We start from the raw sequence: 55,749 nt of genomic DNA on the forward strand, positions 1-55,749 counted from the left end.
CGGCAGGCGGTCGGGGACGCGGCCCGTGCGCTCGGGCAGCAGCGGGTGCGGCACGACGCCGCGTACGGCGGCGTCGACGAGGCCGGAGAGCGCGTCAAGCAGGACGTCGGACGCGGCGAGGTCCTCGTCGGCGGCGCGGCAGGCGGGCGGCATCGCGGCGGCCAGCTCGCGAAATCGCGCGGCGTCGTCGCCGGTGATCACCGGCCGCCACCGGGCCGTCAGGTCGCCGTCCTCGCGTACGAGCGTGGGCAGGACCCGGCCCCGGGCGGCGAGGTGGACCGCCTCCTCGGCGACGTGCGCGAAGAACCGCAGGTCCGCGCCGCGTACGACGTCCTCGGAGTCGGTGGCCAGGTGTAGCAGGGTCATGGCGGCGAGCGGGTCGAGCACGAGCGCCGGAATCCGCCAGGGATGCGGCCGGGGCCGTCCGGACGTCGGCTCGCGCGCCAGCTCGGGCGAGGGGAACGGGCCGGTGGCGGAGCCGGGGAGCAGCAGGGTCGGCTCGATCCGAGGCGCGCCGTGCGTCACGGCGGCGTAGGAGGTGCCCTCGAAGTCGGAGGTCGCGAAGGGATGCGGCTTCGGGGAGACGCGGACGCGCGTGGTGAGGGGGAGTGCGGAGTCCTCCGCCCACAGGCACAGGGCACCGCCGTGCCAGGTGGCGTGCGCGACGAGCATGATCGCCTACCCCCCGTGACGGCGCTGCGGACCCGGTGAAGTTACCAAACCCCGCCGACGTTCCCTCCCCTTCCAGCCTGTACTACTCCGTGAGAGGTTCCTCCGGCCTCAACGGCGATGGCCAGGCCAATGCGGGTCGTCCCAGCGGGCCGGACCGCTGAGGCCGAGCAGCCGCACCTTGTGCAGGAGCTCTTCGGCGTCACCGCACGCTCGCAGCCGGGCGGGGGCGTGGGAGACCAGCCAGGCCGTCAGCTGCACACGGGTCCGCTCCTCGTCTTCCCAAGCGTCCCAGGGCAGGTTGTCATCCAGCAGTTCGGACTCCCAGTGCGCGACCGCTTGAAGCAGGTGCCGGTCCGCCACCGGGTGCCGGGTCGCTTCCCACGCGGCGAGCCAGGGGGTGAGCGTGGCGGAGGCCTCAGCGTTCGCGGCGAACACTTCGTAGGCGGGCACGGCGGGATCCGGGTCGGTGAGTGTGTGGGCCCACCAGGCGTCCAGGAACGTCTGCACCGCTGTGGCCTGTGCGGTGGGCCATTGCTGCCACTGGCCGCGGGCCAGACACCGTCCCGCCTCCTCCATGCCGAACCACGGGGTGATGGATCCGTTGACCAGTGCTGAGGCGAATTGCGGCAGGATGCGCCGCAGCACCGCAGGGTGATCGGTCCAGTCCGGCGCCTGCCAGGTACGCCGCAGAAGGTCAGGGTCCAACTCCATGTCCGGCGTCTTCAGTTGCGCCAGCTCTTCCGCGCTGCCCCAATGGCAAGGGCAGTTGTACTCATCGGGCCGGGCGGTCATCCCGGCGAAGGCGGCCGCCAGGTCGTCGAGTGCGGCGTCCAGACGACGTCGGGCAAGTGCCGGGTCAGAGTCGATCATGGGCGTTCGCCTTTGCGGACTCCAGCGGCTGACGCCGACCGAAGATCACGAACTTACCGGTTCCTCTGCTGTCGGCGGGACATATGACGGCACCTCATGCTCTGTGGCCACCAGGGCGGTGCCGTGGAAGCGCAGAGGAGCGCGAACGCTTCGGGGCGAGGGGTCCGCGGGTTCCTGAGCGGATACCGCCCTCGTTAGGCTCGCGACGCAGCGCAGTCGATGAGGGAGGCACCGTGGGCGAGTTCGTACGCGTGGAGGTCGAGGAGGCCGTCGCCACCATCCGGCTGAACCGGCCGAAGGTGAACGCACTGAACGCGCAGGTCGTGGCCGAGCTGGCCGAGGCGGCGCGGGCCGTGGACGCCGACCCGGACGTCCGGGCCGTCGTGCTGTACGGCGGTGAGCGGGCGTTCGTGGCCGGCGCGGACATCAAGGAGATGGCCGAGCTGCCGTACGCCCAGGCCACCGGGCACGCCCGGGCGCTGCAGGACGCCCTGAACGCCGTGGCGCGGATCGGCAAGCCGGTCGTCGCCGCGATCACCGGGTACGCGCTGGGCGGGGGCCTGGAGCTCGCGCTGTGCGCCGACTTCCGCGTCGCGGGGGAGTCGGCGAAGGTGGGCCAGCCGGAGATCCAGCTCGGCGTCATCCCCGGTGCCGGCGGCACCCAGCGGCTGCCCCGGCTGATCGGGCCGTCCCGTGCCAAGGACCTGATCTTCACCGGACGGCACGTCGGCGCCGAGGAGGCTCTGGCGATCGGCCTGGTGGACCGGGTCGTGCCGGACGACCAGGTGTACGCCGCCGCAACCGAGCTGGTCGCGCGGTACGCCACGGGCCCGGCGATCGCGCTGCGCGCCGCCAAGCAGGCGATCGACGCCGGCCTGGAGACCGACCTGGCGACCGGGCTGGAGATCGAGCGGCTGCAGTTCGCGGGCCTGTTCGCCACCGAGGACCAGAAGAACGGCATGCGCAGCTTCATGGAGGAAGGACCCGGGAAGGCCCGCTTCACCGGCCGCTGACGGAACCCGGCGGCCCGGTCGTACGTCACACGATTGTGAACGGGTCAGGAGGCGGGGTGCCCGGCGAGTCGCTGCCGCCCGCGGCGCAGGCGAGGCTCGGGCAGGCCCGCGGGTCCGGCACCTGGACCTCCGGCCTGAACGTGAACGAGTTCGCCGGGCTGCGGTCGGTCGGGTTCGAGCCGGTCGGTCAGGTCATGGGCAGCGCGGTCCACAACCTGGCCTGGTGGTATCGCGCGTCGATCGACTGCGGCTACCGGCGCGCCTTCCTCGGCCCCGGCTCCGCGACGACGATCACGTCGGGGATGCAGGGCGCGTGGAGCGGTTATGGCGCGTACGTCGACACGCTCTACCGGGCCCGGCACACGGCGATGAGCCGGATGGCCGCCGAGTGCGCGGCGCTGGGCGGGGACGGCGTCGTGGCCGTACGGCTGACCGTCGCGCCGTTCCAGGGCTCGGCGCACCATCTGGAGTTCCAGGCGATGGGCACGGCCGTCCGCGCCGCCGGGGGCGTACGCCCGGGCCGGGTGTTCCTGTCCCATGTGAGCGGCCAGGAGTTCGTGAAGCTGATCGAGACCGGCTGGGTGCCCGTGGACCTGGTGATGGGCACCTCGGTCGGCGTCCGCCATGACGACTGGCGGGTCAACTGGTCCACCGGCAGATTCGCGCCCGCGCAGGAGGTGGGCGGCTGGACGGAGCTGGTGTCGGTGACCCGGCACGAGGCCCGCGCGCGCCTGCTGGCCGACGCGGGGCGTACCGGCGCCGACGGGGTCGTCGTCTCCGGGGTCGACCTGCGCGTGAACGAACGTGAGTGCAGGGTGGCCGACAAGCAGCACGACCACGTCGTCGAGACCACGATCCTCGGCACCGCGATCGCCGAGTTCCGCGCTCCGCACCGCCCGATCCGCCCGTTGACGATCATGAGGTTGAGATAGATGACCGATCCCGTCGCTCAGGGAGTTCCCGCCGACGCGATGACCCGGCTCGCCGAGCTGCGCCCGGGGGCGCCCGGTGGGCTGTTCACCAGCGACCTGTCCGTGAACGAGTTCCTGCTCGTCCGGGAGGCCGGGTTCCGTCCGCTCGGGCTGGTGCTGGGCAGCTCGATCTACCACGTCGGCATCCAGGTCGGCCGGTGGAGCAAGAACATGGAGCTGGACCAGCTGTCCGGCGCGATGTACCACGCGCGGGAGCTGGCGATGACCCGCATGGAGGCCGAGGCCGACCAGCTCGGCGCGGACGGCATCGTCGGCGTCCGGCTGCGCGTGGAGTTCCGCGACTTCGGCAGCGACATCGCCGAGTTCATCGCCGTCGGCACCGCGGTCAAGGCCGACGACACCTCTCAGAACTGGCGGAACAACAAGAACCAGCCGTTCACCTCGGACCTGAACGGCCAGGACTTCTGGACCCTGATCCAGGCGGGGTACGCGCCGCTGGGCATGGTGATGGGCACGTGCGTCTACCACGTGGCGCACCGCCGGCTCGGCTCGGTCCTGGGCAGCCTGGGGCAGAACGTTGAGATCCCGGAGTTCACCCAGGCGCTGTACGACGCGCGGGAGCTGGCGATGACCCGCATGCAGGCGGAGGCGCAGGCCCTGCACGCCGAGGGGATCGTCGGGGTCTACCTCGACCAGTTCCACCACCAGTGGGGCGGCCACACGATGGAGTTCTTCGCGATCGGGACGGCCGTACGGCCGCTGCGGGCCGATCACGTCATCGCCAAACCGCAGATGGTGCTCGGGCTGGACCGCTGATTCACTGATGGCCATGGACTTCGACATGGTGGCCGCCGCGCTGCGCCGCGACACCGCCGACCTCGCCACGTACGCCCGCGTGCTGACCGGAACGCTCGCCGACGCGCTGCCGCCCGGCTGCGTGACCGTCGAGCACGAGCGGAGTCTGGGCGACCGGCTGCGGGGGCGTGACGGGCGGCCCCATCGGATCGTCGTCCGGCTCGGCGAGCGCACGCTGTCCCTCACGGCCGCCGCCGGCCGGCCGGTCGGGGAGATCCACCACGAGGTGCGCGGCGTCGTGCTGTCCCGCGACCAGGTGACGCTCGACGTGTGGGTGCGCGCCCTCGCCGAGGAGCTCCTGGCCCAGGCCGAGGCGGACGCCCGTGCCGCCGAGGCGCTCCGCCGCCTGGTGGCCGGCGGCTGACCGGCGAAGGTCCACGCTGTACGGTCGAGGCGCCGTCTTCGTGAAGGGAGTCGTCAGTGCGGGTGTTCGTCTCGGTCGACATGGAGGGCGTGTCCGGGCTCACCGACCCGGATGAGATGCGGGCGGGCGGGCGCGGCTACGAGCGCGGCTGCGAGCTGATGACCGCCGACGCGAACGCCGCGGTGGCCGGGGCGTTCGACGCCGGAGCCGACGAGGTGATCGTCACCGACGCGCACGGAAGCACGAAGAACATCCGCGCCGACCTCATCGACGAGCGGTGTTCGCTGATCCGCGGGCCGTACCGTCCGCTGCGGATGGGGCAGGGGCTCGACACCGGCCATGACGCGGCGATGTTCGTGGGCTACCACGCCCGCGCGGGCGTGCCGCACGGCGTGCTCAACCACACGTGGATGGGTTATGAGATCCAGAACCTCTACCTGAACGGCGAGATCTGCGGCGAGATCCGGCTGATCGCCGCGCTGGCCGGGTCGATGGGCGTGCCGGTCGCGCTCGTGGCGGGCGACGAGGCGGCGTGCGCGGAGGCCCGCGAGGTGCTCGGCGACGTCGAGACGGTCGCGGTGAAGAAGGGCATCGACCGTTACTCCGCGCAGCTCCTGCCGCCCGCCCGCGCCCAGGCCCTGATCCGGGAGGGCGCCGCCCGCGCCCTGCGCGACCTGGACCGCCGCCGCCCGTACACGGTGCCGTCCCCGTACACGCTGGGCATCGACTGGGCGTCCACCGCGATGGCGGAGTCCTGCGCGATGATCCCGGGCGTCAAGCGGCTCGGCCCCCGGTCGGTGGAGTTCACCAGCGACGACTACGCCGAGATCATGGCGGTGCTGGGCATCCTGGCCTCGATCGGCGGAGACGTCGGCTGCACCGGCCGGCACTACGGCTGACGTCGGAGGTCCGGCTGACGCCGGCGGTCCGGGTGCCGTCGGTAGGGTGACGTCCCATGTGGGGACTGTCGCTCGAGCCCGCCCTCGACCGTACGGATCTGCTCGCCGCGCCCGTGGCGGAGGCGATCCGCGCGTGGAAGGGCGAGGACGCCTTCCAGGTGGCCGAGATCGACCCGGAGCTCGCCGACACCGCCGCGTTCTGCGAGCGGTACGGCACTCCGCTCGACACGTCGGCCAACTGCGTGATCGTCTGCGCCAAGCGGGGCGGCGAGGTGCGGCTCGCGGCCTGCGTGGTGCTCGCGACGACGCGCGCCGACGTCAACGGCGTCGTACGGCGCCGGCTCGACGCGCGGAAGGCGTCGTTCGCGCCGCAGGAGCAGGCCGTGACGGAGACGGGCATGGAGTACGGCGGGATCACGCCGTTCGGCCTGCCCGCCGAGTGGCCGGTCCTGGTGGACCGGGCCGTCGTCGAGACCCCGTACGTCGTCGTCGGCAGCGGGGTGCGGCGGTCCAAGCTGATCGTCCCCGGCGCCTCGCTCGCCGCGCTCGGCTCGGCCGAGGTCATCGAGGGCCTCGCCCGCTGACGGACCCGGCGGCGCCTCCGCGCGCCGGGCCCCGGCGGGGCCCAGGGGCCCCGCCCGGTTGACACGATCCGGAACCTCCGGAGCGGGTTCGGCGTCAAACCCTGCATGAACGCGACGGGAGTTGCGCCGCTGGGCTCGTACGAGCTGCTGGAACGGGTCGGCGAGGGGGCCACGTCCGTGGTGTACCGCGCCACGGACCGGTTCGGGCGGACGGTCGCGGTGAAGGAGCCGCGGCGCGAGTTCGCGCACGACCCGGGCGTCCGCCGCCGCCTGGCCCGTGAGGCCCGGGCGATGGCGCGGGTGCGCAGCCCGTACGTCGCCGAGGTCTTCGACGCCTGCCTGGACGGCGACCGTCCCCACCTCGTCACCGAGTTCGTCGCGGGCGTGCCGCTGCGCGACCTGGTGACGACGTACGGGCCGTTGTGGGAGGAGGCGCTGTACGGCTTCGCGGAGCGGTTCGCGCGGGGCCTGGCGGCGGTGCACGGGGCCGGGGTGCTGCACCGGGACCTCAAGCCCGGCAACGTCATGGTGCTCGGCGGCGTACCCAAGATCATCGACTTCGGGATCGCGCGGGAGGCGGGGACCGAGGAGGTCACCCAGCCGGGCGTGCTGACCGGGACGCCGGGTTACGTCGCGCCCGAGCTGATCGACGGCGGTCGTTGCAGTGAGGCGTCCGACGTCTTCTCGTGGGCCGCGACGGTCGCGTTCGCGGCGACGGGCCGCCCGCCGTTCGGGACGGGGTCGCTGCACGGCGTCTGCTTCCGGGTGCTGCGCGGGGCCGCCGACCTGGACGGCGTGCCCGAGCCGCTGCTGCCGCTGCTACGCCGTGCCCTGTCCCGCGACCCGGCCGAGCGCCCGACCGCGGCCTGCCTGGCGGGCCGTCTGACCGAGCGGCGGCCGGTTCCCGCGTGGTGACCGGTTCCGCCGGGAAGGCCGTGAGGTGACACATGCCCAGGTATCGTGACGCATCTATGGAGGGGGTCGAGACGTCCGGCGAGAGCATCGGCCGATACCGCCTGATCGAGAAGATCGGGGAAGGCGGTATGGGGGTCGTGCACCTCGCCACCGACCCCTTCGGCCGCAAGGTCGCCGTGAAGGTCCTGCGGCCCGGGGTCGCGTCGGACCAGACGGCCCTGCGCCGGCTCGCCCGCGAGGTCGACTCCATGCGCCGGGTGCACAGCCCGCACGTCGCGGAGATCGTCGACGCGGACGTGACGGCCGAGCCGCCCTACGTCGTCACCCAGTTCGTTCCCGGCCGGACCCTGGAGCAGGCGGTCCGCGACGACGGCCCGCTGCGCGGCGACGCGCTGCAGCGGCTGGCGACGGGGCTGGCCTCCGCGCTGGCCGCCATCCACGACGCCGGCATCGTGCACCGGGACCTGAAGCCCGGCAACGTCATGTTCCTGGAGAACGGCGAGCCGGTCGTCATCGACTTCGGCATCGCGCAGGGCGTCGACGCGACGCGGCTGACCGCGACCGGCCTCGTGATCGGCACCCCCGGCTACCTCGCCCCGGAGATCATCGAGGGTGAGGACGCCGGCGCGCCCGCGGACGTCCACGCCTGGGCCGGCACGATCGCGTACGCCGCGACGGGGCGGGCGCCGTTCGGCGGCGGCACGTTCGAGTCGATCTTCTACAAGATCATGGAGGGCCGCCCGGACCTGGACGGCGTGCCCGAGGCGCTGCTCCCGGTCGTCCGGGCGGCGATGGCACGCAACCCGGCCGAGCGGCCGACCGCACACGCCCTCGTCGAGCTGACCCGGCGCATCGACGTCAACAGCACCCGGCTGGACCCGCCGTCGTCCCAGACCAAACGGCTCACCGCCGTCTCGTCCCCGCCGGCACCGGCGCCGGCCCGCCCGCGCGACTTCGTCGGGCAGCTTCCTCCGGCGCCGCCGCCTCCGCCCCCACAGCAGTACGCGCGTTCCCCGTACGGCGCGCCGGGGCCGCAGCAGGGCTCGCCGGGGTACGCACCGCGCCCGCCGAAGCCGCCGCGGCCCGATGAACCGAAGCCGTACGGCGTCTACCGGTTCCTGAGCCTGCTGCTCCTCGTCGCCGCGATCGGGCTGTCCCTGGTGACGCCCACGCTGGCGCTCATCGTCGTGCTCGCCGTGCTGCTCGTCCTGCGGACCGCCGACCGCGGCCACAAGGAGCTCACGTCCAAGCGCACCCGGCGCGGACCGCGCTCGGGCGACCTGGTCGCGGTCATCGCCAAGTCACCGTTCACGGCGGTGCGCGCGGCGCTGGGAATGCTGCTGGTCAGCCCACTGGCGATCATGGCCGGGGTCATCGTGCTGCTCATCGGGCTGGCCGCCAAGACCGCGCTGACGATCCCGCACGCGGTCGCGCTGGGCACCGCGGCGTTCGTGATCGTGCAGTGCCTGGGGCCCGGCAGCGAGCCCCCGCGCCGTCAGCTCGCGCGGTTCTGGGGAGCCGTGCTGCCGAGGCGGAACCAGGCCCTGATCGCGCTGGCGGTCATCGGATTCGTCGTCTTCCTGCTCGTGTCGTTCGCGCTCAGCCAGACGCCGGACCTGCGGCCCTTCGAGGCCCGGTCGCTCACGCACAACCTCGCCCACCTCCGCTCCGGCATCCGGAGTCTGCTCGGCGGCTGACCGGAGGCGACCCCTGCCCAGAGCCAACGCCTGACCAGGGGCGGCGCCCGACAGAGGAAGATCGAACGATGCCAGTGGAGGACGTCCCGGTGGACAAGGTCGGCCCCTACCGACTCGTCGCGGCCCTCGGCGAGGGCGGCATGGGCGTGGTCCACCGGGCGGTCGACGACGCCGGCCGCGAGGTGGCCCTCAAGGTCGTGCGCGCCGAGTACGCCGAGGACCTGACCTTCCGGCGGCGGCTGGCCCGCGAGGTCGACACGATGCGGCGGGTGCGCAGCCCGTACGTCGCCGAGGTCCTCGACGCCGACGTCGCCGCCGAACGCCCCTACATCGTCACCCGCTTCATCGACGGCCACCCGCTCGACGGTGTGGTCCGCGCGGCCGGGCCGCTGTCCGGCGGGCCGCTGGCACGCGTGGCGATCGGCCTGGCCGAGGCCGTGGCCGCCATCCACGAGGCGGGCGTCGTCCACCGGGACCTCAAGCCGAACAACGTCATGATGGTCGACGGCGCCCCGGTGGTCATCGACTTCGGCATCGCGCACGCGGCGGACGCGACGCGGCTCACCCGGACCGGCCTGGTCGTCGGCACCCCGGGATACCTCGGGCCGGAGATCCTCGACGGCCGGCCGCCGGGCCCCGCCGTCGACGTGTACGGCTGGGCGGCGACCGTCGCGTTCGCCGCGACCGGCCGCGCGCCGTTCGGCGGCGGTTCGCTGGAGGCGGTGCTGGCCCGGATCCTGTCCGGCAACCCCGACCTCGACGGCGTGCCGCCGGCCCTCGAACCGCTGCTGCGCGCGACCCTCGCCCGCGAACCGGAGGCCCGGCCGCCGGCGGCGGAGCTCGCGGGCCTGGTCCGCGCGCTCGACCTGGGCGCCCCGCCGCCCATCGCCGCGACGGCCCTCGGCCCGGCCGTCGACGCCGCCGGCACCGTCGGCGCGCCACCGGACTCCCGGCCTCCCGGTCCCGCCGGCGCGCCACCGGACTCCCGGCCCTCCGGCTCCACGGGACGGCCGGTGGATTCCCGGTCGGGCGGCACCGGCGCGCCGGCGGACTCCCGGTCCTCCGGTGGCACCGGCGCACCGTCGGGCTCCCGGGTCTCCGGCTCCGCCGGGGCGGGACCGGACTCCTCGGCCTCCGGCCCCGGCGCGGCGACGCGCGTTCCCGAGCCGCAGGCGAGCCCGGCGTCCGGGCCGGTCCCGGCCTCTCCCGGCGGGGCCCCGCCCCGCCAGGCGCCGCGGGTGGCGCTCGGCTGGTACAAGCTGCTCGCCTACCTGGCCATCGTCACGGCCGTGGCGGCCTGTGCCGTGGTCCCGATCGTCGGCCTGCCCCTCGTGGTGGCGGCCGTCTGGTACCTGCGGGCGGGGGACTCGGCCGTCCGGTCCCGCCGGGTGCCCGTACGCGGCGCCCAGGACCTCGTGCTGGCGCCCTTCCGCGTGCCTGGGTCGCTGGGCCGGTCCACCGCGGCGCTGGTGCCCGCGCTGCTGTACGCGGCGGTTGCGGCGGCGGTGACCGGCGGGGCGCTGGTCGCCTGGACCGCCTGGCACGACGTGGACTGGCCGGACGCCGTCCTGCGGTGGAGCGCGGCGGTGTTCGCGGCGATGACGCTCGCCGGGCCCGGCGTGATGGGGCCGCGCCGCCAGGCGGTCCGGCTGCTGTCGGCGCTGGCCCGGAGCCGGGCGCAGGCCGCGTCGGTGGGCCTCTGCCTCGCCGGGATCACCGCGCTCGCGGTCGCGGCGGGGTGGCTGCTCCGCCCTCGGTGGTGGCCGATCGGTGACCGGGCCGGCGCCATCGTTGATCTCACGGACACGATCGCCGGGCTCCTGCACCGGTGACGCGCGAGGTGTCCCCGCTCGGGGCGCCATGCGCCCTCCGGATGTGCGCGGCGCGTCGGCCGCGTCGCGCGGAATGGACCCCCGCGGCGCGGTAGTGTGGCACCGCCTTCGACGTCCGCCCGATGCGGGACCCCAGCGACTTTTTCCGAGGAGGGAACGGCGTTTCTCGCCGGCCAGGCGGCCGGGATGCGCGCCGCGCGCCGATGACGTGGGATGAGACATCCGGCGTGGTCTCCGACCCGCCTCGGGAGGGCGGGGAGACCGTCGACGCCATCGTCGAGGGCTGGTCACGGCTCCTCACGTACCTCGTCGTCGCCAGTGTGTTCGGGATCGCCGTCATCACGCCGTTCTTCGGGCTCCTGCTGGCGCTGGCGGGCGCGTCGTACCTGCGGGCCGGGCAGTTCCACGCGCGAAAACACCCCGCCACCCCGCTGCGGCTGACGGTCGGCCCGCTGACCGCGCCGCTGGATCTCGTCCGCGGTGCCGTCGGGACGCTGCTGACCGTGCCCTACGCCGCGGTGTTCGCCGTCCTGGTGCCGATGGTGATCATGGCGGCGGCGGCCGCCGACGTCCGGGTCGCCCCGCTGGTCGCGGCCGCCTGGGGCGCCGGGGCCGCGGCGTACGTCCTGCTGGCCGCGCCGGGCGTCCGGGCGCCGCGCCGGCACCTCCAGCAGGTCTTCACCGTGCTCGCATACGGCCCGCGCCGGATCGCGGTCATCGGAGCGCTCCTGTGCGCGGTGACGCTCGCCGTCCTGGCCGGCGCGATCGTCCTGCGGCCGAGCTTCGCCCCCATGTACGAACTGGAGAACTCCATCGCCCAGGAGCTCTCGCGATTCCAGGACTCCATCCAGCAGCGCGTGTCGTGACCGGGGACCGGCCGGGCCGGGCATTTACGATCTTGCGGTAGCCCGTCGACCGCGGAATCCCCCCATGACGTCCCTGCGCGAGAGTCTCGGCCCCTACCGGCTCCTGGAGGAGATCGGCGTCGGTGGCATGGGCGAGGTGCATCTCGCGCTGGCACCGGACGGCAGCACGGTCGCGGTCAAGATCCTGCATCCCGCCGTCGCCCGCGACCCGCTCGCCCGCCGCCGCCTCGAACGCGAGGTCGCGACGATGCGCCGGGTCCGCAGCGCGTACGTCGCCGAGGTGGTCGACGCGGACTTCACCGGACGCCGTCCGTACGTCGTCACGAGGTACGTCCAGGGCCGCTCCCTCGACCTGCGGGTACGCCGCGAGGGCCCGCTCCGCGGCGCGGCGCTGCCGACGGTGGCGCGCGGGCTGGCCCGCGCGCTGCACGTGATCCACGCTGCCGGGGTCGTGCACCGCGACCTCAAACCCGCCAACGTGATCATCGTCGACCGCGATCCGGTCGTCATCGACTTCGGTCTCGCGCACGTCCTGGACGCGACCCGGCTGACGCGTACGGGCATGGCGATCGGCACGCCCGGCTACCTGGCGCCGGAGATCCTCGACGGGGAGCGGGCCGGGCCGGCCGCCGACGTCTTCTCCTGGGCCGGGACGGTCGCGTTCGCGGCCACCGGCCGCCCGCCGTACGGGCCGGGGCCCGCGCAGGCGATCTTCTCCCGCGTGCTGCGGGGAAGGCACGACCTCCGCGGCGTCCCGGGCGAGCTGCGGGCGATGCTCGAGGCCGCGCTGGCGATCGACCCGGAGGCGCGCCCCGGCACCGGCGACCTCCTGGAGGCGTTCGCCGCCCTGCGGAACCGCTCACGGCCGGCGGCACGCGGCCCTCGGGCGGTCCCCGCCCCGGACGCTCCGCCGGCGCGGGACCTCCGCGCCGCGGCCGGCGTTCCGGGGGAGCGAGACGCTTCCGCCGCGCCCGACGCTTCACCGGACGCCCTGGACCTCCCGGACGCGCCGGATGTTCCGGAGGTGGGCGGTGCTCCGGGAGCCGACGGTGTTCCGCCGGGGGAGCGGCCCGTCGAGCCGGATGCCGGAGAGCGGCGCCGCGGCCTGCCGATGCGCCTGCTGCGCGGGGCGGCGGGGCTCGCCGTGCCGGCGGCCTGCTATGCCCTGCCGGTCCTGGCCGTCGCGACGATCCTGTCGGCCTGCGCCGCCGGCTACACGTGGGACGCCGTGGCCCGCGCCCGCAGCCGGACGGCGGCACGGGTCGGCCGGCTCGCCCGTCTCGGCTCGGTGCTCGCCGCGCTCGTCGCGGTTCCGGCGCAGACGGTGGTCCGGCTGATGGCGCTGGTCGTCGCGATGGTCGTGGGGTACGGCGCGGTGCTGGGGATCACCTGGTGGTCGGTCGTGCCGCGCGAGCGGGCCCTGGCGCTGCCCCTCGGGGTGCTCATGGTGGTGGCGGCGGTCGTGCGCGCACGCTACGGCGGTGAGCGCCGCGCGGCCCGGCTGGTCCTGGCGGTCCTGGCCGCAGGAGCGCTGGCGCTGGCGGTGGTGGGGATCCCGTTTCCGGCGTGGTGGCCGTTCACCGCACCGTGAACGGGGTGGACGGACTTTTGCACAGTCGCTACCCGTGGGTAACATCGGGGGCGACACGAGGGGACGCCCCGGAGCCGAACCACCTTCGGGTGTTTGGCAGGCTTAGGGCGTCCAACGCGTCAGCCCGCGTCGCCCGCAGGGACGGCGCCCGTCGTGCCGGAGGAGCGCGTAGATGAAGTGTGCAGGGAGGGCGGACACCATATGAACATCGTCGTCTGCGTGAAGCAGGTCCCCGACACGGCGACCGAACGCAAGCTGCGGTCCGACGACAAGACCCTCGACCGTGAGGCGGCCGACGGCGTCATCAACGAGCTCGACGAGTACGCCGTCGAGGAGGCCCTGACCATCAAGGAGGCCCACGGCGGTGAGGTGACCGTTCTCACCATGGGCCCGGAGAAGGCCTCGGAGTCGATCCGCAAGGCCCTGGCCATGGGCGCCGACAAGGCCGTCCACGTGTCGGATGAGGCGCTGCACGGCTCGGACGCGCTGTCGACCTCGTACGCGCTCGCGCAGGTGCTCAAGAAGGTCGGCTTCGACATCGTCATCCTCGGCGCGGAGTCGACCGACGCCCGTACCGGGCTGCTGGCCTCGATGCTGTCCGAGCGGCTCGGCGTCCCCCAGGTGACGCTGGCGAACAAGGTCGAGATCGACGGGTCCTCGCTCACGGCGCAGCGGCTCACCGACTACGGCTTCGACCGCGTCGAGGCGAGCCTGCCCGCCGTGGTCAGCGTCGTCGAGAAGATCAACGAGCCGCGCTACCCCTCGTTCAAGGGGATCATGGCGGCGAAGAAGAAGCCGGTCGAGAAGCTCGCCGTCGCCGACGCCGAGATCGACGCCGCCAAGGTCGGGCTCGCCGGGGCCTCGACCGAGGTCGTCGACTTCGCCGACGCGCCACCGCGCGAGAAGGGCCAGATCGTCAAGGACGAGGGCGACGGCGGCGTGAAGGTCGCCGAGTTCCTCGCGTCCAAGAAGTTCATCTGAGAGGCGGGGAAATGGCGGAGATTCTCGTCCTCGTCGACCATGTCGACGGAGAGGTCAAGAAGGTCACCTTCGAGCTGCTGACGCTCGCGCGCCGGCACGGCGACGCCGCGGCGGTATGGGTCGGCCCGGGCTACGAGGGCGCCAAGGACAAGCTCGCGGAGTACGGCGCGGCCAAGGTCTACGTCGCCGCCGACGAGGAGCTGACCTCCTACGTCGTCGCGCCGAAGGCCGAGCTGCTGGCTCAGCTCGTCGCCGAGAAGTCCCCGGCCGCGGTCCTCGTCGCCGCGACGGGCGAGGGCAAGGAGATCGCGGGGCGTCTCGCGGTCAAGACCGAGTCCGGCGTGCTCACCGATGTCGTCGACGTCGCGGACGGGTTCGTCGGCGAGCACTCGATCTTCGGTGGCGCGATCGTCTCGCACGCCAAGGTGACGAAGGGCACGCCGATCATCGCGGTCCGCCCCAACTCCACGGCCCCCGAGGCCGCGCCGTCGACGCCCGCCGAGGAGCAGGTGTCGGTGACGCTGTCCGACGCGGCCAAGGCCGCCAAGGTCGTCGAGAAGGTCGTCCAGGAGAAGGGCGAGCGCCCGGAGCTGACCGAGGCCGCGATCGTGGTCTCCGGCGGCCGGGGCGTCGGCGGCGCCGACAACTTCAAGCTCATCGAGGAGCTGGCCGACTCGCTCGGCGCGGCCGTCGGCGCCTCGCGCGCCGCGACCGACGCCGGCTGGTACCCCCACACCTTCCAGGTGGGCCAGACCGGCAAGACGGTGTCGCCGCAGCTGTACATCGCGGTGGGCATCTCCGGTGCCATCCAGCACCGGGCCGGCATGCAGACCTCCAAGACGATCGTCGCGATCAACAAGGACCCGGACGCGCCGATCTTCGAGCTGGTCGACTACGGCATCGTCGGTGACCTGTTCCAGGTCGCCCCGCAGCTGACCGAGGAGATCACCAAGCGCAAGTGACCTCGCGCGCGACGACGCCCCGGCGGATCCATCGCCGGGGCGTCGTCGTGCCCGGGGAGCGTCAGCGCGCGGTCGGGGTGGGTACGGGCGCCCCCGGCGACGGCGGGCCCTCGTGCACCTGGCGGGTCGGGCCGACCCACAGCATGACCTGGCCCTGCGCCCACGGGTCGGCGTCGTGCACGAACCAGCCCGGCTTCACCTTCGCCGGTGGCACGCCGTACCGGTAGGGCCGGTTGTCGCCGTTCGCCGCCACGTACCGGTACTGCGGCACGGTGACGTGCCGCTTCTTCAGCATCGCGAGGACCTCGGCGACCGTGCGGCCGCGGTACGTCAGCCCGTGCATCACCTCGCCCGGCGCGTCGGCCGGGGCGGTGGAGGAGTACTGCTCGCCGGGCCGCGCCGCCCGCCCGAACACCTCCATCGAGTGCGCCTTGTAGCCGAGCGGGATCTTCAAGCCGACGGGGCAGTCGCCGCCGCCCCCGGTGCGGCACCTGCCTCGCGCCGAGATCACCTTGATCGCGTCGCCCTCCGACTCCGCCATCACCACGGTGCCGACGATCGACGGTGACACCGGGACCAGCCGCAGGTCGATGTTCATGCCGTGCGCGGCGAACTCCTTCCGGTACCGCGCCGGATCGGCGAGCGGGTCCTTGACCTTGACGATCAGGTACCGGCCCTGGGTGGAGAAGGTCAGCGCCGCCAGCTGGACCCTCGGGGCGCCGCTGCGCGTCGTCTGCGGTGTCTGCCTCCGCGGGGCCGGTGAACCGGACAGCACGGACGCGGCGACGACGGACGCGGCGACCGCCGCGCCGGCCAGCGGCAGGCCGATGACCAGGGCCCGGCGGCGCCGTGCCGGACGTCCCTCCGGCACGGCGGTGGACATGATCCGATCGGCCAGGTCGCTTCTCGTCCCGGGGCTCACCCTGCGGGCCGCCTCCTCGTCCGTGACGGGCGCGAGCCGCCCGATCAGCTCGTCGTGCCTCATGCGTGCTCTCCCTTCGCGACGCGCGCTCGGTGGTGGTGGGTGTCCGCGCGGGTCTCACGGGCCTCCCCGGCTTCCCGGGCCTCCTGGTCCGCGAGCGCGCGGGCGAACCGCTTGCGCGCCCGGTGGAGCCGGATCCGTACGGCGTTGCGCGAGCAGCCGAGCACCGTGGCGATCTCCCCGGCGTCCAGGCCCTCCCAGCCGACCAGCGACAACAGCTCCCGGTCGTCCTCGGACAGGCCGCGGAACGCCTCCGCGACGGCGCCGGACCCCTGGTCCTCGGCGGGACGGATCACGGGTCCCAGCTCGGCCCGCAGCCGGTCACCGAGCGCGCTGCGCCGCCGTTCACCCCGGCGGTGGTTGGCGAGGACCCGCCTGGCCACGCCGTACAGCCAGGGACGTGCCCCGCCCCCGGCGGGCACGTCGTCGAGGCGCCGCCAGGCGATCAGGAAGGTCTCGGCGAGGATGTCCGCGGCGTCGTGCCCGTTCTCCGCGCGGCGCATGACGTATCCGAGGACCGGGTCATGACAGGCCGCGTAGATCTCCGCGAATCTTCGCCTTCTCTCGTCGAGAGGTTCCAAGCCCCTCTCCTCTCGGTCGGTGGCCCGCGCGAGTGCGCTCACCTACAGACCTGTCCGGCCGACCCGTACCATTTCGCGAAATGATCACCTATGTCCGGGCAGCGCGCCGGTCCTGGGCGGAGCCGCGCCGGGATCCGTACTGGCTCGCGGGCGCCTTCCTCCTCGCGTACGCGGCGCTGTCGCTCGCGCGGTACCGCCGCATGGAGACGCTGTCCTGGGATCTGGGGATCTTCGAGCAGGCCGTCCGGGGCTACGCGCACCTGCGCGCCCCGATCGCCGACATCAAGGGCCCCGGCGCGAACGTCCTCGGCGATCACTTCAGCCCGATCGTCGCGCTGCTGGCGCCGCCGTACCGGATCTTCCCGACACCGGTCACGCTGCTCGTCGCCCAGGCCGCGCTGTTCGCGTTCGCCATCGTCCCGATCACGCGGGTCGCCGCGCATCTCCTGGGCCGCCGGCCGGGCCTGGCGATCGGCGCCGCCTACGGACTGTCCTGGGGCGTCCAGCGCGCGGTGCAGTTCGACTTCCATGAGATCGCGTTCGCCATGCCGCTGCTCGCCCTCTCGCTGGAGGCGGTGCTGCGCGGGCGGTGGTGGGCGGCGATGGCGTGGGCGCTCCCGCTCGTCCTCGTCAAGGAGGACATGGGGCTCACGGCCGCCGCGATCGGCTGCGTGGTCGCCCTGCGGGCACGGCGGGATCCCGCGCGCTCCCGTGTCGTCCCCTGCGCGGTCGCGCTGGTCGCCTTCGGCGTGGCGTCGACCGTCCTCGCCCTCCTCGTGGTGATCCCGGCGTTCAACGGCGGCGGCTACGGGTACTGGCAGAAGCTGACCGGTCACGGCGTGCACGGCGCCCGCCACGTGCCGCCCGGCATCGCGATCCGCACCGTGCTGTGGACCCTGGTGCCCACGAGCGGCCTGTACGCGCTGCGGTCCCCGCTCGTCCTCGTCGCCGTGCCGACGCTGGGCTGGCGCCTCGTCTCCCAGGACGAGCACTACTGGGGGATCCACTGGCACTACAGCGCCGTGCTGATGCCGGTGGTGCTCCTCGCGCTCGTGGACGCGGTCGCGCGGACCCGTGCCCGCACGGACGGGCCGCGCTGGACGCGGGCGTACGCGGCCCGGCTCCCGGCCGCCGTCGCGGTCGCCGCGCTCGCGCTCACGACGACCCTTCCCCTCGGGGCGCTCCTGCACTGGGGGACGTACCGGGTGGACGCCCGGACCGTCGCGGTGAAGAGACTGCTCCGGAAGATCCCGGACGGCGCGACCGTCGAGTGCGACGTCGCGCCGATCAGCCGGCTGACCCGCCGCACGACCGTCTACTGGATCGGCGACGCCAAGGGCGTGACCCCGGACTACCTCACGTTCCGCCTGCGGTCGCTGCCCAGTGGGGATCCCCTCGGCTTCGCGCACGCCCTCCACCCCACCGCACACTACCGCGAGGTCGCCCGGGCCGGGGGCTACGTCGTCCTCGCCCGGGAGCAGGGGAGCGGAGCCCTGTGGACGGGGTCCTGAGAACGGCGGGCACCCGCCGGACGCGGATCCACGCGTACGACGTCCCCCTGAATCAGCACCAAATCTGACGTTTCGGTTGACGCGTGATGACGGATCGGAGCAGGCTTCCCCGAGTCGTTTTCGATCTTGGGGGAATCGTCGAATGTTCGACCGACGTCGCGTGATCGGTGCGGGGGCCGTGCTGGCGGCCGCCATCGGCACCGGAGCCGTTCTCGCGCAGCAGCACCCGTCCTCGCCCACCGTGGGACTCCAGGCGGCCTCCGCGCCGACCCGGCAGGCGGCGTTCGCCGCCGCGGCGAAGCGGTACAAGGTGCCGGTGAGCGTCCTGCTCGGGGTCTCCTACCTGGAATCGCGGTGGGACGCCAACGAGGGCCTGCCCAGCACGAGCGGCGGGTACGGCCCCATGCACCTCACCCAGGTCGCCGCCGCGCCCGGGGGCGGGGCGGAGCAGGGGGACGGCGACGACCGCGCCGCCTCGGCGGCGCCGAAGGCGGCCGCGGCCCCGGATGAGCAGACGATCCCGGTGGCCGCCCGGCTGACGGGGATCGACGCGGGCAGGCTCCGTACCGACCCGGCCGCCAACATCCAGGGCGGCGCGGCCCTGCTCGCGAAGTACCAGCGGGACGCGGGCGGGCCGCTCGCCGCCGACCCGGCGCGGTGGTACGCCGCCGTGACCCGCTACGGGGGGAGCGGGTGGTTCGCCGACCAGGTCTTCTCGGTGATCCGCTCCGGCGAGTCCCGGACCACCGACGACGGGCGGCAGGTCACCCTGACGGCCGATCCGAAGGCCGTACCGGCGGGCGCGGCCACGCGGACCGCCGCGAGCGCCGCCGCCGCGACCGACTGCCCGGCGAGCCTGAAGTGCGAGTGGATCCCCGCGCCGTACAAGCAGCTCGACCCGAAGGACCCGTCGAAGTTCGGCAACCACGACGTGGCCGACCGCCCGGCGAAGCAGAAGATCGACTACATCGTCATCCACGACACCGAGTCGTCGTACGCCTCGGCCGTGAAGTCCGTCAAGGACCCGGCCTACCTGGGCTGGCACTTCACGATCCGCTCGAAGGACGGGCACGTCGCCCAGCACGTGCGGGTCAAGGACGTCGGCCGGCACGCCGGAAACTGGTACATCAACTCCAAGTCGATCGGCGTCGAGCACGAGGGCTATGTCGCCAAGGGCACGTGGTACACCGAGGCGATGTACCGGGCCTCGGCGACGCTGGTCCGCCACCTGGCCGCGACCTACGGCGTCCCGCTGGACCGGGGGCACATCCTCGGCCATGACAACGTGCCCGCCCGGGTCATGGACACCGTGTCCCAGATGCACCAGGACCCCGGCCCGTACTGGGACTGGGCGCACTACTTCAGCCTGCTCGGCAAGCCGCTCAAGGGCTCGGCGAGCCTCCACGGCCGGGTGATGATCCTGCCGAGCTACGCCGAGAACAAGGTCACCTACACCGGCTGCGACGCCGCGCACCCGAGCGCCAAGTGCCCGGCGCACGGCGGCGCGTCGATCATGCTGCGCACGAAGCCGAGCTCGACGGCCCCGCTGGTCAAGGACATCGGCGCGCACCCGAGCACGGGCGGGAAGGCGACGACGAGCGTCTACGACCACTCCGCCCGCGCGTCGACCGGCCAGATCTACGCCGTCGCGGAGAAGAAGGGCTCGTGGGTGGCGATCTGGTACCTCGGGCAGAAGGCGTGGTTCTACAACTCCACGAGCAAGCGCCGGGCGGTCGCGGCCCCCGGTCTGGTCGCCACCCCGAAGACGTCGTCGGCCAAGATCTGGGGGATGGCCTACCCGGAGGAGTTCCCCGCCGGGGTCACCCCGCCGTCGGACAAGAAGGCCGCGCCGCTGAAGTACAGCGTCGCCAAGGGCCAGAAGTACGCCGTCATCGGCAGCGAGACCGGTGAGTACTTCCACTCGGTGACGTACGACCCCGCCAAGCACATCGTGGTCACCGGCCCGCAGAAGTACTACGAGATCCAGTTCGGCCACCGCGCCTACTTCGTCAAGGCCGAGGACGTGACGGTCTCCACCGTCTCCTAGCGGACGGCGAACGCGGCACCGCCGTGGCCACTGGAGCCACGGCGGTGCCGCGCTCACTCAGTGCCGCCGCGCCCTCGCCGCCGGGCTCTCGTGCCAGAGTCGGTCCAGCGCCGTCACGGCGTAGACGTGGTCCCTGCCGGGCTCGGCGGTCGGGTCGGTGAAGGACGTTCCGCCGGTCACGGCGATCCGCGAGGCGTCGCCGGCGCCGCACCGGGCGGCGGCCGGGCCGTCGAACCGGTACACCGCGTACCGCGCCGCGCCCGCGACGGGCCGCCAGGTCACGGTGGAGCCCGTCACGGCGGGATGCGGCCGCTGCGGGGCGTGCCCGCCGAGCCTCGGCATCAGCGGGACCAGCGCCGGGCGGGCGTAGTGGTCGGCGACCATCCGGCTCACCCCGCCGATCCGGTCGGCGTCCATGTCCTTGGCGCTGAAGTGGATGTCCCCGGCCACCTGCGGGTAGCCCCGGTCGAACGTCAGATGCCGGGACAGCTCTGCCGGGTCCTGCCACGGCGCGGCCTGCCCCGCGGCGCCCTCACGGTAGTCGGCCTGGCCGATGTAGAGCTGCACGCCGGTGCCGTCGACCTGCCGGGCCCACCAGGGGACGAGCTTGGCGTAGTCGGCCACGGTGAACCCGATGTACCAGTAGATCTGCGGAGCGAGGTAGTCGATCCACCGCTTCTTCACCCAGCCGCGGGTGTCGGCCGAGATCGCGGTGTAGGACTCCAGGCCGTTCGTGTCCGAGCCTTCGGGGTCGGAGCTCTTGTTGCGCCAGATGCCGAACGGGCTCACGCCGAACTTCACCCACGGCTTGAGGGCGTGGATCCGGCGGTCCATCTCCCGTACGAGCAGGTCGATGTTGTGCCGCCGCCAGGTGGCCTTGTCCGGGGACCCGGAGCCGTACTCGGCGTACGTCGCGTCGTCGGGGAAGTCGGCGGTGCCGCTCGGGTAGGGGTAGAAGTAGTCGTCGAAGTGGACGCCGTCGATGTCGTAGCGGCGTACCGCGTCGAGCATCGCCCGCTCCACGAAGCGGCGGACGGCGGGGATCCCGGGGTCGTAGTAGAGCTTGCCGGCGTAGGGGTGCACCCAGTCCGGGTGGCGCCGGGCCGGATGGTTCGGGGACAGCAGGCTCGGATCGGCCTTCATCGACACCCGGTACGGGTTCATCCAGGCGTGGAACTCCAGGCCGCGCGCGTGCGCCTCCCGTACGAGAAAGGCGAGCGGGTCGTATCCCGGGTCCTTGCCCTGCGTCCCGGTCAGGTACTGCGACCACGGCTCGTACGGCGAGGGCCAGAACGCGTCGGCGGTCGGCCGCACCTGGACGAACACCGCGTTCAGGTGGCGGGCCACGGCGTTGTCCAGCAGCCGGCGGTACTCCGCCTGCTGCCGGGCGACGGACAGGCCGGGCGCGGACGGCCAGTCGATGTTGGTGACGGAGGCGATCCACACGCCCCGCAGCTGCCGGCCGGCGGTGGCCGGGGCGGGGCAGGAGGCGGTACGGGCGCCGGCGGGAGTGGTGAGCGGCCCGGCGGCGAGTGCGCCGCCGAGCAGCGTGGCGGTGGCGAGAGACAGGACACGGCGAAGGATCATGAAGCTCTCTCCTCAGGCTCTGGAAGAGAACTTACGATCATCGGCTAGGAGATGTAAATCATTCACCGTGCCCGTCGTGTCGGCCGTGCGCGTCCTACGGCCTGGGGCCTGATCGGCGGGCGGCCCGCCGCGCCGGGCCGCGTGCCGTCAGGCCGCGAGACGTACGGTCTCGGGCTCCGCGTCCGGCTCCGGCTCGGCCGTCAGGACCATGAAGCGGCGTGCCGGGACGAACCGCGCGCTGGCCGCGATCAGCAGCGCGAGGACGACCGCGAGGCCCAGCCCGACCCGCAGCGAGGCCGCGTCCGCCAGGAACCCGATCACCACGGGCCCCAGGACGAGGCCGCCGTACCCGATCGCGCTCACCTGGCCGACCGCCGCGGCGGACCGGCCGGGCACGATCGAGCCGGCCACCGAGATCGTCGTCGGTACCACGGTGCAGACCATCAGCCCGGCGAGCCCGAATCCGACCAGCGCGAACGGCGTCGCCGGGGCGAGGACGACGACCGAGACGGCGACCGCCGTGCCCAGTCCCGCGTACGTCAGCAGCCGGCGCGTGCCCAGCCGGGCGCGGACGCGGTCGCCGACGAGCCGGCCGGCGAGCATGGCGGCCTCGAACAGCGGGTAGGCCAGGGCGGCGACCGACTGGGTGGCGCCGAGTTCACGGTTGAGGAACAGCCCGCTCCAGTCCGCGATCGTGCCCTCCATCATGAAGGCGACGAACGCCAGCGCGCCGATGAGGTAGACGACGAGCGGCAGCCGCGCGCGGCCCCGGCCCGCGGAGGCGGGCGCCCTGTCGTCGATGTACGTGCGGCCCACGACGACGATCGGAGCGAGAGCGATGATCGCCCCGCCGACGAGCGTCTCGCCGAACGACAGCCCGGCCGAGGCGCTGAAGGAGCCGATCAGGCCCCCGGAGATGGCGCCGGCGCACCATCCGGCGTGCATCCCGTTCATGATCGGTCGCCCGTAGGAACGTTCCACGGCGCTGCCCTGGGCGTTCATCCCGATGTCGGTCAGGCCGAACGTCATGCCGAACAGCGCGACCGCGGCGAACAGCAGCGGCCGGGTGGGCGCCAGGCCGATCAGCGCCACGCTGACCGCCGTCAGCGGTGCCGCGATCCGCAGGACGGCCGTGCCGCCCAGCCGCGCCATGACGCCGCGCAGCCCCTGCATCGCGATGATCGCGCCGATCCCCCAGACGAGGATGGCCGTCCCGACGTCGCCCTCGCTCATCCCGAACTTGTCCGCGAGGGCCGGCGTCCGTGACACCCAGACTCCGCAGAGCATGCCGGCCAGGGCGAACGTCAGCACGGTGCCCAGGCGGGCCCGGACGAGGACGCGAGACGTCATGATTTCACCTCTCTCTTTTTTGCCGTGGTGCGCACGGAAGGACCGGCGCCCGCGGTGGGCGCCGGTGTGGTCGTGGTGGGCCGGCCGGTGTGGTCCGGCCGTGGTGGTCGGCTCGCTAAAGCGTGTCGAGCAGCCGTTCGCGCAGCGTCTCCAGCTGCGCCTCGTCATAGAGGCCGGGGTCGTGCATCACGACCTCCCACAGCCCCTCGGCCGCCAGTCGCGCGATCTGGGCGGCGACCGGATCCGGGTCGTCGGCAGGGTCCCGGTCGTGCCAGCGGTGCATCGCCTCGCGAATCTGGGCGAGCAGGGCCGGGTCGGCCGCCGCCGCGCTGACCGTCGCCCATCGTCGGAGCAGCCGCGACTGGTCGCGGTCCATGACGACGGCGAAGTTCGCCTCGACGAAGGCCCGCGTGTACGAGCCGGGGCCGCCCGTCTCGTACGAGGCGATCAGCGCGTCGAACTCCTCGACCAGCCGCTCCACCAGCCCTCTGATCAGGGCCTCCTTGTTCGGGAAGTGGTAGAGGAGCCCGCCCTTGCTGACCTGGGCGCGCTCGGCGACCGCGGACAGCGTGAGCGCCTGGGTGCCCTGCTCGCACAGCAGGGCCTCGGCGGCATCGAGAAGAGCATCGCGTTTCATAACACTCGTACTATACCGTCCGGACGGTACAGTTATTCCCCGATACCGACAGACCGGGCGATGAGTGACGCGACGTCCAGCGCCGCGGCGTCGTCCAGGGGGGCGTTCCGGAATAGCAGGCGGTACCAGAGCACGCCGTAGACCACGTCGTGCAGCAGACCGAGATCCGTGCCGGCGGGAATCTCGCCGCGCGCCACGGCCTGGTCCAGGACGGTGTTCAGGGCGGACCGGCGGCCGGCGAGGAAGTGATCGCGGAAGGTCTCGGCGAAGCCCGGATCGAGCAGCGACTGGGCCAGCAGGCCCTTCAGTATCGGCCCTTCCGACTCCTGCATCCCGTACGTCCGGCGGAGGAAGGCGGTCAGGTCGGCTTCGAGCGCGCCTTCGTCGGGGATCGGGATGCCCTCCGCCGCCACGGCGAGCAGCGCGTCCAGCGCGACCTCCGCCTTGGACCGCCACCAGCGGTAGATCGTCTGCTTGCCGACCCCGGCCCGCGCCGCGATCCCCTCCATCGTCAGCTCGCCGTAGCCGCGCTCCAGGAGCTCGTCGTGCGTCGCCTTGAGGATCGCCTGCCGGGCCGCCTCGCTGCGCGGGCGGCCGGGGCGCCGGGTGCCGTCGGCCATACCCCCACTTTACAAGACGGTGCGTCTCGGATTAAATTACGAGACGAAGCGTCTAGAAACTTGGAGACATTGATGCGCGTCGTCGTGCTGGGCGGTACGTCGGGTGTCGGACTGGCGATCGCCGAGAGCTGTGCCGCGAACGGTGACGAGGTGCTCGTGACCGGGCGCGACCCGGAGAAGCTGAAGGCCGCCGCGGCGAAGGTCGCCGTGGCCGAGGCCGTGGACGGGCGGTCGGCGGAGGACGTCCGGGCGTTCTTCGCGCGGCACGGCCGGTTCGACCACCTGGTGCTCGCGCTGAGCGGCGCGAGCGGCGGGGGCCCGTTGCGGGACCTGAGGATGGACGATCTGCGGGCCGGTTTCGAGGGCAAGGTCTTCCCGCACCTCATCGCCGCGCAGGCGGCCCTCGACACGATCGCCGAGGAGGGGTCGATCACGTTCATCACCTCCACCAGCGCCCAGGGCTCCATGCCCGGCACGGCGGGCCTGGCGGCGATCAACGGGGCGCTGGAGCGGGCCGTGCCGCCGCTGGCCGCCGAGCTCGCGCCGATCCGCGTCAACGCGGTCTCGCCCGGCGTGATCGACACGCCGTGGTGGTCCTTCCTGCCCGAGGAGCAGCGGCGCGAGCAGTTCGCGGCCTACGCCGAGCAGACGCCCGTCCGCCGGGTCGGCCGCCCCCAGGACGTCGCCGACGCGGTTCGCTACCTGATGGGCGCCGGCTTCGTCACGGGTCGGGTGCTCATCTGCGACGGCGGCCTGACCCTGTAGCCTCGCGGCCCGCCACCGCACGGCGTCCGCCCGCACCGCACGGGCGTCCTCGTCGTGGGTGTCCGTCCGCGCCGCCCCGAAGCGTCCGGACCCGCCGCCGTGGCCCGACGGCGGCGGCGCGGATAGGCTGAGGCCGCCATGGTGTACCTGGATCACGCGGCGACCACGCCGATGCTGCCCGAGGCGATCGAGGCGATGACCGCGGAGCTCGCGCGCATCGGCAACCCCTCCTCGCTGCACGCCTCCGGCCGCCGGGCCCGGCGCGTCGTCGAGGAGTCGCGGGAGGTCATCGCCGAGTCGCTGGGCGCACGGCCGAGCGAGGTCGTCTTCACCAGCGGCGGCACGGAGGCCGACAACCTCGCGCTCAAGGGCATCTTCTGGACCCGCCGGGGCGCCGATCCGGCCCGGACCCGCGTGCTGGTCAGCGCCATCGAGCACCACGCCGTTCTCGACTCGGCACAGTGGCTCGCCGACCACCAGGGGGCGAGCGTCGAGTACCTGCCGGTCGACGCCGACGGCCGGGTCCGGCCCGACGTCCTGCGCGCCGCCGTCGACCGCGACCCCGCCACGGTCGCGGTCGTCAGCGTCATGTGGGCCAACAACGAGGTCGGCACCGTCCAGCCGATCGCCGAGCTGGCCGCGATCGCCCGCGAGCACGGCATCCCGTTCCACAGCGACGCCGTTCAGGCGGTCGCGCAGCTCCCCGTCGCCTTCGCCACGGACGCGATGACCGTCACCGGGCACAAGATCGGCGGCCCGGTCGGCGCCGGCGCCCTGCTGCTCGCCAAGGGCCTCGACCCCGTTCCCGTCCTGCACGGCGGCGGCCAGGAGCGCGACGTGCGGTCCGGCACCCTGGACGCCGCCGCGATCGCCGGGTTCGCCGCCGCGATGCACGTCGCGGTCTCCCGGCGGGCCGCCGAGGCGGAGCGCCTGGCGAAGCTCCGCGACGACCTCATCGACCGCGTCCGCAAGGCCGTACCCGACGTCGTGCTCAACGGCGACCCCGAGGACCGGCTCCCCGGCAACGCCCACCTGTCCTTCCCCGGCTGCGAGGGCGACGCCCTGCTGATGCTGCTCGACGCCCGGGAGGTCGAGTGCTCGACCGGGTCGGCGTGCTCGGCGGGCGTCGCCGAACCCAGTCACGTGCTCCTCGCGATGGGCGCCGACCTGCCGCGGGCGCGCGGCTCGCTGCGGTTCTCCCTCGGCCACACGAGCACGCAGGCCGACGTCGACGCCGTCGCCGAGGCCATCGCCCCCGTCGTCGAGCGCGCCCGCCGCGCCGGCGCCGCCTGACCCGTTCGAGCGGCTCCGCCGCCTGATCCGTTCGAGCGCCCGCCCGTGTGACCCGTTCGGGCGCCCGCCCGCGGGACCCCGCCGGGCGCGCCCGCACGGGCGGCGCGGCCCCCTCAGCCCGCGGGCCAGCCGCACTCCGAGCAGAACTTCGCGTCACCGAGCTGATTACCGCAGTTCGTGCAGTACTTCTTCAGCGCCGTCGGCGCGGCGGCCATGGGAGTGCCGCAGTTCCGGCAGAACTTCCCGCCGCCCGACTCCTGATGACAGTGGTGGCACAGCCCGGTCGCCTGCTGTTGGTACTCGACGCCCCTCGTCCAGTCCTGCGCCGCGATCCTGTCGCGCACCTGGTCGACCTGGGCCGCCGCCTGCATTCCCGCGATCTCCTGGTCGAGCCGCGGCGCGCACGTCGCGCAGAGCCCGCGTTCGGCGTTCCAGCAGATCTGGTCGCAGACCCACTGCCCGCAGCGGTGGCACTGGGTGAAGTGCGGCTTCATCTGCTCGACGGCCTTGGCGAGCGCCTTGTCCCGCGTCGAGCCGCGGGTGCCGCTGCGCAGCCACTGGGCGTCGAAGCCCAGGTTGGCTGCCTTGCTGCCGACCTCACCGCCGAGCAGGTCACCGCCCATCTGCAGCAGCCGCCCGCCGAAGCCCGTCACCGAGTGCTGGAACGGCGAGGTGTAGCCGTTGCCGCAGCGCTTGCAGAAGAACTCGAACTGGTACCCCTCGTTCGTCGAGCGGTCCTGGTAGTTGTCGGTGAAGAACACCATGTCGGCCATGTGCGCCCCCTCGGCGGCAGGTTCCCCCGGTGGATACCTGACTTACTGGGACGCATCGGCCCGCGCTCGCGTCGCCGACGGCGATGGCCGGGTTCGGCCAGAACCTTACGGCTGGTACGGCTCCAGGACCTGCCACGCCGGGTCCGGCTGGGACGAGACCTTGGCCCGGCCCTCCGACCAGCCCGCCGCCAGCTGGTCGAGCTCGGCGACCGCGCCGGAGTCCGGATCGGCGTACAGGTGGAACACCCGCCGTCCGTCGCCGCTCTCGTACGCCGCCAGGACGACCCGCCCGCCCATCGCCTCGATCGCCTTCTCGAAGTCCCGGAGCGCCGACGCCGAGGGCTCGACCGGGAGCCGGTCCGGGTTCGCGTGGGCGTACGGCAGCGTCACCGCGACGTACAGGTCGCACAGCGGGTGGTCCTGCCGGTGCAGCGGGAAGCGTACGGCCACCCGCGCCGCGTGGCCCAGCGGCGTACGGCCCTCGCCGGTCAGCCATGCCGGCTCGCGGAAGGGGGCCGCGATCTGCTCGACCACCGCGGACAGCATCGATGGCGGCAGCGCGTCCATCGGCTCCTCGGTGACGGCCACGACGTTGCCGATCCACCGCGCGACGTCGTCCTCGCCCAGCGCCCAGTCCAGCACGCGGTACGTGAGGGTGAGCTGCGTCTCCTCCGGCACGAACAGGAAGTCGGGGTGATAGGCGGTGACGTCGACGCGGGCCCGCCGGGTGTCCGCGCGCAGGCCCAGCCGCACGTAGCTCAGGTCGAACTCGTGCTCTTCGAGCTGCAGCTTGCCCTCCAGCATGGCCGGGTCGGCGGCCCGCGCCGGGCGGTACTCCCAGCCGTCGTCCGGGGCCGCCTGATACCAGCGCTCCGCGATCCCGCGCAGCTCGCCGACCCCGCCGCCGCTCACGGTCAGGCTCGGCCCGGGGCCGATCTCCCACTCGAGATCGGGATGCATCGCCTCGATGCGCGTGGCCAGCTGCTGGGCGAGGTCGTCGGGAACGCCGTCGTTCAGCCGTTCCCGTGCCTCCGGCCACCACTCCCAGAACCGGGCGATGGCTGGGTCGGACGAAGGCGTCCCTGGAGAGCGTCGGAAGATTCCCATGGTGCGGCCAATCGTACGGCCGGCAGTGACCTCTCCAGCCTATTCAGGCCCGATTCCCCACCCGGATCTCACGACCCGGACGCCCGGCGAAAATCGCCCACAGTGACCGGCCGTACACGAAGCGACTTGACAGGCGCGCCGCTGTAGGAGAACCTAGTGACCACTAGCCGACCTCATCGGGGTCTGGAAGTGAAGCCGGGAACCCCCGCACAGCCGGGAGCCCGGCTTCGCGCATTTCTCCTGGGATTACGTCACCTCGATCAGACTCGTGTGAGGTGCGTACCACCTCGACCAGTTGTCCTTGCCCTCCACGAGATCGCGCCGCCAGGCCGCCGCCGCGGCGTCGGCCTTCCAAAGGCCGGGGGCCGCCGAGGCCGGCGCCTGGTCGACGGGGAGAGCGAGATCCAGGAAGCCGCCGTCGCGCAGCCGCCCGATCGTGCGGGCGTCCCTTGCCCGGAGCTTCGCGTCCTCGCGCTGCTCCAGCAAGATGCCGCCCGCAGCCTCCTTGGCCGCAAGATGGGGGAGGAACTCCCAGAGGATCTTGGCCCGTATTCGCTCTCGCGACTTGGGGTCGGCGTATCCCGACGTCCAGCCCACGGCGAAGCGCGTGCCGCGCAGGCTCGCGAGCGCGGCGGCCAGTTCGTGTTTGCGGTGCCGGTCTCTGATCCGCGACAGGTGTAGCCGCCGGTGCCCCTTGGAGTCGACGTCCTCGTCGCGCAGGAGAGCGTGAAGCACCGCTTCGGACTGGGCGAGCTGCGCGCTTTCGATGATCGCCGCCGCGACGAGGTAGAGGCCGGGCCGGGCGAGCGTCGGCTCGGCGTCGGCCTCGTCCAGGTATGCAAAGGATCCCACGCGGCGCACCATAGAGGACGCCGGAACGCTCTGTGTGTGGATCGCTACAGATCGCAGCCAAGATTGGCTGTTCATTCCGATAAGTCGTTAATCGTGGCTGAGCGGTCGGTGGGTGGGAGCGCGTACCCTCGTGTGGGTCATGACTCTTCGCGTACTCGCCGCCATGTCGGGCGGTGTCGACTCCGCCGTGGCCGCCGCCCGTGCCGCCGAGGCCGGTCACGAGGTGACCGGCGTGCACCTCGCGCTCTCGTCCAACCCGCAGTCGTACCGCACCGGCGCGCGGGGGTGCTGCACGCTGGAGGACGCCCGCGACGCTCGCCGGGCGGCCGACGTGATCGGCATTCCCTTCTACGTGTGGGACATGGCCGAGCGGTTCGACCGCGACGTCGTCCAGGACTTCGTCGCCGAGTACGCCGCGGGCCGGACGCCCAACCCGTGCCTGCGCTGCAACGAGAAGATCAAGTTCCAGGCGCTGCTGGACAAGGCGCTGGCGCTCGGCTTCGACGCGGTCTGCACCGGCCACCACGCCCGGCTGGCCGACGGGGTGCTGCGCCGCAGCGTCGACCTCGGCAAGGACCAGTCCTACGTCCTGGCGGTCTGCACGCGCGAGCAGTTGGCGCACGCGATGTTCCCCCTCGGCGACACCACCAAGGCGGAGGTGCGCCGGGAGGCCGAGCGGCGCGGGCTGGCGGTCGCCGACAAGCCGGACAGCCACGACATCTGCTTCATCGCCGACGGTGACACGCAGCGCTTCCTCGCCGACCGGATCGGCGCGGAGAAGGGCCCGATCGTCGACACGTCGGGCGAGGTCCTCGGCGAGCACGACGGCGCGTACGCCTACACGATCGGCCAGCGCAAGGGCCTGCGGCTCGGCCGCCCGGCGCCCGACGGCCGGCCGCGCTACGTCCTCGACATCTCGCCGGTGACCAACACGGTGACGGTCGGCCCGCGCGAGGCCCTCGACGTCCACGAGATCCACGGTGAACGCCCGGTCTGGCTGGGCGAGCCGCTCGCCGCGCCGCACGACTGCCAGGTGCAGCTGCGGGCGCACGGCGAGGTGTACGACTGCACGGCGACGCCGGACGGGGACGTGCTGCGGATCGCGCTGCGCACCCCGGCGCGCGGGGTGGCCAAGGGCCAGGCGGCCGTGCTGTACGACGGCGACCGGGTGCTGGGCTCCGCGACGATCGCGGCGACGTTCGCGGCGAGCGCCGTACGGGCCGGCGCCTGAGAGGTCTCAGGGGCGCTGCCGGGCCGTTCGCACGATGCGTTCGAGCGCGGCGGCGTGGGCCGCGAACGCCTCGTGTCCGTGGTCGGTGAGCCGGACGAGCGTCCGGCGCGCGGCGCCGGAGCGTTCCTTGCGGACGGCCACGTACCCGGCGTTCTCCAGGGCCGTGATCTGCTTGGAGAGGGCCGAGTCGCTCGTGCCGATCGTCTCGCGGAGGAACCGGAACTCCACCCACTCGGCCGGGGCGAGGAGGGCCACGATCGACAGCCTCGCCGGCACGTGGAGGAACTCGTCGAAACCTTCCTCCATCATCGCTCCCGGCGGAGCGTCGCCTTCATCGCCCGGTTCAGCCACGGCGTCATCAGGGCCCAGGTCAGCGCCATGGCGACCGCGCTGATGGTCGAGGGGTACGGCAAGTCCGCCAGCGAGGCGACGACGTACAGCCCGATGAAGACGGTGATCATGGCCCCCATCATCGACAGCACGAGCAGCGCCGACTTGTTCGTGTAGCGAGAGCGGCGCAGTCGCGCCCTGCGCGACCGGTTGGAGATCACGCTCAGGATGAGGAGCAGCGCGATACCGGCGGCCTGATAGGGCAGGCTCCGGGAGACGTAGTCGGGGACGGCGCTCACGACGCACAGCAAGAGGGCCACGCTGACGAGGTACCACCGGGGCACCGGCCCGAGGGCGGCCTCGGTCGTCTGGTCCTCGCGGTTCCGGATCTCGCGCAGGGCGTCTTCTGGAGTCATGCTTCCTCCCGTACAGCTCACTTTCCTCTCAGGAAAGTAGCACGTGCTTTCCTGAGAGGAAAGTAGGTGTGGCGGCCCGCCTCCGCCGCGCCGGCCGCGTTAGGGTCGGCAGAATGAGATTCGGTGTTTCGACCTTCGTGACCGATGAGGGCATCGCGCCTGCCGACCTCGGCCGGGCGCTGGAGGAGCGCGGGTTCGCGTCGCTGTTCGTCGCCGAGCACACCCACATCCCGGTGAGCCGCGAGACGCCGTACCCGGGCGGCGGGGACCTGCCGCGCATCTACTACCGCACGCTCGACCCGATCGTCGCCCTGACGGCGGCGGCCGTCGTCACCGAGCGGCTCACGCTGGGCACCGGGATCGCGCTGATCCCGCAGCGCGACCCGATCGTGTTCGCCAAGGAGGTCGCCTCGCTCGACTTCATCTCCGGCGGCCGGACCGCGCTCGGCATCGGCGGCGGCTGGAACCGCGAGGAGATGCGCGACCACGGCACCGAGCCGAAGACCCGGATGGCCCTCATGCGCGAGCGGGTCCTCGCCATGAAGGAGATCTGGGCGAACGACGAGGCGGAGTTCCACGGCGAGCACGTCGACTTCGACCCGATGTTCTCCTGGCCCAAGCCGGTACGAACGCCGCCGGTCCTGGTCGGCGGCTGGGGGCCGAAGACGTTCGACCGGGTCCTGGACTACGGCGACGGGTGGATGCCGATCGCCGAGGACCCCGCCCGCATCGCCGAGGGCGTCAGGGAGCTTCGCGAGCGCGCCGGACGCCGCATCCCGGTCACGGTGTACGCCGCTCCCGCGAAGAAAGAGGCCGTGGACGCGCTGATCGCCGCCGAGGTCGACGAGATCCTGCTGTACCTGCCGACCAAGCCCGCCGACGAGACCCTGAGCCGCCTCGACAGGATGGCCGAGCTCATCGCCTGACGGTCAGCCGAGCGCCTGACGGAACCGGTCGCCGAGGCCCGTCAGGCGGTCGACCGGCTCGTTGGCGAAGACCAGCCGCAGGTACCGGCTCCCACTGGGACCCCAGCCGTCCATGGGCGTGGCCGCCACCTTCGCCCGGTCGAACAGGTGCCGGGACAGGTCGGCCGGGCCGAGCCCCAGCGGTTCGGTGTCGATGAGCAGCGACCAGCCGCCGTGCGGCCGGACGACCGGGTACGCGGCGAGTTCCCGCAGCACCGTGTCGCAGCGCCGTCCCCACTCGGCGGTGGCGGCGGCCACGTCGGCGTCGGCGTCCGGCGCGTCCAGCGCGGCGGCGACGGCGTCCTGGGCGAGGCCGACCTGGCAGACGACGTTCGTCAGGCCGACCAGCCGGATGTCGGCGAGGATGTCGGCCGGGCCGACGACCCAGCCGACCCGCCAGCCGATCATCCGCAGCTCCTTGGAGGCCGACCCGACGGTGATGGTCCGTCGCGCCAGCCCCTCGTGGGACGCCGGGTGGCTCGGCGGCCGGCCGTCGAACCGGATGCGCTCCATCGCCGCGTTGTAGATCAGCCAGGCGCCGTGGCGCTCGCAGGCGTCCGCGAGCGCCGCCCAGTGGCGGTCGTCGAGCACGAGACCGGTCGGCATGGCCGGGCCCATCATCAGGACCGCCGCCGTACGCGGGCCGACGGCGGCCGCGAGCCGCTCCGGATCCACGGACCAGCCCTCCGCCGTGGCCTCGCCCGGAACGAAGCGCGTCACCCCGCCCGCGAGGCGCACCCGGTTCACCAATCCGGCGTAGATGGGGTCGCACAGCACGACCTCCTGCCCCGGCTCGACCGTCGCCAGCAGGGTGTTGAGGACGCCGTTCAGCCCGCCGACCACGCTGACGCACTCGGTGGCCGGGTCGTACGCGCGCCCGGCGATCCGGCCCACGTGCGCGGCGGCCGCCGTCCGGAGCGATCGGTGCCCCTGAAACGGCAGGTAGCTGTTGGCCGCGTCGTCGTCGATGGCCGCGCGGGTCACGGCGAGCGCGACGGCGGGCGGCCGCAGGTCGGTGTCGAGGTTCTCCAGCCGCAGGAACTCCGGGTCGGCGACGGCGTCGGCGGCGTCTCCGATGACGTCCACGCCGATCCCGGGAATGTCGCGGAGCCTGGTGACGGTCATGGGCGACCTCCGTTCGCTATGTCGGTACGGGCATACCACTATGCTGATACGCATGGACGTTGGGCAAGTGGTCGGCGGCAATCTGCGGAGGCTGCGCACCGCGGCGGGCATCTCCCTGGCGGATCTCGCCGCCGCGGGCGGGATCGGCAAGACGACGCTGCACGGCATCGAGCTGGGCCAGGCCAACCCGACGCTGAGCACGCTGTGGGCGCTGGCCACCGCGCTGAAGGTGCCGCTCGGCGAGCTGCTCGAAGCACCCGCCTCGGCCGTCGAGGTCGTACGGTCGACGGACGGCCGGCCCCGGGTCGAGGGCGACGCCGTCGGCGCCCGCCTGCTCCATCGCATCCGGATTCGCGGCACCGTCGAGGTGTACGACATCGAGGTCGCCGAGGCGGAGCAGCACTCGGACGCCCACCTGCCCGGCGTGGAGGAGTGCCTCGTCGTGACGGAGGGCGGCGTCACGATCGGCCCCGTGGACGCGGTGGCGGAGCTGGAGGCGGGCGACTCCATCCGCTTCGACGCGGCCCGGCCGCACATCTACCAGGGACGCGGCCCGCACAACCGCGCCGTCCTCCTGATGCTGCACCCCGAGCCCTGACCGGCGGTCCGGGGGCCGGGCCATCACGCCTGCCCCCGGCCGGGTCCCTCGCTGGGCCGACGCCCTCCCTTCCACGGGGGAGGTGCGGGTACGGGGCCGCTTGCGATCGTGAAGGCGTGACACACAGACACCTGTCCGCACGAGGGACACGGCTGAGCACCGCCGTCACTGCCACGCCCGGGGGGCACCCCGCTCGACGCCTCATGGCACGGCTGCACGGCCGGACGGCGGCCGGGGTTCCCCGATGGGCGGTGTGGGCGGCGTACGCGACGACGCTGACCGTGCTGCCCTCGTGCGTCTGGAGGATTGCGGCGATCAGCTTCCACGCCCCGCTGCTCGAACGGAGCACGGAGCCCGCCCCGGGCCATGGTCCCGTGGTTTTCGGGGGCGTCTGGTACGTCGTCGCGCTCAGCGTCGTCAGCGAGGCGCTGGCCTATCTCGCCTTCGGGCTGGTCGGCGAATGGGGTGAGAGGATCCCGCACCGGATCCCCGTCCTGGGCGGCCGGCGGGTGCCGATCCTCGCCGCCGTGATCCCGGCGGGTCTCGGCGCCGTCGCGCTACTGATCTTCCCGTACGCCCTGGTCATGGCCGGACTCGGCCGGATGATCGACGGCGCTCACCGCAGCGGCCTGGTCGTGCACGGATGGCAGTCCGTCGCGTTCGTCGTCGCGTACGGCCCGCTCGCGGCCTGGGGGCCGCTGCTCGGCCTGCTGACCGTGCACTACTACCGTCGCCGCCGGAACCGCGCGGCTCATCCGGGCGTTGACGTCGTGAAGCGCGCCCAGACGACCTTGCCGCCGTCGGCGCCGGGGTGATGTCCCCAGGCGGTGGACAGCGCCTCGACGATGAACAGGCCGCGCCCGGTCTCGGCGACGAAGTCGGGTCGCCGCGGCTGCGGCCGTCCGGGCGCGTCGTCCCACACCTGGAGTTCCACGGTGTCGGTGCTCCAGTGCCACTCGATGAGGGCGTGGATCGAGCCCGCCCCGGCGCGCAGTGCGTTGGTCACCGACTCGGTGACGGCCGTCTGCAGGTCGTCGGCGACGCCGGTCAGGTTCCACCGGGCCAGCACCTTCGCCGCCCACTCCCGCGCCTCGCCCGGTGCGGTCGGCGCGGGAGGCAACTGCCGGAAGGCGAAGAGCCGTTCATCCGGTGGAGATTCCCGCTCGGTCATGGTCGTCCCGCCTTCTCGTCGGAGATCGTGCGCGTTGCGCAGTCGTTCTGTAACAATGACCTCACGCTGAGTTACAGGGAAGATTCAATTCGACCTTCGAACCCCCCGGAGGCAGCGATGACCGCAGCCGAGAACCTCGACCCCGACGAGTCCCTCTGGAATGCCATCGCCTTTCATCTGCGGTACGAGCGCCAGAAGCGTGGAATGTCGCAGACCGAGGTCGGCAACATCATCGGCGTCAACAAACATGGGGTTTCAAACGCCGAAGCGGGCCGCAACAAGGTCACCAGCGCCCAGGCCGCCCGCCTCGACAAGGCCTGGGACACCGGCGGCCTCTTCTTGAGACTCCGCCGCTTCGCCCGCCTCAGCCACAACCCCGACTGGCCCGCCCGCGTCGACCGATACCAACGCGATTCCGACCAGCTCAAGATCTTCTACAACAGTTTCGTCCCGCTTCCTTTCCAGACGGAGGACTACGCCCGCGGACTTCTATCCGCTGGCCACAGCGCAGGACTGATCGATGACCTCGAGGCTGCCCTTCTGCGACGAATGGCCCACCAGGCGGCGATCCTGGAACGCCGCCCTCAGCCGCCGCTCATCTGGGCCGTCCTGGACGAGGCCGCATTACGGCCAATGGGGGGCCCGGCAGTCATGAAGGCCCAGTTCGAGCACCTGATTCATTGCAGCAGGCTGCCGCATGTTTCTTTGCGTATCGTCCCCCTCACGGCTGCTCCGCATATCGGCATCGACGGCTGGTTCTGGTTCTTCGAGCTTCCCGGCCGGCGTCTGGCTGCATTCGCCGGGACGACCCTCGATGTCGGCCGAGTGATCGACGACCCCGCAGAGGCCGTCAGCGTGGCCATCCGATTCGACCGGCTCGCCGCACAGGCGTTGAATGAGGATCAGACCCGTGACCTCTTGTTGAGGATGGCTGAGGACCTATGACGGCTTGGCGTAAGAGCAGTTACACCACCGGAGGCGGGGGCGCGACCGAATGCGTCGAAGTGGCGATCCTCCCGAGCGCTGACGAGGCTGTAGATGTCGGTCAGTCGTCGGCTTTGGTGAGGGAGCGGATCGAGGGGCGCAGGATTTCGACGATCTGATCCGGGTCGGCGTCGGCCAGGTGGTCCAGTTTGATCAGGTGCCGGCCGACGGCGACGCCGATGAGGACCGCGCTGACCACGGCGGCGCGCAGGTCGGCCTGGTCGTCGGGGATGGCCTCGCTGATCCGCCCCCAGTGGTCGTGGGACGCGGCCCGTACCTCATGGGCTGCCTCGGGGTGGGTGAGCATCGACCGTAGGACGGCCAACGACTCGACGGGTTCGTCCGCGAGTGAACTGCGGAGAAGATCGAGTAGTTGCTCGGCCACCTGTTCCGGTGTGCCGCCGCGGATCGGGGGAGTCCCGCGCTCGGTGGCCCGTGCGAAGAGTTTCTCCTTGCTGCCGAAGTAGTGCATGACCAGGCCCGGGTCCACTTCGGCGGCCGTCGCCACGGCGCGGATCGTGGTCCGGTCATAGCCGGTCTCGGCGAACAGTCGGCGAGCCTGCGCCAGGATCCGCGCCTCGGTGTTGCGCCGCTGCTCGGCTCTGGTGCTCACGCGGTGATTCTACGGGCGTTGAATCGCGGGCAATTTCGTTCTACAGTCGTTGAATGAGTTGTTCAACGATTGTTCAATGGAGGTGCGAGGTGGAAGGTCCGCTAGAGGTGCTGGAGCGCCGGCGGCGTGCGCTCCTCGACGGAGACATGGAGGCGTTCGCCGGTCTCTTCGCGGAGGACGGCGTGCTGGAGATGCCGTTCGTCGTCGACGGCCTCCCCTCGCGGCTGGAGGGCCGGGAGGCGATCCGGGAGTTCTCGACGAGCGCCGGCGGGATCCCGTTCGAGGTCGTCGAGCTCCGCACCGTACAGGTCCACCAGACGTCGGACCCCGAGGTGGTGATCCTCGAACTGGTCAGCGTCGCGCGGCTCACCACCACGGGAGAGACGTTCGAGGTGCCCTGCATCCAGGTCTTCCGGATCCGCGACGGCCGGATCGTCCTCTTCCGCGACTACGTGGGCGCGAACGCGCTCCCGGACGTGACCGCCGCCTGAATCCACTGGTGCGATGACCACGAACGTTCGCCGGATCGGATGAGAGTCCCGGCGCTGTCCTGGGCCGGCGCTGCCGGCCGTACGGACCACGGGAGCGGGTGGGTCCGTCATTGGCCCTGTCGCCTCGGCAGGGATTCGTTCCTGCTGGGGCGACAGCGTCGGATCGCTTGGGGGCGGCCCCGGGAGGGGCCGGCCGGGCGCCACCGGACCCGGTCAACGTCTGCGATCACCGCACTGGCTTGATCAGGAGTCGGGCGGATCCGCCAGCCGCTTCAGCCGGGTCCAACCGGCCCAGCCACGTTCGCGCATCAGGTCCAGCATCCGCTGCGCCCGCGGGTCGGACTCGAGGGCGAGCGCGTCCAGGAGGTCGAACGACAGCTCGTCGTTCGCCATCTCGCCGAGGTCGATCTCACCGGAGGCGTATGCCTGCTCGGCCATGCCGGCCATGATGTCGGCGGCTTCTCGCAGACGCGGGTCGTCGTCGCCCGCGTCGCTTTCGATGATCTCCGACAGGACCTTGTAGAGCCGTACGACTCGCGGATCATCGAGCTGGGCGAGTTTTCCGGGCATGAACTCGTGGACGAGATCGGGCCAGCGAGCCACGATCAGGATCCATCCGTCCCGCTCGGCCTCCACCATCCGCTCTGACACCCCGATCTCCCGGAGCCGGTCCAGGTAGAAGACCACCTCCGGTGGGAGCGCCAGACTGTCTCCGGCGGCGAGCTGCGCGATCTGCCTTCGGCTGGTCTGAAGCCGTTCGATCTCGTCGCGCAGGCGGCTGTCGATCCTCTGGACGGCTTCGGCGAAGGTCGCTTCGTCGGCTTCGAGCATCTGACCGATCTGCGACAGTGGCACGCCGGCGTCGGCGAGGATATGGATCTTGATGAGGGTCACGACGGCCTTCGCGCCGTACCGCCGGTAACCCGAGGCGTCCCGCTCCGGCTCGGGCAGCAGGCCGATCTGGTGGTAATGCCGCACCGCTCGCGCCGTGACGCCGGCGTACGCCGCCAGTTGACCGATCGTCAGCATGCCGTGATCCTGCCTCAACTCGCCCGGACCGGGTCGGCGCCGGCTCAGGAGATCCTGCGACGGTAGGAGATGCCCGCGACCACGTAGGCGACGACGAGGATGCCGACGCACCAGGCGAGGGCGGTCCAGAGGCCGGCGCCGACCGGATGCCGGCCGAACAGGTCGCGGATCGTGTTCACGATCGGCGTGACCGGCTGGTGGTCGGCGAACCAGCGCACCGGGCCGGGCATCGTGTCGGTGGGCACGAACGCGGAACTGACGAACGGCAGGAACATGAGCGGGTAGGCGAATGCGCTCGCACCGGACACGGTGTTCGCAGTGAGGCCCGGGATGACGGCGATCCACGTCAGCGCGAGGGTGAACAGGATCAGGATGCCGGCGACCGCGAGCCAGGCTCCCACGCCCGCTCCGGTGCGGAAGCCCATGAGGAGGGCGACGCCGACGACGATCGTCAGCGAGATGAGGTTGGCGATCAGCGAGGTCAGCACGTGCGCCCACAGCACGCCGGAGCGGGCGATCGGCATGGAGTGGAAGCGTTCGAAGATGCCGGCCTGCATGTCGGTGAAGAGCCGGAACGCGGTGTAGGAGATGCCCGACGCGATCGTGATGAGCAGGATGCCGGGCAGCATGTAGGACACGTAGGCGCCCGACCCGTGCCGGATCGCGCCGCCGAACACGTAGACGAACATCAGCATCATGGCGATCGGGACGATCGCGGTGGTGATGATGGTGTCCACGCTGCGGGTGACGTGCTTGAGGGAACGCCCGGTGAGGACGGCGGTGTCGCCGAAGAAGTGCGTGGTCATCGGTCTTCGCCGCTCTCGCCGGCGGCGCCGTGCTCGTCGTGCTTCCCGTTCTCGCCGATGACGGCGAAGAAGACGTCCTCCAGAGTGGGCTGCTTCTCGACGTACTCGACCTCGGCGGGCGGCAGGAGCCTCCTCAGCTCGTCGAGGGTGCCGTCGACGATGATCCGGCCCTCGTGCAGGATCGCGATCCGGTCCGCGAGCTCTTCCGCCTCATTGAGGTACTGGGTCGTCAGCAGCACCGTCGTGCCGTCCTCGGCGAGTTTCTTCACCGTCCGCCACACCTCGACGCGCGCCTGCGGGTCCAGCCCGGTCGTCGGCTCGTCGAGGAAGATCACCGGCGGGTCGCCGATGAGGCTCATCGCGATGTCCAGGCGGCGACGCATGCCACCCGAGTACGTCGACACCCTCCGCGTGGCCGCGTCGGTCAGCGCGAAACGCCGCAGCAGCGTGTCCGCCACTGCGCCGGGATCCTTGAGATGCCGCAGCCTCGCCACCAGCACCAGGTTCTCCCGCCCGGTGAGGATCTCGTCCACGGCGGTGAACTGCCCGGTGAGATTGAAGGACTCCCGGACCTTCGCCGGCTGCCTGGCGACGTCGAAGCCGTTCACGGTGACCGTGCCCGCGTCCGCCTTCAGCAGCGTGGACAGGATTCTGACAACCGTGGTCTTGCCCGCCCCGTTCGAGCCGAGCAGGGCGAAGATGCCGCCGCGTTCCACGTCGAAGTCCACGCCGCGCAGCACCCGCAGTTCCTTGTACGACTTCTCCAGGCCCTGCACGTGGATCGCAGGTCCCTGGACCTGATCAATCGTTGACGGGACGCTCATGACAGCGAGCATGAAGGGTTGCCGCAGCGTCAAGGTCAAGACCACGATGCAGAGTCGATTCTCCACGGCCGATCGACGAGGAGGCGGCGCACCGGCCGGAGTGCCCAGGCGGTCGGCGGCCGAAGATCCACTGGCCAGCCTCTAGGCTTCTGCTGTGCCTGATCTTCCGTGGACCATCGGGACCGCGACCGGTGTCGGTTCCCATCCGGGTGACGATCCCGCCGAGGCGCTGCGGGTCGTCCTCGGTGAGCTTCCCAACCTGCCGTACCTCCCGGAACTGCCCGCGCGCGGCCCCGGCGCGGACATGATCGGACGCACCGCCGGGCTGCTCGTCGAACTGGCCGTCGCGCTCCAACCGTCCGGATGGAGGTTCGCCGACCGGCCGGGCCGGGACACCACCCGGGCCCGCAGCATGCTCGCCCAGGACCTCGACGCGCTGGAAGAGCAGGCGGGGGAGTACGAGGGGCCGTTCAAGATCCAGATGACCGGGCCGTGGACCCTCGCCGCCTCGATCGAGCTCAGGCACGGCGACCGGGCGCTCCGCGACCCCGGCGCCGTACGCGACCTGACCGCCTCGCTCGCCGAGGGCGTCGCCGCGCACGTCGCGGAGGTGCGGCGCAGGCTGCCGCGCGCCACGATCCTGCTGCAGTTCGACGAGCCCGGCCTGCCCGGCGTCCTCGCCGGAACCGTGCCCACCGCGAGCGGCTTCTCCCGGCTCCCCGCCGTCGAGGCTCCGGTGGCGGAGGACGGTCTGCGCCGGGTGATCGAGGCGACCGACGCCTTCCCGATCGTCCACTGCTGCGCGCCGCGCGCCCCGTACGGCCTGCTGCGCGCCGCCGGAGCGAAGGCGATCTCGGTCGACGCCGCGTTGCTGCGCGGGGCGGACGAGGACGCGATCGGCGAGGCCGTCGAGGCGGGCACCGGCTTCCTCCTGGGCATCGTCCCCGGTACGGACAAGCCGCTGCCCACGCCGAAGGCGTCGCTCACCCGGGTCCAGGAGCTGTGGCGGCGGCTCGGCTTCTCGCCGCGCGTCCTCGCCGAGGGCGTCGCCGTCACCCCCGCCTGCGGCCTGGCCGGAGCGAGCCCCGGCTACGTACGCGCCGCGCTGAAGCACTGCCGCGAGGCGGCTCGGGTTCTGCACGAGACCGCCGAAGCCTGATCCTGCCCTTTCGTGCCTGTTCGGGGGGCTGATCACCTGATAGGCCCCCATGGGCCATGAATGATCAATATCGTCTGATCATCTTCGGCGACGAAGGTCCGGCAGGGTCACAGCAGAGCAGGGAGGAGCAGCTGCCATGGCGCGGTTGCGAGCGGCGGAGCAGGACGAGGGCGGCTCTGCCGCCAAGCGGAGTACGAGCGGTTCCGCCGCCGGACGAGCCAAGAGCAGGCCCGCCGCAGCGCGGAAGAAGACCGGTTCGGCGTCCGTGCGGAAGGAGAGCGGTTCCGCAGCCGGGCGGAGGGAGACCGGCTCCGCGGCCGGGCGGAAGGGGACCGGTTCGGCGGCCGGGCGGAAGAAGGCCGAGTCTGCGGAGGCGCGAAGGAAGAGGCGGCCGGCCACCGCAAGGAAGAAGAGCCGGCGCGGCGCGGCGGGGCCTCTGCCGCGCATGGCGCTCGCCGCGGCCGGCGTGCTCGGCGCGATCGGAGTTCTCGCCCTCGCGGGCTGGCTGGTGACCTTCCCGCTCGACGACTTCCGCTACTCGTCCGGGATGGCCGGGACCCCGGGCACGTTCACGGCCGCTCAGTGTCACAAGACCGGAACCGGCAAGGGCACGCGCGTCTGCACCGGGACGTTCGTGGCGGCGCACGGCGGCTTCGTCGATCCGTCCGCTCGGATCCGCGGCGCTCGGGTCGACGTCGGCAAGCCCGCGCAGCTGCGCCGCAGATCCGACGGCGGTTACGTCCAGCCCGGACCGAGGAGCGCCGGAATGAACCTGGCGGCCGCCTTCGGGATCGTGAGTCTCGCCGCGTTCCTGCTCGTGGTGCTCTGCGTGTCGCCGAACGGGGTCTCGGCGGGCGGCTACAAGCGGCTGCGGAAGAACCCTCCTCCCTGGGGAACGCTGCTGTCCGTCCTCGTCCCGGTGTTCGGAACCGCCCTGGGCCTGGCCGCCCTGTGCGCCCTGATCGGCTTCCTGCTCTCGCTGATCTTCTGAGGCGCCGGTCAGCCGGCCGCGGTTCCGACCACTCGGTGCGGAGTGATGCGGATGACGATGCGGACGATCTCCGGGGGCAGCTCCAGGTACTCCTGGCCGGCGCCGGCGCCCTCGTAGTGCTCGGCCAGTTCGATGGCCAGCCGCCTTCCGACGTCCTCGGTGATCTCGGCCGTGCCGCGCACCTCGGCGTACTGCAGCGGGTCGTTCCGGTCGAAGACGGTCAGGCTGGCGCGAGGGTCGCGGAGAAGGTTGCTCTCCTTGCGCCGTCCGGCCGCGCTGGGAATGATCAGGTCGTCTCCGTCCCGGCCGACCCAGACGACCGAGGTCTGCGGGCTGCCGTCGGGGTTGATCGTCCCCAGGACGGCCGGGTTCACGTCGTCGAGCAGTTGGCGCACGGTCTCGTTGAGCATGGTCATGCAGCCAACGTACGGGTGTCCCGCGCGCAGTGCCGCGTGATTTCTCCCGCCGTGTCGGAGACCCGCCATGGCCTCTTCCGCCGTCGTCGGGGGCGTGAGCATCGTCGACCCCGGAGGCTCACAAGGTCCGCGCAAAGAGCCGTGCCGGACATCGAGGCGCAGGTCAAAGTGTCAGTGGCACGCGAGACACTATGAGCAGTGGTAGTCGCTAGGCAGGGAGAGACACGTGGCGACAGGCGCACCCGACGCGGTTCGGCAGCGGCACGCGGAGCTGGCTCAGGAGCTCGACGAGGCCAACTACCGCTACTACGTCCTCGACTCCCCGACGATCAGCGACGCGGAGTACGACCGGTTGATGCGGGAGATCCAGGCGCTGGAGAAGGATCATCCCGAGCTCGTCACGCCGGACTCGCCGACGCAGAAGGTCGGCGCGCCGATCACGACCGACTTCGCGACGGTCGAGCACATCGAGCGGATGCAGAGCCTCGACAACGCGTTCAGCACCGATGACCTGTCGGCGTGGCTGACGCGGGCCGAGAAGGAGGTCGGCTCCGTGGCCAACTTCCTGTGCGAGCTGAAGATCGATGGGCTGGCGGTCAACCTGACGTACGAGAACGGCCGGCTCGTACGGGGCGCGACGCGCGGCGACGGGCGTGAGGGCGAGGACGTCACCAACAACATCCGGACGATCGAGGCGGTGCCGCTCCAGTTGGAGGGCGACGACGTTCCGGAGCTGCTGGAGGTGCGCGGCGAGGTCTACCTCCCGGTCGAGGCGTTCGAGAAGCTCAACGAGGGGCTGGTCGAGGCGGGCAAGGCGCCGTTCGCCAACCCGCGCAACGCGGCCGCCGGGTCGCTGCGGCAGAAGGACCCGCGGGTCACGGCGCACCGCCCGCTGAGCATGATCATTCACGGGTTCGGCGCGTGGCGCGGCGGGAGGCAGCCGGACAGCCAGTCGGACTCCTACGAGATCATGCGGTCGTTCGGCCTGCCGGTGAGCGATCGGGTCAGGGTCGTCGACGGCCTCGACGACGTCCGTGCGTTCATCGAGTACTACGGCGAGCACCGGCACGAGCCCGCGTACGAGATCGACGGCGTCGTGGTCAAGGTCGACCAGCTCGCGCTGCAGCGGCGGCTCGGGTCGACGAGCCGGTGGCCGCGCTGGGCGATCGCGTTCAAGTACCCGCCGGAGGAGGTCAACACCAAGCTCCTCGACATCAGGGTCGGCGTGGGCCGCACCGGGCGGGTGACGCCGTACGGCGTGATGGAGCCGATCAAGGTGGCGGGCTCGACGGTCGCGTACGCCACGCTGCACAACGCCGACGAGGTCAAGCGCAAGGGCGTGCAGATCGGCGACACGGTCATCCTGCGCAAGGCGGGCGACGTCATCCCGGAGATCGTTGGGCCGGTGGCCGGCCTGCGCGACGGCACCGAGCGGGAGTTCGTGATGCCGAGCCGGTGCCCCGAGTGCGGCACCGAGCTGCGCGCGCAGAAGGAGGGTGACGTCGACATCCGCTGCCCGAACGCCCGGAAGTGCCCCGCGCAGCTCCGTGAGCGCCTCTACTTCGTGGCCGGCCGGGGCGCCCTCGACATCGAGGCGCTCGGCTACGTCGCGGCGACCGCGCTCACCCAGCCGCTGGAGCCGGAGGACCCGCCGGTCAAGAACGAGGGCGACCTGTTCCACCTGACCGTCGAGCAGCTGCTGCCGATCAAGTCGGTGGTCCGCGAGCAGCGCACCGGCCTGCCGAGGATCGACGACAAGACGGGCAAGGAGAAGGTCGTCACCTTCTTCGCGAACAAGTCCGGTGAGCCGAAGAAGACGGTCGAGAAGCTCTTCGAGGAGCTGGAGAAGGCCAAGCAGCAGCCGCTGTGGCGGGTGCTGGTGGCGCTGTCGATCCGGCACGTCGGGCCGACGGCCGCCCAGGCGCTGGCGCGGGAGTTCCGCTCGCTCGACCGCATCGCCGCCGCGTCGGAGGAGGAGCTGACGGCGGTCGAGGACGTCGGGCCGACCATCGCCGCGTCGGTCAAGGAGTGGTTCGGCGTCGACTGGCACCGCGAGATCGTCGAGAAGTGGCGTGCGGCGGGCGTCCGGATGGAGGACGAGGGCGCGGAGGAGGGCCCCCGGCCGCTGGAGGGCGTCACCGTCGTCATCACCGGGTCGCTGGAGGGTTTCAGCCGCGACTCCGCGACCGAGGCCGTGCAGAACCTCGGCGGCAAGGTGTCCAGCTCGGTGTCGAAGAAGACCGGGTTCGTCGTCTTCGGCGAGAGCCCGGGATCGAAGTACGACAAGGCGGTCAAGCTCGGTGTCCCGCTGCTCGATGAGGCGGGTTTCCAGGTGCTGCTGGAGAAGGGGCCGGATGCGGCCAAGGAAATCGCGACCGTCGGGGAGGAGTGAAACCTCAAGACTCTGTTCATGCTGACCTGCGAGGCGATACTGTACGGTATCGATTGATTACCGAGGGGTCGCTCAGCGGTCGGGCGCAGGCGTAACGCAACGTGCGCAATCGGTTCCGCGAAGTTGCTCGGACGTCGTAGTCTCCCCTCAGCACTACTTGTGTCCGTCCAAACACCATCGCCTCCCCCCAAAGCGCAAGGTTTGGGTGTAACCCCCCGAGGACGTGATGAAGGACCCGAATAACACGCGGGACACCGTCCCCCGGCGTGGCTCCCCGCTGTGGAGCTACGTCGTCTGTGTCACGGTGGTCGGCGTCGCGGCCCTTGCCACTTCGTTCGCCGGCCTGAGCGGCGGCGACCTTCGGACGCTGGTCGGCGGCCCGCTCTTCTGGATCCTGGCCTTCCTGATCGTGTGCGGAGAGCTCAAGCCGATCATCACGCCGGGCTCCACCGAGACCACCGGCGCGACGGTCTCCACGACCTTCACCTTCGCCACCATGATCTACGCCGGCCTGCCGACCGCGCTGCTCCTGCACGCCGTCGCCACGGTGGCGACCGGCACGCTGCGCCGCCGCGCCCTGCACCGCACGGCCTTCAACGTCGGGCAGTACACCCTCAGCTTCGTCGCGGCGGGGCTGGTGCTGCTGACGGCCGGCATCTCGGCGTCGCCGACGCACCCGTGGACGCCGCGGGCCCTCGACCTGCCGACGATGCTGCTCGCCGGGGTGGCGTACTTCGTCGTCAATCTCGTGCTCGTCAACACCGCGATCGCGCTGCACGAGCGCACCTCCGTGCTCAAGACCATGCGCTGGAACCTCGGCCTGCAGCTCCTCGTGCACAGCGCGCTGCTCGGGCTGGCGCCGCTGGTGGTCGTGGCCATGAGCTGGTCGGCGGCGTTCGTCCCGCTGTTCGTCCTGCCGTTCATCGCGGTCTACATCAACGCCTCGGTGTCGGTCAGCCGTGAGTACCAGGCCCTGCACGACGCCCTCACCGGCCTGCCCAACCGCAAGCTCCTCATCGTGCGCACGGAGGAGGCGCTCGCGCAGGCGCGTCACCAGGCCGAGCGCGCCGTGGCCGCGCGGGGCCGGGACCACGAGCCGCCCCGGCGGGTCGGGCTGTTCCTCCTCGACCTCGACCGGTTCAAGGAGGTCAACGACACGCTGGGGCACCCGACCGGCGACCGTCTCCTGCAGCTCGTCGCGCACCGTCTCACCCACAGCGTGCGGCCCGGTGACCTGGTCGCGAGGCTCGGCGGCGACGAGTTCGCGGTGCTGCTGCCCACCGTGCGTGACGCACGCGGGGCCCGCGAGGTCGCGGCGCGGCTACGGGCGGCGCTGAACGAACCGGTGCGTCTCGACGGGATGTCGTTCGACCTGGAGGCCAGTGTCGGCATCGCCCTGCACCCCGACCACGCGCCCGACTTCGAGCTGCTGATGCAGCGCGCCGACGTCGCGATGTACGTGGCGAAGGAAAACCGCACCGGGGTAGAGATCTATTCACCGGATCGGGATCGCAACTCGCCCGAACGCCTCGGCCGGCAGGGGCAACTGCGCCGCGCGATCGACCGCTGCGAGCTGGAGCTGTTCTTCCAGCCCAAGCTGTTCCTCGGCAACGGCCGCCCGGTCGGCATGGAGGCGCTGCTGCGCTGGCGGCACCCGCAGAAGGGCCTGCTCACCCCCGAGCAGTTCCTGCCGATCGCCGAGCAGACCTACCTCATGCGCGGCATCACCGACTTCGTGGTCGACGCCGCGCTGACCCAGGTCGCCCGCTGGTGGAAGGCCGGGCTCCGCGTCCAGGTCGCCATCAACGCCTCCGGCCGTGACCTGCTCGACTCGGCGCTCACCGAGATGATCGCATCGGGCCTGCTCCGGCACGAGGTGCCGCCGCAGGCCCTGCAGCTGGAGATCACCGAGCGGATCCTGATGAACGAGCCCGCCTACGCCGCCGACACCGTCGAGGCGCTGGCCGCGCTGGGCATCCCGCTCAGCCTGGACGACTTCGGCACCGGATACTCCTCGCTCGTGCGGCTGAAGAGCCTGCCGGTCGAGGAGATCAAGATCGATTCCTCCTTCGTCAGCCGGCTCCGCGAGGCGGGCGACGACGCGATCATCGTCCGGTCGATCATCGATCTGGCCCGCACGCTCGGCCTCCGCTCGGTCGCCGAAGGCGTCGAGAACGCCGAGACCGAGGACCTCCTGCGCAACCTCGGCTGCGACGCCGGCCAGGGCTACCACTTCCAGCCGCCGATGACCGCGGCGGAGGCGACCGACTGGCTGCGCGAGCACGTCACGAAACTCCAGGCCCCCGAGGGTGCGGCACTCTGACCGCGTCTCTGGCGGGCACACGGAGGATCGCCGGGCACCGTGCCCGCCGCCTCCGCCACCGCACGGCCGAGGGGCGCCGATGACGCCGCCCTCCGCCGAACCACCTGGTCGGCTCCTGATCCGGCCCGGATGACGGCTCCTTGATCACCGCTGTGTAAACCGCCCGTTAACCGGTCGTGGCCGCTTTCGCCCGCCCTCTAGGATGGCTGGGAACCCATCGATCGCAGAAACGGTTTCGACATGCTTAACGAGCACGCCGCCCATGGCTCCGCCGCCGCGGGCCAGGCCCGCGGCGGCGGAGCCATCACCCGCGATGAGGTCGCGCACCTCGCCCGGCTGTCCCGGCTGGCGCTGCGCGAGGACGAGCTCGACCACCTCGCCACCCAGCTCGACGACATCATCTCCGCGGTCGCGCGCGTCCAGGAGGTCGCCGCCGAGGACATCCCGCCGACCTCGCACGCGCTGCCGCTGACCAACGTCTTCCGCGCCGACGAGGTGCGGCCCTCGCTCACGCCCGACCAGGCGCTGTCCGGCGCGCCCGCCGCCGACGAGCAGCGTTTCAAGGTTCCGCGGATTCTCGACGAGGAGGCGTGAGCATGAGCGAACACGACGCAGCGAGCGGGGTGGCCGGCCGTACTGTGCCCCTTGGCGCGCCTCCGGCACGACGAAGGCCGTCCGCGGAGCGAGTGAGGAGCGTGAGCGACCAATGAGCGCGGAGCTGATCAAGAAGACCGCGGCCGAGCTGGCCGGGCTGATCTCCTCCGGCGAGGCGTCGGCGGTCGAGGTCGCCCAGGCGCACCTCGACCGGATCGCCGCCGTCGAGGACTCCGTCAAGGCGTTCACGCACATCGACCCGGAGGCGGCCCTCGCGCAGGCCCGTACGGTCGACGAGCGCCGCGCGGCGGGGGAGACGCTCGGCCCGCTGGCCGGCGTGCCGATCGCGCACAAGGACGTCTTCACGACGACGGACATGCCGACGACCGCCTCCTCCAAGATCCTGGAGGGGTGGCGCCCGCCGTACGACGCGACCGTCACGCGGCGGCTGCGCGAGGCCGGGCTGGTCATCCTCGGCAAGACCAACATGGACGAGTTCGCGATGGGCTCCTCGACGGAGAACAGCGCGTTCGGCCCCACCCACAACCCGTGGGACCTGAACAAGATCCCCGGCGGGTCGTCCGGCGGGTCCTCGGCGGCCGTCGCCGCGTACGAGGCGCCTCTGGCGACCGGCACCGACACCGGCGGCTCGATCCGCCAGCCCGCCGCGGTCACCGGCCTCGTCGGCATGAAGCCGACCTACGGCGGGTCCTCCCGGTACGGCCTGATCGCGTTCGCGTCCTCCCTGGACACGCCGGGCCCGCTGGCCCGTACGGTCCTGGACGCCGCGCTGCTGCACGAGGCGTTCTCCGGGCACGACCCGATGGACTCCACGTCGATCGACCAGCCGGTGCCGCCCGTCGTCGAGGCGGCGCGCCGCGGCGAGGTCGGCGGCCTGCGGATCGGCGTCGTCAAGGAGTTCGGCGGCGAGGGCTACCAGCCGGGCGTGCTGGCGCGGTTCCACGAGGCCGTCGAGCTGCTCGAGTCGCTCGGCGCCAAGGTCGTCGAGGTGTCCTGCCCGCACTTCACGTACGCGCTGCCGGCGTACTACCTGATCGCGCCGTCGGAGTGCTCGTCCAACCTGGCCCGGTTCGACGGCATGCGCTACGGCCTGCGCGTCGGCGACGACCAGACCCGCTCGGCCGAGGAGGTCATGGCGCTCACCCGCGCCGAGGGCTTCGGGCCGGAGGTCAAGCGCCGGATCATGCTCGGCACCTACGCCCTGTCCAGCGGCTACTACGACGCCTACTACGGCAAGGCCCAGCAGGTGCGCACGCTGATCGCCCGTGACTTCGACGCCGCGTTCGAGCAGGTCGACGTGCTGGTCTCGCCGACGACGCCGACGACCGCGTTCCCGATCGGCGAGCGCGCCGACGATCCGATGGCGATGTACCTCGCCGACCTGTGCACGATCCCGTCCAACCTCGCCGGCAACGCCGCGATCTCGGTGCCGTGCGGCCTGGCGGACGAGGACTCCCTGCCGGTCGGCCTGCAGATCATGGCGCCGGTCCTCGCCGACGACCGCGTCTACCGCGTCGGCGCCGCCGTCGAGCGGGCCCTGCAGGACCGCTGGGGCGGCCCGCTCCTGGCCAAGGCCCCCGAACTGTAGGGGGGAGGAACGGCGGCATGATCACCCGCATCGAGATCGACGGCTTCAAGTCCTTCTCGGACTTCAGCCTGGACCTGCCGCCGTTCCTCGCCGTCATCGGCACCAACGCCAGCGGCAAGTCCAACCTCGTCGAGGCGCTGACGTTCTTCGCGCTCGCGGCCACGGAAGGGCTCGACGATGCGGTCGCGGCCGTACGCGGTGACGCGCGTGGACTGTTCCGGCAGCGCGGGGACGGATCTCGCTGCGAAAAGATCCGATTCGCCGCCGAATTCGTTTTCCAGCCCTCGCCCCCTTGGCGTGACGCTCTACCGAGTCGCTGGCGGTACGAGATGGAGCTCTCGTGGGGAACACCGCCCGGCCGGCTGGAAGGTCTGGTTGCGGGCGCCCAACGCCTCATCGCGCTGGACCCTCGGGCGGATACGTGGCCGGTCAGGTTCGGCGCGGCTGAAAAGTGGCAGGAAGCGTATCTCTCTTACGAGGCGCGGCCCAGAGTGATCGAAGGGCGCGCCGCCCCAGCCGCACGAGAGTCGTCCGCCCTTTCCCTGCTGCTTTCGTATCGGGGCGAGGATCCCGCGGACGATGAGATCGTCGGTAGGGTCGAAACGGAACTCCTCTACATTCGGACTCTCCATCTCGAGGCCGGCGCGCTTCGTGCGTCCAGCGAGATGGGTGGCCCGGAGTTCATGGACGTGCACGGACGCCACCTGCCGAACTTCCTTCGCTGGTTGAGCCTGGGGACGGGAGACGAGAACCGGCCCCTCGGGGTGGTCGCCGATATCGAGACGCATCTTGTCGGACTGGTTCGTGAGGTCAGCGGGTTCGAGATCGTCGAGGACGAGCGACGAAGAGACGTCAGGCTGGAATTCTCCTCCCCGTACACCGGCCCGGTCGGCGCGGAGTTCGCTTCTGACGGGACTCTCCGGATGCTCGCTATCTTGGCGGCTCTGCATGATCCGCGAGCTGCCCTAGTGGCGGTGGAAGAACCGGAGAACGGCGTGTTCCCCGAACGCCTGCGGCATCTCCTGGCATTGGTCCAGGAATTGGTGAGCGATATCCGAGCGGATCCCAACGATGAGCTACGGCCCGGCGCCTTCCAGCTCGCGTCGCTCAGGCAGGCTTTGGTGACGAGTCATTCACCGGTGATCCTTGACGTGGTCGAGCGAGACCGGATCGTCTTTCTCGACACGACGACCCTCCTGGAAGGCGGAGTGGCGAGCCACGTGACGCGGGTGCGTTGGATCCGCGAGCCAGGTGGCCCGGTGACCGGCTCCGGCGAGCGCTGGGCGCGGATCACCGATTCCGAGCTTCGCCGCTTTCGGGCCGGAGTCGAGGAACCGGTCTGATGCGTAGCCTTAGCTGTGTCCTCGTACGAGAGGGGCCGTCCGACGACTGGTTCCTTCCGGTGGTGCTGCAGCGCGCTCTGCAGGACATGTGCCGGGAGTTCTTCCCGTCCTGTGGCGAGGTCCAGGAGATCCGATCCCTGCCCGAGGCCGGCAACCAGCACCCGGATTCCGTGGTGCGGGCGATCGAGGCGGAGCTCGGGACATTCGATGTCGCGCTGTACCACCACGATGGGGCTCCGCCGGCCATATCCGACCCAGTGATCAAGCGGATGCAAGGAGCCTGGCAGGAGGCCGGATTCCAGGAGCCGCTCGTCCCCGTGGTGCCGGTCCGCGAGACCGAGGCGTGGCTATTGGCCGACCCGGAGGCGATCAGGTCCGTGCTGCGCGTCCGCAAGCTTCCTGAGCTCGGATTCGGACCGGAACGGGTGCACTCCGTGCCTCGGCCGAAGGAGGAGTTCGAGGCCATCGTCCGGCAGGTCGCCGGCCGGAAGGCCGTCGGTGAGCATGGCATACGCGACTATGTGATCCGGGTCGGCGCGACGGTCCAGATCGATGTACTGCGAAGGGTTCCCGCCTTCAGAGACTGGTGGGACGAGATGATAGAAGCACTGGAGAGGCTGGGATACCAGCATGGCTGACACGACGACGCTCGTGCCGTACGACGAGGCGCTGGCGAAATACGAGCCGGTGCTGGGCATCGAGACCCACATCGAGCTGGGCACGAAGACGAAGATGTTCTGCGGGTGCGCGACCGAGTTCGGCGCGGAGCCGAACACCCAGGTCTGTCCCGTCTGCCTGGGCCTGCCCGGGTCGCTGCCGGTGACGAATCGCTCGGCGATCGAGGGCATCATCAAGATCGGCCTGGCGCTGAACTGCACGATCGTCGAGTGGTGCCGCTTCGCCCGGAAGAACTACTTCTATCCGGACATGCCGAAGGACTTCCAGATCTCGCAGTACGACGAGCCGCTCTGCGTCGACGGGTACCTCGAGGTCGAGGTCGAGGGGGAGACGTACCGCATCGAGATCGAGCGGGTCCACATGGAGGAGGACACCGGCAAGTCGCTGCACGTCGGCGGCGCCACCGGCCGGATCCACGGGGCCGACTTCTCCCTCGTCGACTACAACCGGGCCGGCATCCCGCTCGTCGAGATCGTGACCAAGCCGATCGTCGCGACGGGTGACAAGGCGCCGCTGGTCGCGCGGGCGTACGCCACCGAGCTGCGCGAGCTCGTCCGCGCGGTCGGCGTCTCGGACGTGCGCATGGAGCAGGGCTCGATGCGCTGCGACGTCAACGTCTCGCTGATGCCCAAGGGCGCGTCCGAGTGGGGCACCCGCACCGAGACCAAGAACGTCAACTCGCTGCGCTCCGTCGAGCGCGCCGTCCGGTTCGAGATCGAGCGGCAGGCCGGCGTCCTGGACGCGGGCGGCAAGGTGATCCAGGAGACGCGGCACTTCCAGGAGGCCACCGGGACGACGACGAGCGGGCGCAGCAAGGAGGAGGCGCAGGACTACCGCTACTTCCCCGAGCCCGATCTGGTGCCGATGGCGCCGTCGCGCGAGTGGGTCGAGCAGCTGCGCGCCTCGCTGCCGGAGCTGCCCGCCGCCCGCCGCCGCCGCGTACAGGGCGAGTGGGGCGTCGCCGACAAGGAGCTGCAGGACATCGTCAACGCCGGCGCGCTCGACCTGATCGAGGAGACGGTGCGCGAGGGCGCCGAGCCGGCCGCGGCCCGTAAGTGGTGGATGAACGAACTGTCCCGGCGGGCCACCGAGCAGGGCGTCGACCTGGCCTCGCTGCCGGTGACCCCGGCCGACGTGGCGCGGGTCGGCGCGCTGGTCGCCGAGGGCAGCATCAACGACAAGCTGGCCCGGCAGGTCTTCGACGGCGTGCTCGCCGGCGAGGGCACGCCGGACGAGGTCGTCGAGAAGCGCGGCCTGAAGGTCGTCAGCGACGAGGGCCAGCTCGGTTCGGTCATCGACGAGGTCATCGCCGCCAATCCCGACATCGCGGACAAGGTTCGCGGCGGCAAGGTCGCGGCGGCGGGGGCGCTGGTCGGCGCGGTCATGAAGGCCACGCGCGGCCAGGCCGACGCCGGCCGGGCCCGTGAGCTGATCATCGAGAAACTCACGAGCTGACGGCCGAACCGGCCAGCAGGCAGAGTGCGACCCGGCCGGACCGAAGCGAACCGGCGGGACGATGCGAACCGGCCGGAGGCCGGAGAACGACGGCGGCCCCGCACCCTCACGGGTGCGGGGCGGCCCCCCCCCCCCCGGGGGGGGGGGCCGCCGCGGTCTAGCGATCTCTACTGTCAGGCAACCCGGACGACGAAGGTCGTCGAGGCCACCCCGTCGTTGGAGTGGACGGTCGCGGTGACGGTCGCCACGCCGGATCCGACGGTGCGGATGACGCGGTCACCTTCGACGCCGACGACCTGCGGGTTGTCGCTGCGGTAGGTCACCCGCATCCCCGCGGGCAGCGGCGTGCTCTGGCCCTTGGTGATGTAGCCGTAGATGCTCTCGTCCTTCATCGACACCGTGAGCTGCGGGTCGATCGTGGTGCCCTTGTCGAAGGTCACCCGCTGGACGATGCCCTGGGCGGCGTCCCCGGCCTGGGCCGGCTTGGCGGTGACGACCGCCGGCGACGGCTTGAGCGTGCCGTCGATCTGGACGTCGGCCTTCGCCGCCACATCCCCGCTGGAGTTGCCGACACGCAGCTCGTACGTGCCCGGGTCGACGACGTAGCGGTTCGACGACTCGTCGAAGAACGCGAGCTTGGACGCCGGGAAGGTCAGGCGGACCGTCTTGCTGCGGTGCGGGTCCACGTTGACCTTGTCGAACGCCTCCAGCCGCTGGGCCGGACGCTCCTTGCTCGCGGGCTCGAACGGCGTGCTCGCGTACAGCTGCGGCACCGTGGTGCCCCGCGTGTCACCGTTGTTGGTGACCTTCACGGTCGCGTGGACCGTGCCGTTCGCGTCCACCTTCTTCTCGACGTTCAGGTCCGAGTAGGAGAACCGCGTGTAGCTGAGGCCGTACCCGAACGGGTACGAGACGTCCCCGTTGAAGTACATGTAGGTGCGACCGTGGGTGGTGGAGGTGGGCCGGATGGTGTAGTCGCCGATCGCGGGGAGCTGGCTCTGGTCCTTGTACCAGGTGAACGGCAGCCGCCCGCTCGGGTCGGTGTTGCCGAGCAGCACGTTCGCGAGCGCGGCGCCCTGCTCCTCGCCGTTGTAGGAGCTCCAGATCATCGCCGGCACCTGCGACTGGAAGCTGTTGGTGTCGACCTGACCGACGGTCTCCATGTACGCGATGGTGCGGGGGTTGCGGGCCGCGACCTGGCTGATCAGCGACGCCTGCGCGCCGGGCAGCGCCAGCGTGGTGCGGTCGACGTCCTCACGGGAGTTGCTGGAGTTCGTGCCCGCGACGATGACGACCGCGTCGTACTGGTCGGCCGCCGCGACGGACGCCGCGTCGACGGTGCTCTGACCGTTGCCGGTGACGCCGGGGTAGTAGTCGACCGTGGCGTCCGGGTTGATCTTCTGGATCGCGGCCTTGATGCCCTGGTAGGGGTTGACCTGCTTGGCCACACCGGACGGGCCCTCATAGGTGGCGTAGCCGCCGAGGAAGAGCGAGGACGGGTTGGCGTAGGCGCCCATGACCGCGATCTTGTAGGAGCCCTTGGCGGGCACCTTCAGCGGCAGCAGGCTGTCCTTCGCGCCGGCGACCGGGTCGTTCTTCAACAGCACGAGGCTCTGCTCGGCCGCCTGCTGCGCGAGCGCGATCCGCTCCGGGGTCTGGGTGACGGCCTTGTTGGCGTCGGAGTTGACCCACGGCGTCCCACCGAGGCGGGCGCGGGCGTCGCGGACCCACGGCACCTGGTCTTCCTGGTCGAACTCACCGGTCTCGATGCGCGCGGTGAACAGCCGGACGAGGGAGACGTCGACGTCGTTCTCGTTGAAGACGCCGGTCTGGGTGGTGATGTGCTTGGCGACCGCGTCGGGGACGGTGTTCCCGTAGTTGGACGCGTCGTGGTAGCCGCCGTTGCAGTCCAGGTCCTCACCCGCGGTGATGGCGTAGGCCGTCCGGCCGTACTGGTCCAGCGGGGCGGACGCGCCCGGCGGCTGCCAGTGGTGGCCGCCCTGGATCTCGTACACCGCGTCGCAGTCGGAGGTGAAGTACCCGCCGAAGCCCCACGTCTGCCGGGCCAGCGTGTCCATCAGCTGGACGCTCGCGGCGGCCGGGACGCCGTTGACCCGGTTGTACGAGCTCATGATCGAGCCCGGGCGGGCGCTCTCGATGATGTCGCGGAACTGGGCGGTGTAGTACTCCCGCAGCGTCCGCTGGTCCATGTCGGACGTGCCGGTGCGGCGGTTGTACTCGCTGTTGTTGGCGGCGAAGTGCTTGAGCGTGGCCACCGCCTTGAGGTAGCCGTTCGCCGACTCCGGCAGCCTGCCGTTCTCGTCCTGACCCTGCAGGCCGTTGACGTACTGGCCGGCGAGGGCGGCGGTCAGGTTCGGGTCCTCGCTCCACGTCTCGTCGTTGCGGCCCCAGCGAGGGTCGCGGCCGAGGTTGACGGTGGGGGAGTAGAAGTCGAGGTTCTCCTTGTTGTTCGGCATCACCTCGCGCGCCTCGTCACCGATGGCGCTCGCGACCTTGTGGACCAGGTCGGGGTTCCAGGTGCTGCCCATCGCCAGGTCGACCGGGTAGGACGTCGTGTTCGTGGCGGGCGGCGGGTTCGACGTGCTGCCGGTGATCGCGGCGACGCCGTGCGACGCCTCGTTCCACCAGCCCCACTGCGCGATACCCAGCCGGGGGAGCGCCGGCGCGATGTTGCTGTTCATCTGCTGGGCCTTCTCGGCCAGCGTCATACGGCCCACCAGGTCCGCCGCGCGCTCGACGGGCGTGTAGTGGGGGTTGAGGTAGATCGGCGTGTTGTCGTCCGCCGACGCGGCGGGCAGGCCGGTCGCGACGGCCGCGAACAGGGCCGCCCCTGTCGCGAGCAGCGCGAGTGGTCTTCTTCTCACAGAGATACTCCCAGGACGCACGTGGCGTGTCACGACCGTTCACGCTCTGGTCACTGACACTTGTTGCGGGACTGTAGGAACGGCGGTTTGTCAGCGTCAAGGACTAAATAACGGCCAAAAACGGCCAACATTAATCCGGAGCCCGTACGAATCCCGTACGAATCTGTACTCTGACCGCCATGT

At 71.7% G+C, this 55,749-nt stretch carries 54 protein-coding genes and 1 pseudogene (2 of these 55 running past the window's edge); 34 read left to right on the forward strand and 21 right to left on the reverse strand.

Features of this window, described 5'->3' with window-relative positions:
* Both NDW01_RS43890 and NDW01_RS20895 read right to left on the reverse strand, forming a co-directional pair.
* A pseudogene (locus NDW01_RS43890) lies at nt 1–672 on the reverse strand (SNF2 helicase-associated domain-containing protein) (its annotated part extends 771 nt beyond the left edge of the window); the annotation flags it as partial.
* Nucleotides 673–780: 108 nt separating this feature from the next.
* Complete coding sequence (locus NDW01_RS20895; RefSeq protein ID WP_252822946.1) at nt 781–1,542, reverse strand: hypothetical protein; 762 nt, start codon at nt 1,540–1,542, stop codon at nt 781–783.
* A 233-nt stretch (nt 1,543–1,775) separates the two neighbouring features.
* On the opposite strand from NDW01_RS20895, the gene NDW01_RS20900 reads away from it, so the two are divergent.
* The 13 genes from NDW01_RS20900 (at nt 1,776) to NDW01_RS20960 (ending at nt 15,033) form a co-directional block, all read left to right on the forward strand.
* Entirely contained in the window at nt 1,776–2,555 is a 780-nt protein-coding gene (locus tag NDW01_RS20900) for an enoyl-CoA hydratase/isomerase family protein (RefSeq protein WP_252822947.1), read from the forward strand.
* 56 nt (nt 2,556–2,611) lie between these two features.
* Nucleotides 2,612–3,487, forward strand: a complete 876-nt coding sequence (locus tag NDW01_RS20905) for a heavy metal-binding domain-containing protein (protein WP_252822948.1) — start codon at nt 2,612–2,614, stop codon at nt 3,485–3,487.
* Nucleotides 3,488–4,303 carry a heavy metal-binding domain-containing protein gene (locus NDW01_RS20910; protein ID WP_252822949.1) on the forward strand — a complete coding sequence of 272 codons (816 nt, stop codon included), beginning with the start codon at nt 3,488–3,490 and terminating at the stop codon, nt 4,301–4,303.
* A gap of 13 nt (nt 4,304–4,316) precedes the next feature.
* On the forward strand, nt 4,317–4,706 hold the full coding sequence (locus NDW01_RS20915; protein WP_252822950.1) for a hypothetical protein: 390 nt from the start codon (nt 4,317–4,319) through the stop codon (nt 4,704–4,706).
* Between the two features lie 56 nt (nt 4,707–4,762).
* Entirely contained in the window at nt 4,763–5,605 is an 843-nt protein-coding gene (locus NDW01_RS20920) for a M55 family metallopeptidase (RefSeq protein ID WP_252775952.1), read from the forward strand.
* Nucleotides 5,606–5,661: 56 nt separating this feature from the next.
* Nucleotides 5,662–6,189: a YbaK/EbsC family protein gene (locus tag NDW01_RS20925; RefSeq protein ID WP_252822951.1), complete on the forward strand. Its 528-nt coding sequence runs from the start codon at nt 5,662–5,664 to the stop codon at nt 6,187–6,189.
* 105 nt (nt 6,190–6,294) lie between these two features.
* Nucleotides 6,295–7,104: a serine/threonine-protein kinase gene (locus NDW01_RS20930; RefSeq protein WP_252822952.1), complete on the forward strand. Its 810-nt coding sequence runs from the start codon at nt 6,295–6,297 to the stop codon at nt 7,102–7,104.
* Nucleotides 7,105–7,136: 32 nt separating this feature from the next.
* Nucleotides 7,137–8,801, forward strand: a complete 1,665-nt coding sequence (locus tag NDW01_RS20935; protein WP_252822953.1) for a serine/threonine-protein kinase — start codon at nt 7,137–7,139, stop codon at nt 8,799–8,801.
* Between the two features lie 68 nt (nt 8,802–8,869).
* A complete protein-coding gene (locus tag NDW01_RS20940; RefSeq protein WP_252822954.1) occupies nt 8,870–10,633 on the forward strand; it encodes a serine/threonine-protein kinase in 1,764 nt (587 codons plus the stop codon).
* A gap of 227 nt (nt 10,634–10,860) precedes the next feature.
* Nucleotides 10,861–11,499 (forward strand): hypothetical protein, encoded by a 639-nt coding sequence (locus tag NDW01_RS20945; RefSeq protein WP_252822955.1) that lies wholly within the window; start codon nt 10,861–10,863, stop codon nt 11,497–11,499.
* A gap of 64 nt (nt 11,500–11,563) precedes the next feature.
* Nucleotides 11,564–13,090, forward strand: a complete 1,527-nt coding sequence (locus tag NDW01_RS20950; RefSeq protein ID WP_252822956.1) for a serine/threonine-protein kinase — start codon at nt 11,564–11,566, stop codon at nt 13,088–13,090.
* Between the two features lie 201 nt (nt 13,091–13,291).
* Nucleotides 13,292–14,071: an electron transfer flavoprotein subunit beta/FixA family protein gene (locus NDW01_RS20955; RefSeq protein WP_252822957.1), complete on the forward strand. Its 780-nt coding sequence runs from the start codon at nt 13,292–13,294 to the stop codon at nt 14,069–14,071.
* A gap of 11 nt (nt 14,072–14,082) precedes the next feature.
* Nucleotides 14,083–15,033 carry an electron transfer flavoprotein subunit alpha/FixB family protein gene (locus NDW01_RS20960; RefSeq protein WP_252822958.1) on the forward strand — a complete coding sequence of 317 codons (951 nt, stop codon included), beginning with the start codon at nt 14,083–14,085 and terminating at the stop codon, nt 15,031–15,033.
* 61 nt (nt 15,034–15,094) lie between these two features.
* On the opposite strand, the gene NDW01_RS20965 is transcribed toward NDW01_RS20960, so the two are convergent.
* Nucleotides 15,095–16,018: a hypothetical protein gene (locus tag NDW01_RS20965; RefSeq protein WP_252822959.1), complete on the reverse strand. Its 924-nt coding sequence runs from the start codon at nt 16,016–16,018 to the stop codon at nt 15,095–15,097.
* Nucleotides 16,015–16,596, reverse strand: coding sequence for an RNA polymerase sigma factor (locus tag NDW01_RS20970; RefSeq protein WP_252822960.1), 582 nt, complete (start codon nt 16,594–16,596; stop codon nt 16,015–16,017). The genes NDW01_RS20965 and NDW01_RS20970 overlap by 4 nt, the downstream gene beginning before the upstream one ends.
* An 80-nt stretch (nt 16,597–16,676) precedes the next feature.
* Here NDW01_RS20970 and NDW01_RS20975 point away from each other — a divergent pair, with 80 nt between their 5' ends.
* Together NDW01_RS20975 and NDW01_RS20980 are read left to right on the forward strand one after the other, a co-directional pair.
* Nucleotides 16,677–18,107 carry a DUF2079 domain-containing protein gene (locus tag NDW01_RS20975; protein ID WP_252822961.1) on the forward strand — a complete coding sequence of 477 codons (1,431 nt, stop codon included), beginning with the start codon at nt 16,677–16,679 and terminating at the stop codon, nt 18,105–18,107.
* A 142-nt stretch (nt 18,108–18,249) separates the two neighbouring features.
* Entirely contained in the window at nt 18,250–20,154 is a 1,905-nt protein-coding gene (locus tag NDW01_RS20980) for an N-acetylmuramoyl-L-alanine amidase (protein ID WP_252822962.1), read from the forward strand.
* A gap of 57 nt (nt 20,155–20,211) precedes the next feature.
* Here the strand turns inward: NDW01_RS20980 and NDW01_RS20985 are convergent, their stop codons facing one another.
* From NDW01_RS20985 to NDW01_RS21000, 4 genes are all read right to left on the reverse strand, one after another.
* The gene (locus tag NDW01_RS20985) at nt 20,212–21,741 is read right to left on the reverse strand and encodes a glycoside hydrolase family 10 protein (RefSeq protein ID WP_252822963.1); all 1,530 of its coding nucleotides are present in this window, start codon (nt 21,739–21,741) and stop codon (nt 20,212–20,214) included.
* A gap of 147 nt (nt 21,742–21,888) precedes the next feature.
* Nucleotides 21,889–23,091 (reverse strand): MFS transporter, encoded by a 1,203-nt coding sequence (locus tag NDW01_RS20990; protein ID WP_252822964.1) that lies wholly within the window; start codon nt 23,089–23,091, stop codon nt 21,889–21,891.
* 115 nt (nt 23,092–23,206) lie between these two features.
* Entirely contained in the window at nt 23,207–23,728 is a 522-nt protein-coding gene (locus tag NDW01_RS20995) for a TetR/AcrR family transcriptional regulator (protein ID WP_252822965.1), read from the reverse strand.
* A 32-nt stretch (nt 23,729–23,760) separates the two neighbouring features.
* Nucleotides 23,761–24,348, reverse strand: coding sequence for a TetR/AcrR family transcriptional regulator (locus tag NDW01_RS21000; protein WP_252822966.1), 588 nt, complete (start codon nt 24,346–24,348; stop codon nt 23,761–23,763).
* A gap of 72 nt (nt 24,349–24,420) precedes the next feature.
* Between NDW01_RS21000 and NDW01_RS21005 the strand changes: the two genes are divergently transcribed.
* Nucleotides 24,421–25,113 carry an SDR family oxidoreductase gene (locus tag NDW01_RS21005; protein WP_252822967.1) on the forward strand — a complete coding sequence of 231 codons (693 nt, stop codon included), beginning with the start codon at nt 24,421–24,423 and terminating at the stop codon, nt 25,111–25,113.
* A gap of 138 nt (nt 25,114–25,251) precedes the next feature.
* Nucleotides 25,252–26,406, forward strand: coding sequence for a cysteine desulfurase family protein (locus tag NDW01_RS21010; RefSeq protein ID WP_252822968.1), 1,155 nt, complete (start codon nt 25,252–25,254; stop codon nt 26,404–26,406).
* Between the two features lie 113 nt (nt 26,407–26,519).
* Here the strand turns inward: NDW01_RS21010 and NDW01_RS21015 are convergent, their stop codons facing one another.
* The 3 genes from NDW01_RS21015 to NDW01_RS21025 all read right to left on the reverse strand — a co-directional run bounded on the left by NDW01_RS21015 (nt 26,520) and on the right by NDW01_RS21025 (nt 29,138).
* Nucleotides 26,520–27,179, reverse strand: a complete 660-nt coding sequence (locus NDW01_RS21015; protein WP_252822969.1) for a hypothetical protein — start codon at nt 27,177–27,179, stop codon at nt 26,520–26,522.
* A gap of 105 nt (nt 27,180–27,284) precedes the next feature.
* The gene (locus NDW01_RS21020) at nt 27,285–28,286 is read right to left on the reverse strand and encodes a DUF695 domain-containing protein (protein ID WP_252822970.1); all 1,002 of its coding nucleotides are present in this window, start codon (nt 28,284–28,286) and stop codon (nt 27,285–27,287) included.
* A gap of 246 nt (nt 28,287–28,532) precedes the next feature.
* Complete coding sequence (locus NDW01_RS21025) at nt 28,533–29,138, reverse strand: hypothetical protein (RefSeq protein WP_252822971.1); 606 nt, start codon at nt 29,136–29,138, stop codon at nt 28,533–28,535.
* Between the two features lie 139 nt (nt 29,139–29,277).
* On the opposite strand from NDW01_RS21025, the gene mnmA reads away from it, so the two are divergent.
* The gene (gene mnmA / locus NDW01_RS21030) at nt 29,278–30,369 is read left to right on the forward strand and encodes a tRNA 2-thiouridine(34) synthase MnmA (RefSeq protein WP_252822972.1); all 1,092 of its coding nucleotides are present in this window, start codon (nt 29,278–29,280) and stop codon (nt 30,367–30,369) included.
* Nucleotides 30,370–30,375: 6 nt separating this feature from the next.
* Here the strand turns inward: mnmA and NDW01_RS21035 are convergent, their stop codons facing one another.
* Both NDW01_RS21035 and NDW01_RS21040 read right to left on the reverse strand, forming a co-directional pair.
* Nucleotides 30,376–30,675: a transcriptional regulator gene (locus NDW01_RS21035; RefSeq protein WP_252822973.1), complete on the reverse strand. Its 300-nt coding sequence runs from the start codon at nt 30,673–30,675 to the stop codon at nt 30,376–30,378.
* Nucleotides 30,675–31,115: a hypothetical protein gene (locus NDW01_RS21040; protein WP_252822974.1), complete on the reverse strand. Its 441-nt coding sequence runs from the start codon at nt 31,113–31,115 to the stop codon at nt 30,675–30,677. Before NDW01_RS21040 ends, NDW01_RS21035 begins: the two co-directional genes overlap by 1 nt.
* 113 nt (nt 31,116–31,228) lie before the next feature.
* On the opposite strand from NDW01_RS21040, the gene NDW01_RS21045 reads away from it, so the two are divergent.
* Complete coding sequence (locus tag NDW01_RS21045; RefSeq protein ID WP_252822975.1) at nt 31,229–32,041, forward strand: LLM class F420-dependent oxidoreductase; 813 nt, start codon at nt 31,229–31,231, stop codon at nt 32,039–32,041.
* Nucleotides 32,042–32,044: 3 nt separating this feature from the next.
* Here NDW01_RS21045 and NDW01_RS21050 read toward each other — a convergent pair whose 3' ends face one another.
* Nucleotides 32,045–33,205 carry a pyridoxal phosphate-dependent aminotransferase gene (locus NDW01_RS21050; RefSeq protein ID WP_252822976.1) on the reverse strand — a complete coding sequence of 387 codons (1,161 nt, stop codon included), beginning with the start codon at nt 33,203–33,205 and terminating at the stop codon, nt 32,045–32,047.
* A 52-nt stretch (nt 33,206–33,257) separates the two neighbouring features.
* Here NDW01_RS21050 and NDW01_RS21055 point away from each other — a divergent pair, with 52 nt between their 5' ends.
* Both NDW01_RS21055 and NDW01_RS21060 read left to right on the forward strand, forming a co-directional pair.
* Entirely contained in the window at nt 33,258–33,803 is a 546-nt protein-coding gene (locus NDW01_RS21055) for a helix-turn-helix domain-containing protein (protein WP_252822977.1), read from the forward strand.
* Nucleotides 33,804–33,919: 116 nt separating this feature from the next.
* Nucleotides 33,920–34,618, forward strand: a complete 699-nt coding sequence (locus NDW01_RS21060) for a hypothetical protein (protein ID WP_252822978.1) — start codon at nt 33,920–33,922, stop codon at nt 34,616–34,618.
* Here the strand turns inward: NDW01_RS21060 and NDW01_RS21065 are convergent.
* Nucleotides 34,555–34,974 (reverse strand): ATP-binding protein, encoded by a 420-nt coding sequence (locus NDW01_RS21065; RefSeq protein ID WP_252822979.1) that lies wholly within the window; start codon nt 34,972–34,974, stop codon nt 34,555–34,557. The two genes, NDW01_RS21060 and NDW01_RS21065, sit on opposite strands and share 64 nt — an antisense overlap.
* A 117-nt stretch (nt 34,975–35,091) precedes the next feature.
* Here NDW01_RS21065 and NDW01_RS21070 point away from each other — a divergent pair, with 117 nt between their 5' ends.
* Nucleotides 35,092–35,919 (forward strand): helix-turn-helix domain-containing protein, encoded by an 828-nt coding sequence (locus NDW01_RS21070; RefSeq protein WP_252822980.1) that lies wholly within the window; start codon nt 35,092–35,094, stop codon nt 35,917–35,919.
* Nucleotides 35,916–36,077, forward strand: coding sequence for a DUF397 domain-containing protein (locus NDW01_RS44375; protein ID WP_406567747.1), 162 nt, complete (start codon nt 35,916–35,918; stop codon nt 36,075–36,077). The genes NDW01_RS21070 and NDW01_RS44375 overlap by 4 nt, the downstream gene beginning before the upstream one ends.
* Here NDW01_RS44375 and NDW01_RS21075 read toward each other — a convergent pair.
* Complete coding sequence (locus NDW01_RS21075) at nt 36,020–36,571, reverse strand: TetR/AcrR family transcriptional regulator (protein WP_252822981.1); 552 nt, start codon at nt 36,569–36,571, stop codon at nt 36,020–36,022. The genes NDW01_RS44375 and NDW01_RS21075 overlap by 58 nt on opposite strands.
* An 89-nt stretch (nt 36,572–36,660) precedes the next feature.
* On the opposite strand from NDW01_RS21075, the gene NDW01_RS21080 reads away from it, so the two are divergent.
* Nucleotides 36,661–37,062 (forward strand): nuclear transport factor 2 family protein, encoded by a 402-nt coding sequence (locus tag NDW01_RS21080; protein ID WP_252822982.1) that lies wholly within the window; start codon nt 36,661–36,663, stop codon nt 37,060–37,062.
* A gap of 243 nt (nt 37,063–37,305) precedes the next feature.
* Here NDW01_RS21080 and NDW01_RS21085 read toward each other — a convergent pair whose 3' ends face one another.
* The 3 genes from NDW01_RS21085 to NDW01_RS21095 are packed head-to-tail and all read right to left on the reverse strand — an operon-like array spanning nt 37,306 to nt 39,721.
* Nucleotides 37,306–38,091 carry a MerR family transcriptional regulator gene (locus tag NDW01_RS21085; protein ID WP_252822983.1) on the reverse strand — a complete coding sequence of 262 codons (786 nt, stop codon included), beginning with the start codon at nt 38,089–38,091 and terminating at the stop codon, nt 37,306–37,308.
* Between the two features lie 44 nt (nt 38,092–38,135).
* Nucleotides 38,136–38,897: an ABC transporter permease gene (locus NDW01_RS21090; protein WP_252822984.1), complete on the reverse strand. Its 762-nt coding sequence runs from the start codon at nt 38,895–38,897 to the stop codon at nt 38,136–38,138.
* Complete coding sequence (locus NDW01_RS21095) at nt 38,894–39,721, reverse strand: ABC transporter ATP-binding protein (protein WP_252822985.1); 828 nt, start codon at nt 39,719–39,721, stop codon at nt 38,894–38,896. Before NDW01_RS21095 ends, NDW01_RS21090 begins: the two co-directional genes overlap by 4 nt.
* A gap of 154 nt (nt 39,722–39,875) precedes the next feature.
* Between NDW01_RS21095 and NDW01_RS21100 the strand changes: the two genes are divergently transcribed.
* Nucleotides 39,876–40,880: a methionine synthase gene (locus NDW01_RS21100; RefSeq protein WP_252822986.1), complete on the forward strand. Its 1,005-nt coding sequence runs from the start codon at nt 39,876–39,878 to the stop codon at nt 40,878–40,880.
* A gap of 445 nt (nt 40,881–41,325) precedes the next feature.
* Nucleotides 41,326–41,871 (forward strand): hypothetical protein, encoded by a 546-nt coding sequence (locus tag NDW01_RS21105; protein ID WP_252822987.1) that lies wholly within the window; start codon nt 41,326–41,328, stop codon nt 41,869–41,871.
* 8 nt (nt 41,872–41,879) lie between these two features.
* On the opposite strand, the gene NDW01_RS21110 is transcribed toward NDW01_RS21105, so the two are convergent.
* Nucleotides 41,880–42,287, reverse strand: coding sequence for a PPOX class F420-dependent oxidoreductase (locus NDW01_RS21110; RefSeq protein ID WP_252822988.1), 408 nt, complete (start codon nt 42,285–42,287; stop codon nt 41,880–41,882).
* 226 nt (nt 42,288–42,513) lie between these two features.
* On the opposite strand from NDW01_RS21110, the gene ligA reads away from it, so the two are divergent.
* The 7 genes from ligA to gatB all read left to right on the forward strand — a co-directional run bounded on the left by ligA (nt 42,514) and on the right by gatB (nt 52,681).
* Nucleotides 42,514–44,679, forward strand: coding sequence for an NAD-dependent DNA ligase LigA (gene ligA, locus NDW01_RS21115; protein ID WP_252822989.1), 2,166 nt, complete (start codon nt 42,514–42,516; stop codon nt 44,677–44,679).
* A 226-nt stretch (nt 44,680–44,905) separates the two neighbouring features.
* Nucleotides 44,906–47,002 carry a putative bifunctional diguanylate cyclase/phosphodiesterase gene (locus NDW01_RS21120; RefSeq protein ID WP_252822990.1) on the forward strand — a complete coding sequence of 699 codons (2,097 nt, stop codon included), beginning with the start codon at nt 44,906–44,908 and terminating at the stop codon, nt 47,000–47,002.
* 240 nt (nt 47,003–47,242) lie between these two features.
* A complete protein-coding gene (gatC, locus tag NDW01_RS21125) occupies nt 47,243–47,596 on the forward strand; it encodes an Asp-tRNA(Asn)/Glu-tRNA(Gln) amidotransferase subunit GatC (RefSeq protein WP_252776033.1) in 354 nt (117 codons plus the stop codon).
* Between the two features lie 112 nt (nt 47,597–47,708).
* On the forward strand, nt 47,709–49,205 hold the full coding sequence (gatA, locus tag NDW01_RS21130; protein ID WP_252822991.1) for an Asp-tRNA(Asn)/Glu-tRNA(Gln) amidotransferase subunit GatA: 1,497 nt from the start codon (nt 47,709–47,711) through the stop codon (nt 49,203–49,205).
* A 17-nt stretch (nt 49,206–49,222) separates the two neighbouring features.
* Nucleotides 49,223–50,548: an AAA family ATPase gene (locus NDW01_RS21135; protein ID WP_252822992.1), complete on the forward strand. Its 1,326-nt coding sequence runs from the start codon at nt 49,223–49,225 to the stop codon at nt 50,546–50,548.
* A complete protein-coding gene (locus tag NDW01_RS21140; RefSeq protein WP_252822993.1) occupies nt 50,548–51,186 on the forward strand; it encodes a DUF4276 family protein in 639 nt (212 codons plus the stop codon). Before NDW01_RS21135 ends, NDW01_RS21140 begins: the two co-directional genes overlap by 1 nt.
* Nucleotides 51,179–52,681 carry an Asp-tRNA(Asn)/Glu-tRNA(Gln) amidotransferase subunit GatB gene (gene gatB, locus NDW01_RS21145; RefSeq protein WP_252822994.1) on the forward strand — a complete coding sequence of 501 codons (1,503 nt, stop codon included), beginning with the start codon at nt 51,179–51,181 and terminating at the stop codon, nt 52,679–52,681. The genes NDW01_RS21140 and gatB overlap by 8 nt, the downstream gene beginning before the upstream one ends.
* 173 nt (nt 52,682–52,854) lie before the next feature.
* On the opposite strand, the gene NDW01_RS21150 is transcribed toward gatB, so the two are convergent.
* Nucleotides 52,855–55,566 carry a glycoside hydrolase family 3 C-terminal domain-containing protein gene (locus NDW01_RS21150; RefSeq protein ID WP_252822995.1) on the reverse strand — a complete coding sequence of 904 codons (2,712 nt, stop codon included), beginning with the start codon at nt 55,564–55,566 and terminating at the stop codon, nt 52,855–52,857.
* Nucleotides 55,567–55,745: 179 nt separating this feature from the next.
* Between NDW01_RS21150 and NDW01_RS21155 the strand changes: the two genes are divergently transcribed.
* Nucleotides 55,746–55,749 carry the 5' end (the start) of an ROK family transcriptional regulator gene (locus NDW01_RS21155; RefSeq protein ID WP_252822996.1) on the forward strand. 1,184 nt of this gene lie beyond the right edge of the window, so the window shows 4 of its 1,188 coding nt (coding positions 1–4); its start codon is at nt 55,746–55,748; its stop codon lies beyond the right edge, outside the window.

The organism is Actinoallomurus soli (assembly GCF_024055715.1).
GTDB lineage: Bacteria > Actinomycetota > Actinomycetes > Streptosporangiales > Streptosporangiaceae > Actinoallomurus > Actinoallomurus soli.

Coding starts and splice junctions, on each gene's coding strand:
- NDW01_RS20955 (WP_252822957.1), top strand. CDS start 13,292: ATGAACATCGTCGTCTGCGTGAAGCAGGTCCCCGACACGGCGACCGAA.
- NDW01_RS20990 (WP_252822964.1), bottom strand. CDS start 23,091: ATGACGTCTCGCGTCCTCGTCCGGGCCCGCCTGGGCACCGTGCTGACG.
- NDW01_RS21050 (WP_252822976.1), bottom strand. CDS start 33,205: ATGACCGTCACCAGGCTCCGCGACATTCCCGGGATCGGCGTGGACGTC.
- NDW01_RS21005 (WP_252822967.1), top strand. CDS start 24,421: ATGCGCGTCGTCGTGCTGGGCGGTACGTCGGGTGTCGGACTGGCGATC.
- NDW01_RS21000 (WP_252822966.1), bottom strand. CDS start 24,348: ATGGCCGACGGCACCCGGCGCCCCGGCCGCCCGCGCAGCGAGGCGGCC.
- NDW01_RS21045 (WP_252822975.1), top strand. CDS start 31,229: ATGAGATTCGGTGTTTCGACCTTCGTGACCGATGAGGGCATCGCGCCT.
- NDW01_RS20960 (WP_252822958.1), top strand. CDS start 14,083: ATGGCGGAGATTCTCGTCCTCGTCGACCATGTCGACGGAGAGGTCAAG.
- NDW01_RS20935 (WP_252822953.1), top strand. CDS start 7,137: ATGCCCAGGTATCGTGACGCATCTATGGAGGGGGTCGAGACGTCCGGC.
- NDW01_RS21105 (WP_252822987.1), top strand. CDS start 41,326: ATGGCGCTCGCCGCGGCCGGCGTGCTCGGCGCGATCGGAGTTCTCGCC.
- NDW01_RS20915 (WP_252822950.1), top strand. CDS start 4,317: ATGGACTTCGACATGGTGGCCGCCGCGCTGCGCCGCGACACCGCCGAC.
- gatA (WP_252822991.1), top strand. CDS start 47,709: ATGAGCGCGGAGCTGATCAAGAAGACCGCGGCCGAGCTGGCCGGGCTG.
- gatB (WP_252822994.1), top strand. CDS start 51,179: ATGGCTGACACGACGACGCTCGTGCCGTACGACGAGGCGCTGGCGAAA.
- NDW01_RS21065 (WP_252822979.1), bottom strand. CDS start 34,974: ATGACCGAGCGGGAATCTCCACCGGATGAACGGCTCTTCGCCTTCCGG.
- NDW01_RS21020 (WP_252822970.1), bottom strand. CDS start 28,286: ATGGGAATCTTCCGACGCTCTCCAGGGACGCCTTCGTCCGACCCAGCC.
- NDW01_RS21035 (WP_252822973.1), bottom strand. CDS start 30,675: ATGGAGGAAGGTTTCGACGAGTTCCTCCACGTGCCGGCGAGGCTGTCG.
- NDW01_RS20895 (WP_252822946.1), bottom strand. CDS start 1,542: ATGATCGACTCTGACCCGGCACTTGCCCGACGTCGTCTGGACGCCGCA.
- NDW01_RS21140 (WP_252822993.1), top strand. CDS start 50,548: ATGCGTAGCCTTAGCTGTGTCCTCGTACGAGAGGGGCCGTCCGACGAC.
- NDW01_RS21110 (WP_252822988.1), bottom strand. CDS start 42,287: ATGACCATGCTCAACGAGACCGTGCGCCAACTGCTCGACGACGTGAAC.
- NDW01_RS21015 (WP_252822969.1), bottom strand. CDS start 27,179: ATGGCCGACATGGTGTTCTTCACCGACAACTACCAGGACCGCTCGACG.
- NDW01_RS21070 (WP_252822980.1), top strand. CDS start 35,092: ATGACCGCAGCCGAGAACCTCGACCCCGACGAGTCCCTCTGGAATGCC.
- NDW01_RS21095 (WP_252822985.1), bottom strand. CDS start 39,721: ATGAGCGTCCCGTCAACGATTGATCAGGTCCAGGGACCTGCGATCCAC.
- NDW01_RS20910 (WP_252822949.1), top strand. CDS start 3,488: ATGACCGATCCCGTCGCTCAGGGAGTTCCCGCCGACGCGATGACCCGG.
- NDW01_RS21135 (WP_252822992.1), top strand. CDS start 49,223: ATGATCACCCGCATCGAGATCGACGGCTTCAAGTCCTTCTCGGACTTC.
- NDW01_RS20995 (WP_252822965.1), bottom strand. CDS start 23,728: ATGAAACGCGATGCTCTTCTCGATGCCGCCGAGGCCCTGCTGTGCGAG.
- gatC (WP_252776033.1), top strand. CDS start 47,243: ATGCTTAACGAGCACGCCGCCCATGGCTCCGCCGCCGCGGGCCAGGCC.
- NDW01_RS21090 (WP_252822984.1), bottom strand. CDS start 38,897: ATGACCACGCACTTCTTCGGCGACACCGCCGTCCTCACCGGGCGTTCC.
- NDW01_RS21085 (WP_252822983.1), bottom strand. CDS start 38,091: ATGCTGACGATCGGTCAACTGGCGGCGTACGCCGGCGTCACGGCGCGA.
- NDW01_RS21055 (WP_252822977.1), top strand. CDS start 33,258: ATGGACGTTGGGCAAGTGGTCGGCGGCAATCTGCGGAGGCTGCGCACC.
- NDW01_RS21120 (WP_252822990.1), top strand. CDS start 44,906: ATGAAGGACCCGAATAACACGCGGGACACCGTCCCCCGGCGTGGCTCC.
- NDW01_RS20980 (WP_252822962.1), top strand. CDS start 18,250: ATGTTCGACCGACGTCGCGTGATCGGTGCGGGGGCCGTGCTGGCGGCC.
- NDW01_RS20930 (WP_252822952.1), top strand. CDS start 6,295: ATGAACGCGACGGGAGTTGCGCCGCTGGGCTCGTACGAGCTGCTGGAA.
- NDW01_RS44375 (WP_406567747.1), top strand. CDS start 35,916: ATGACGGCTTGGCGTAAGAGCAGTTACACCACCGGAGGCGGGGGCGCG.
- NDW01_RS21040 (WP_252822974.1), bottom strand. CDS start 31,115: ATGACTCCAGAAGACGCCCTGCGCGAGATCCGGAACCGCGAGGACCAG.
- NDW01_RS20950 (WP_252822956.1), top strand. CDS start 11,564: ATGACGTCCCTGCGCGAGAGTCTCGGCCCCTACCGGCTCCTGGAGGAG.
- NDW01_RS20925 (WP_252822951.1), top strand. CDS start 5,662: ATGTGGGGACTGTCGCTCGAGCCCGCCCTCGACCGTACGGATCTGCTC.
- NDW01_RS20965 (WP_252822959.1), bottom strand. CDS start 16,018: ATGAGGCACGACGAGCTGATCGGGCGGCTCGCGCCCGTCACGGACGAG.
- NDW01_RS20985 (WP_252822963.1), bottom strand. CDS start 21,741: ATGATCCTTCGCCGTGTCCTGTCTCTCGCCACCGCCACGCTGCTCGGC.
- mnmA (WP_252822972.1), top strand. CDS start 29,278: ATGACTCTTCGCGTACTCGCCGCCATGTCGGGCGGTGTCGACTCCGCC.
- NDW01_RS21010 (WP_252822968.1), top strand. CDS start 25,252: ATGGTGTACCTGGATCACGCGGCGACCACGCCGATGCTGCCCGAGGCG.
- NDW01_RS20975 (WP_252822961.1), top strand. CDS start 16,677: ATGATCACCTATGTCCGGGCAGCGCGCCGGTCCTGGGCGGAGCCGCGC.
- NDW01_RS20940 (WP_252822954.1), top strand. CDS start 8,870: ATGCCAGTGGAGGACGTCCCGGTGGACAAGGTCGGCCCCTACCGACTC.